At 42.1% G+C, this 45,812-nt stretch carries 42 protein-coding genes and 5 pseudogenes; 7 read left to right on the top strand and 40 right to left on the bottom strand.

The window, feature by feature from the left end; translation table 11 throughout:
• The 4 genes and pseudogenes from G519_RS0126825 to G519_RS0126810 form a co-directional block, all read left to right on the top strand.
• Window positions 1-253, top strand: a pseudogene (locus G519_RS0126825) (AAA family ATPase); the annotation flags it as partial.
• A gap of 187 nt (window positions 254-440) precedes the next feature.
• Window positions 441-2,294, top strand: coding sequence for a hypothetical protein (locus G519_RS44695; protein WP_036633817.1), 1,854 nt, complete (start codon window positions 441-443; stop codon window positions 2,292-2,294).
• Window positions 2,295-2,315: 21 nt separating this feature from the next.
• A complete protein-coding gene (locus G519_RS0126815) occupies window positions 2,316-3,278 on the top strand; it encodes an AAA family ATPase (protein WP_029197321.1) in 963 nt (320 codons plus the stop codon).
• The gene (locus G519_RS0126810) at window positions 3,197-4,909 is read left to right on the top strand and encodes an HIT family protein (RefSeq protein WP_127528060.1); all 1,713 of its coding nucleotides are present in this window, start codon (window positions 3,197-3,199) and stop codon (window positions 4,907-4,909) included. Before G519_RS0126815 ends, G519_RS0126810 begins: the two co-directional genes overlap by 82 nt.
• A 675-nt stretch (window positions 4,910-5,584) precedes the next feature.
• On the opposite strand, the pseudogene G519_RS52445 reads toward G519_RS0126810, so the two are convergent.
• From G519_RS52445 to G519_RS44690, 3 pseudogenes are all read right to left on the bottom strand, one after another.
• Window positions 5,585-5,771, bottom strand: a pseudogene (locus G519_RS52445) (orotate phosphoribosyltransferase); the annotation flags it as partial.
• Between the two features lie 203 nt (window positions 5,772-5,974).
• A pseudogene (locus G519_RS0126805) lies at window positions 5,975-6,364 on the bottom strand (HAD-IC family P-type ATPase); the annotation flags it as partial.
• Between the two features lie 567 nt (window positions 6,365-6,931).
• A pseudogene (locus G519_RS44690) lies at window positions 6,932-7,421 on the bottom strand (glucose-6-phosphate dehydrogenase); the annotation flags it as partial.
• 206 nt (window positions 7,422-7,627) lie between these two features.
• On the opposite strand from G519_RS44690, the gene G519_RS0126795 reads away from it, so the two are divergent.
• Window positions 7,628-8,506: a LysR family transcriptional regulator gene (locus G519_RS0126795; RefSeq protein ID WP_029197317.1), complete on the top strand. Its 879-nt coding sequence runs from the start codon at window positions 7,628-7,630 to the stop codon at window positions 8,504-8,506.
• Window positions 8,507-8,519: 13 nt separating this feature from the next.
• Here G519_RS0126795 and G519_RS0126790 read toward each other — a convergent pair whose 3' ends face one another.
• Window positions 8,520-8,915, bottom strand: coding sequence for a hypothetical protein (locus tag G519_RS0126790; protein WP_029197316.1), 396 nt, complete (start codon window positions 8,913-8,915; stop codon window positions 8,520-8,522).
• A gap of 288 nt (window positions 8,916-9,203) precedes the next feature.
• Between G519_RS0126790 and G519_RS0126785 the strand changes: the two genes are divergently transcribed.
• Window positions 9,204-10,016, top strand: a complete 813-nt coding sequence (locus G519_RS0126785) for a polysaccharide deacetylase family protein (protein ID WP_036633814.1) — start codon at window positions 9,204-9,206, stop codon at window positions 10,014-10,016.
• Between the two features lie 89 nt (window positions 10,017-10,105).
• On the opposite strand, the gene G519_RS44685 is transcribed toward G519_RS0126785, so the two are convergent.
• The 35 genes and pseudogenes from G519_RS44685 to G519_RS52425 form a co-directional block, all read right to left on the bottom strand.
• Window positions 10,106-10,837, bottom strand: coding sequence for a polysaccharide deacetylase family protein (locus tag G519_RS44685; protein ID WP_051253714.1), 732 nt, complete (start codon window positions 10,835-10,837; stop codon window positions 10,106-10,108).
• Window positions 10,838-10,949: 112 nt separating this feature from the next.
• Window positions 10,950-11,510 (bottom strand): DUF1003 domain-containing protein, encoded by a 561-nt coding sequence (locus tag G519_RS0126775; protein WP_029197314.1) that lies wholly within the window; start codon window positions 11,508-11,510, stop codon window positions 10,950-10,952.
• 270 nt (window positions 11,511-11,780) lie between these two features.
• On the bottom strand, window positions 11,781-12,137 hold the full coding sequence (locus G519_RS0126765; protein WP_029197312.1) for a hypothetical protein: 357 nt from the start codon (window positions 12,135-12,137) through the stop codon (window positions 11,781-11,783).
• A gap of 132 nt (window positions 12,138-12,269) precedes the next feature.
• On the bottom strand, window positions 12,270-13,421 hold the full coding sequence (locus G519_RS0126760; RefSeq protein ID WP_127528062.1) for an FtsW/RodA/SpoVE family cell cycle protein: 1,152 nt from the start codon (window positions 13,419-13,421) through the stop codon (window positions 12,270-12,272).
• Window positions 13,399-14,634, bottom strand: a complete 1,236-nt coding sequence (locus G519_RS44680; protein WP_051253713.1) for a D-alanyl-D-alanine carboxypeptidase family protein — start codon at window positions 14,632-14,634, stop codon at window positions 13,399-13,401. The genes G519_RS0126760 and G519_RS44680 overlap by 23 nt, the downstream gene beginning before the upstream one ends.
• Before the next feature lie 142 nt (window positions 14,635-14,776).
• Entirely contained in the window at window positions 14,777-15,502 is a 726-nt protein-coding gene (locus G519_RS0126750) for a type 1 glutamine amidotransferase (RefSeq protein ID WP_029197310.1), read from the bottom strand.
• A complete protein-coding gene (locus G519_RS0126745; protein WP_051253712.1) occupies window positions 15,483-16,823 on the bottom strand; it encodes a Mur ligase family protein in 1,341 nt (446 codons plus the stop codon). Before G519_RS0126745 ends, G519_RS0126750 begins: the two co-directional genes overlap by 20 nt.
• Window positions 16,824-16,943: 120 nt before the next feature.
• On the bottom strand, window positions 16,944-18,695 hold the full coding sequence (locus G519_RS44675; protein WP_051253711.1) for a right-handed parallel beta-helix repeat-containing protein: 1,752 nt from the start codon (window positions 18,693-18,695) through the stop codon (window positions 16,944-16,946).
• A gap of 77 nt (window positions 18,696-18,772) precedes the next feature.
• On the bottom strand, window positions 18,773-19,255 hold the full coding sequence (locus G519_RS53350; protein ID WP_307720115.1) for an NAD(P)-dependent alcohol dehydrogenase: 483 nt from the start codon (window positions 19,253-19,255) through the stop codon (window positions 18,773-18,775).
• The gene (locus G519_RS53345; RefSeq protein WP_307720116.1) at window positions 19,221-19,361 is read right to left on the bottom strand and encodes a hypothetical protein; all 141 of its coding nucleotides are present in this window, start codon (window positions 19,359-19,361) and stop codon (window positions 19,221-19,223) included. The genes G519_RS53350 and G519_RS53345 overlap by 35 nt, the downstream gene beginning before the upstream one ends.
• Before the next feature lie 41 nt (window positions 19,362-19,402).
• Window positions 19,403-19,741 carry an alcohol dehydrogenase catalytic domain-containing protein gene (locus G519_RS53340; protein WP_307720117.1) on the bottom strand — a complete coding sequence of 113 codons (339 nt, stop codon included), beginning with the start codon at window positions 19,739-19,741 and terminating at the stop codon, window positions 19,403-19,405.
• Complete coding sequence (locus G519_RS0126730) at window positions 19,738-20,400, bottom strand: DUF4386 domain-containing protein (protein WP_029197308.1); 663 nt, start codon at window positions 20,398-20,400, stop codon at window positions 19,738-19,740. Before G519_RS0126730 ends, G519_RS53340 begins: the two co-directional genes overlap by 4 nt.
• Window positions 20,401-20,435: 35 nt before the next feature.
• Window positions 20,436-21,341 carry an NUDIX hydrolase gene (locus tag G519_RS0126725; protein WP_029197307.1) on the bottom strand — a complete coding sequence of 302 codons (906 nt, stop codon included), beginning with the start codon at window positions 21,339-21,341 and terminating at the stop codon, window positions 20,436-20,438.
• A gap of 281 nt (window positions 21,342-21,622) precedes the next feature.
• Window positions 21,623-23,098, bottom strand: a complete 1,476-nt coding sequence (locus G519_RS0126720) for a protein adenylyltransferase SelO (RefSeq protein ID WP_029197306.1) — start codon at window positions 23,096-23,098, stop codon at window positions 21,623-21,625.
• A 229-nt stretch (window positions 23,099-23,327) separates the two neighbouring features.
• Window positions 23,328-24,029, bottom strand: coding sequence for a hypothetical protein (locus tag G519_RS0126715; protein WP_029197305.1), 702 nt, complete (start codon window positions 24,027-24,029; stop codon window positions 23,328-23,330).
• Between the two features lie 792 nt (window positions 24,030-24,821).
• Complete coding sequence (locus G519_RS52440) at window positions 24,822-25,358, bottom strand: hypothetical protein (RefSeq protein WP_244280231.1); 537 nt, start codon at window positions 25,356-25,358, stop codon at window positions 24,822-24,824.
• A gap of 212 nt (window positions 25,359-25,570) precedes the next feature.
• Window positions 25,571-26,134 (bottom strand): Gfo/Idh/MocA family protein, encoded by a 564-nt coding sequence (locus G519_RS52435; RefSeq protein ID WP_244280234.1) that lies wholly within the window; start codon window positions 26,132-26,134, stop codon window positions 25,571-25,573.
• A gap of 20 nt (window positions 26,135-26,154) precedes the next feature.
• A complete protein-coding gene (locus G519_RS0126705; RefSeq protein WP_029197304.1) occupies window positions 26,155-27,234 on the bottom strand; it encodes a Gfo/Idh/MocA family protein in 1,080 nt (359 codons plus the stop codon).
• A gap of 22 nt (window positions 27,235-27,256) precedes the next feature.
• Window positions 27,257-28,168 (bottom strand): AraC family transcriptional regulator, encoded by a 912-nt coding sequence (locus tag G519_RS0126700; protein WP_029197303.1) that lies wholly within the window; start codon window positions 28,166-28,168, stop codon window positions 27,257-27,259.
• A 25-nt stretch (window positions 28,169-28,193) separates the two neighbouring features.
• Window positions 28,194-29,045, bottom strand: coding sequence for a sugar phosphate isomerase/epimerase family protein (locus G519_RS0126695; RefSeq protein ID WP_029197302.1), 852 nt, complete (start codon window positions 29,043-29,045; stop codon window positions 28,194-28,196).
• On the bottom strand, window positions 29,042-30,223 hold the full coding sequence (locus G519_RS0126690; protein WP_244280230.1) for an N-acetylglucosamine-6-phosphate deacetylase: 1,182 nt from the start codon (window positions 30,221-30,223) through the stop codon (window positions 29,042-29,044). Before G519_RS0126690 ends, G519_RS0126695 begins: the two co-directional genes overlap by 4 nt.
• Window positions 30,213-30,983, bottom strand: coding sequence for a glucosamine-6-phosphate deaminase (locus G519_RS0126685; RefSeq protein WP_029197300.1), 771 nt, complete (start codon window positions 30,981-30,983; stop codon window positions 30,213-30,215). Before G519_RS0126685 ends, G519_RS0126690 begins: the two co-directional genes overlap by 11 nt.
• A 60-nt stretch (window positions 30,984-31,043) precedes the next feature.
• Window positions 31,044-32,063 (bottom strand): Gfo/Idh/MocA family protein, encoded by a 1,020-nt coding sequence (locus G519_RS0126680; protein ID WP_029197299.1) that lies wholly within the window; start codon window positions 32,061-32,063, stop codon window positions 31,044-31,046.
• 4 nt (window positions 32,064-32,067) lie between these two features.
• Window positions 32,068-32,922: a sugar phosphate isomerase/epimerase family protein gene (locus G519_RS0126675; RefSeq protein ID WP_127528064.1), complete on the bottom strand. Its 855-nt coding sequence runs from the start codon at window positions 32,920-32,922 to the stop codon at window positions 32,068-32,070.
• Window positions 32,923-33,104: 182 nt separating this feature from the next.
• The gene (locus G519_RS0126670; RefSeq protein ID WP_029197297.1) at window positions 33,105-35,471 is read right to left on the bottom strand and encodes a hypothetical protein; all 2,367 of its coding nucleotides are present in this window, start codon (window positions 35,469-35,471) and stop codon (window positions 33,105-33,107) included.
• 118 nt (window positions 35,472-35,589) lie between these two features.
• Complete coding sequence (locus G519_RS0126665) at window positions 35,590-37,188, bottom strand: extracellular solute-binding protein (protein WP_084160350.1); 1,599 nt, start codon at window positions 37,186-37,188, stop codon at window positions 35,590-35,592.
• A 48-nt stretch (window positions 37,189-37,236) separates the two neighbouring features.
• Window positions 37,237-38,133 (bottom strand): carbohydrate ABC transporter permease, encoded by an 897-nt coding sequence (locus tag G519_RS0126660; protein WP_029197295.1) that lies wholly within the window; start codon window positions 38,131-38,133, stop codon window positions 37,237-37,239.
• Between the two features lie 25 nt (window positions 38,134-38,158).
• Window positions 38,159-39,109, bottom strand: a complete 951-nt coding sequence (locus tag G519_RS0126655; RefSeq protein WP_029197294.1) for an ABC transporter permease — start codon at window positions 39,107-39,109, stop codon at window positions 38,159-38,161.
• A 180-nt stretch (window positions 39,110-39,289) separates the two neighbouring features.
• Window positions 39,290-40,996 (bottom strand): sensor histidine kinase, encoded by a 1,707-nt coding sequence (locus G519_RS0126650; RefSeq protein ID WP_029197293.1) that lies wholly within the window; start codon window positions 40,994-40,996, stop codon window positions 39,290-39,292.
• A gap of 3 nt (window positions 40,997-40,999) precedes the next feature.
• Window positions 41,000-42,547, bottom strand: coding sequence for a response regulator (locus G519_RS0126645; RefSeq protein WP_029197292.1), 1,548 nt, complete (start codon window positions 42,545-42,547; stop codon window positions 41,000-41,002).
• 157 nt (window positions 42,548-42,704) lie between these two features.
• Entirely contained in the window at window positions 42,705-43,358 is a 654-nt protein-coding gene (locus tag G519_RS0126640) for a M48 family metallopeptidase (protein ID WP_029197291.1), read from the bottom strand.
• 143 nt (window positions 43,359-43,501) lie between these two features.
• Window positions 43,502-44,037 (bottom strand): annotated as a pseudogene (locus tag G519_RS44660) (NADPH-dependent FMN reductase).
• A 92-nt stretch (window positions 44,038-44,129) separates the two neighbouring features.
• The gene (locus G519_RS47840) at window positions 44,130-44,393 is read right to left on the bottom strand and encodes an ester cyclase (RefSeq protein WP_244280233.1); all 264 of its coding nucleotides are present in this window, start codon (window positions 44,391-44,393) and stop codon (window positions 44,130-44,132) included.
• The gene (locus G519_RS52430) at window positions 44,390-44,530 is read right to left on the bottom strand and encodes a hypothetical protein (RefSeq protein ID WP_244280229.1); all 141 of its coding nucleotides are present in this window, start codon (window positions 44,528-44,530) and stop codon (window positions 44,390-44,392) included. The genes G519_RS47840 and G519_RS52430 overlap by 4 nt, the downstream gene beginning before the upstream one ends.
• A gap of 25 nt (window positions 44,531-44,555) precedes the next feature.
• Window positions 44,556-44,831: an ester cyclase gene (locus tag G519_RS52425; protein ID WP_268633817.1), complete on the bottom strand. Its 276-nt coding sequence runs from the start codon at window positions 44,829-44,831 to the stop codon at window positions 44,556-44,558.
• 84 nt (window positions 44,832-44,915) lie between these two features.
• Between G519_RS52425 and G519_RS44650 the strand changes: the two genes are divergently transcribed.
• Window positions 44,916-45,368: an SRPBCC domain-containing protein gene (locus tag G519_RS44650; protein WP_036633811.1), complete on the top strand. Its 453-nt coding sequence runs from the start codon at window positions 44,916-44,918 to the stop codon at window positions 45,366-45,368.
• A 168-nt stretch (window positions 45,369-45,536) separates the two neighbouring features.
• On the opposite strand, the gene G519_RS53335 is transcribed toward G519_RS44650, so the two are convergent.
• A partial coding sequence (locus tag G519_RS53335) for a transposase (RefSeq protein ID WP_029197289.1) occupies window positions 45,537-45,812 on the bottom strand: 276 nt, incomplete at its 5' end.

The raw sequence follows: 45,812 nt of genomic DNA, 5'->3' as shown, positions 1-45,812 counted from the left end.
CTTGCAATGCAAGCTTCCGCATTATGATCGGGCACAGGTTGGGGATTATATAAAGCGTCATTTGACGTATGCTGGGGCTGAGAATGAGATCTTCTCGGATGGAGCGATTGAGGATATTTATCGGTTTTCTAGCGGCTCAGCTAGACTCGTCAATAAAGTTTGTACACACAGTTTAATCTACGGCGCCCAGAATGGGCATCGCATCATCGACGATCATATGGTCAAACGCGTCATCCAGGGAGAATGTTCTTGATTCTCCCTTTTTTTAAACCATCGACTGGACAGCTTGTCCGTCAGGTTTAGGACAGCATACGCCGTCAATTGGCGGACAGTATGGTTTAGCAGTAACACAAATAAATCCAGAACTGTGGCCAACAGTTGATGAATTATCATTAAATAGTACTGATTTAATAACTTACCTAAATCGAAAGACTGCAGTTATGTTGTATTTCAAAAGGGAGGGAACCCAGAGGGAAATTCACGAAATAACCGGCGTGAGCCCTCGTAATTTGTACCGCCTAGTTAGTCGCTGCATAGAAATCGATGAGAATGGTGTCCCATGGGGATTTAGAGCATTAATTCCATACAAAACATTAAAGAAATATGCATTGAACGTTATTAACAAGAAACACAATCCATCACGTCATACTGGTGAATTTAAATTACTTCTCAATAAGTATCCGGAGATTAAAGAGTTAATTGATGACTTATATTTAGGTAGGAACCGGAAGATACTTGAACCAGCAATGAAGCCACTTAATATTCACAAAAGATTTGTAGATGCCTGTAAAGATAATAAAATTTCTCTAACACAATATCCATTTAATACAGATCGATTAGGCATACGATCTCTCTATCGATATCTTCAAAGACTTGGCCAAGATAATTTTGGAAAAGCGTCGATTAGATATGGACATGATGCCGAGCAAAAATCGCAAAAAAGTGGTAAAGGAGAACAGAATCAACCTGTAACAAGGACACCATTTCAAAGGGTGCAATTTGATGCCCATAGGATTGATGGTGTATTTGCTGTTCAGTTAATAACCCCAGAAGGGGATTCTGTTGTAAAAGTTTTGGAACGTTTTTGGATACTTACACTTATCGATGTTTCAACTCGATGTGTAATTGGTAAGTCTATTAGTTTAAACAAAGAATATAGTGCAAGCGATGTTATGACTTGTATACGCAATGCTGTCATGCCTCACGAAAAGATGACTCTTACAATAGATGGACTTTCGTTTAATGAGGTTGGAGGATATCATTCCGAGGTGTTCCCTGAGCTAGAGTGGTCAGTTTTTGATGTAATTTGTTTTGATAATGCCAAATCCCATTTAGCTAATTTAGTTAAAGATCGCTTACGTAATTTACTCGGTTGTGCTACAAATTTAGGTCCAGTAGATCTTCCAATGAGAAGAGGAATTATTGAGCGCTTTTTTCAAACTCTTGAGGAGAATGGATTCCACAGGCTAATTAATACGACAGGAAGCAATCCGAATGATCCTCGTAGAAAAAATCCAGAGGAGAAAGCTATTCAATATAAAATTACATTTGAGCATTTAAAAGAACTCGTCGAAGTCTTGATCTCTAATTATAACGGTACCCCGCATGGGGGGATTTACCATCAATCACCACTAGAGCTTTTAGCAAAACGAATTACGAATGGAATAATTCCACGACAACTTGAAAAATTAAAACGATCGGAGATGCTATTCCTGCAAACAACTATAATCAGAACAATACGAGGATCAATTAAGAATGGTAAGAGGCCATATATACAATATGAAGGTGTTGAGTATCGAAGCGACCGACTTTCACATAGTGCTCACTTAATTGGAACAGATATTTCATTACATGTAAATGTGGATGATTTAAGAACTATAAAAGCGTTCCTTCCAGATGGAAGTGAAATTGGTTATTTAACTGCAGTAGGTAAGTGGTCACTGACAGCACACACGTTACAGATGAGAAAAGCTATTAATCAGTTAGTACTTCGACGCCTTATTCATTACACTCATTGGGATGACCCTATATTTATCTACACCAATTATTTGATGAACCAAGCAATTAATGGAAAGAAGAAAGCAGCAAATAAAATTACACATGTACAAGAAGTGATAAAAGAGAGCAAAGCAACAAGTAATAAAGTTTCTCAAGAGCATAAAGAAGCACTGGATCAAGCAATTAAGACAAATGAAGCTCTTGAAAATGCAAGACAAATAGTAAGAGAAGAAAAGGAAAAGCAATCTGGAAGCATGGATGACTTCCTTACAAAATATAAAACAATTACATTCTAAGTTAATCGTAAGGAGTAAAAAATGAGCAAACCCATAGTTCCCGCTGGTACACATCCTATTGAACAAGGTGGATATATTCTCCCGACAATGGAAGTTAAACGCCTCATGGAAAGCCTCACTAAAATCGTGATAAATCGTTTACCAGGCATGATTGTCTATGGTAGACCACGAATTGGCAAGAGTAGATCCGTTGAATTTGCATTGAATTATTTACCGGCGCAATTGGGATCGTTTTTTCCAATATTGAGAACACAATGTAAAAGTTATCGAGTACCTACAGAAGAGAAGTTCTTTGGGGATTTGTTAGCCGATTTTAAGTTTGCTTTTCCATCAACACGAAATCCAGCACTAATGAGAAGACAAATAGTAAATCTAATGCTTGAGCAGGGAGAAAGGTCCCAACTGCGCAGAATCATGCTGGTTATAGATGAGGCGCAGCGTTTGACAGAATATCATTATAACTGGCTTATGGATATATATAATGAACTAGACCATGAAAAAATCAGCATGACTGTTATTTCAGTTGGGCAACCAGAATTGCTCGCAAGAAGAACATTTTTCTTAGAACAAAAAAAAGCCCAAATAATCGGAAGATTCATGACAAACGAGCATGAATTCTTTGGCATACGCTCACTAGATGAGGTTGAACATTGTTTGATGTGTTATGACGAAGTAACAGAGTATCCTGAAAATAGTGGGTACAGTTATACTCGATATTTTTTTCCTGATGCATATGATAAAGGAAAACGACTGAGAAATTACGCTAAAGATTTGTTTAATCTATTTAAGGATTTAAGAAAAGAACATGGACTATCCAAGAAAATGGAAATTCCAATGGAATATTTTACATTTACAGTCGAAAATGCCTTGAAAATTAATGGTACAACAGGTAATAGAATCGAATGGTTAACAATAAATCATTGGAAAGATGCCATTCAAAATTCTGGATATGTAGAGTCGGAAATATTTATGGCACTTGCTTAAATTCCAATAATTTGTTAAACGGGAAAGGGGTGTTAATTATAATAATGGAAAGATATGTATGGAGAAGTGAATGGGTGCAGCAATTTGAATCACCTTGGTCAATTGTAGAAAAACTATGTTATACGAATGTTATTCTTAAAAGAGGATCTCTATTAAAACGATTTGGAAAAGAACACATCAAAACATTAAAAGGACCAGTTAAAATAGGGAAATATGTTAATTTGTTTACAATGGATGATTTTGAGGAAGTATCTCTTACAAATTTTTTTGGGTTTAACTTACTTAAACAAAACAGTGAGAACATTAATAAAATGATAAACAATGTATCAATGATATCCACAGAACTTACTGACTGGTTTAACAGAAATTTAGTTTGGTGTGAAGAATGTATTAAAGAAGGTTATCACAGCATTTTACACCAATTCAAACTATTGAAACACTGTCCAATACATATGAAGGGATTAATTCAGTCGTGCTCGAATTGTAAATCGGAAATTCCTTACGAATTTTCTGACATAGCATTATCTGCAGCTTTCACATGTAAATGTGGAGTTCAATTAGCTGACTTAAAAAAACGATGGAATAATTGGGGAAAGCAATTTGAAATAAAATGTGAATTCACTAAAAAGTGGCTTGAAACAAATTACAATACTGAAAAACTAAGTATTCTCTTTTTGCCTGAACATGCAGTTGCTCAAAATAACCCAATTAAAACAATTCTTGAAATGTTAGAGAATCCCGATATACATACAGATTATGATGGTAATGTTAAGTCAACTTTAAATAAACTGAGGTTACCAGTAACGATATCGAATAATAATAATCAGAAATACTTACACAATCACATTATTGATAATAATTTTACTCTATCTTCTATGCGAAGTGTAAATATGCCTCTCTATAATTACTTATATAGCCAAAGTATTTACATTTTTAAATCGATAGAAAGTCACTTATTTAATGGTGAATTAAAAAAACATAAATCTTGTATTAAAAGGCTTCAAGAATTAAGAAGAGAGGAGAAAGAGGATTATCCCGAAATCTGTCCATTTGCATATACTTATATATTCTGGAAACATTCTTTTAAAGGTGGAGGTAGTTTTTATAGTAATCATTTTTCAATAGATCCTAGAAAATCCATACACGGATTTGAAGTACTTTCAGGATTCTTTCAGCCAGATGTGGAGCAGTTAGTTAAAATATTGCTTCAATACACTAATCAACATAAATCGTTGGATATTGGTTTATTTAAATGGATAATAATGAAATTTGTTTCAGCTCTATATTTACACTTTTTTAACTACTGGAGTAAATTGGCAGTTGAAGGGGCAGCAAACAAATGGACACCTAAATATAATGAATTAAATAATAATAGGCATAAGGAAATACCTCTGATGATATTTAAAGTCCGTAATTCATTTAAAGAAACTACGAGTTTTATAATAGAGAAAAATTCAATAGATAATTTGAATAAATTAACTTGCCCATGCAATTCAAATAATAAAAGAAGAATCAAACCATCGGAAATATCACATCATCCAATGGCATTGGCAATAGACAAAAACTCATCTTACTTAAGTTTGACTGAAAGATATATTAAAAATTTAGATATTTTCAGGTTAAGAAGTTGAGTGAAGCCCCGCGCGCACAAACGCGGGGCGCTAAACAAAAACTCGGCTAATCGGAACTATTTCTTGTCATTTATCGGAACAGATTCTTGTCATCCGACACAATATTAAAACGCTTGTAAGGCATGGGGTTTTTCTGGTTTATAGACATATGTATAAAATACGGGTTTTGTGAATATGTATTATAAATCACTTGATTTATTGAAACCCGTACAATGTATTTTATTCATGCTCCTTCATTTTCAAATGTCATTTATTCATGCTCCTTCATTTTCAATCGTTCTGTTCATATTATCTTCCATGGCGAGTTTAATTATCTTTGTCGGCAATTATTGCGGCTTTTTTATTTTATCGGATCAGTTCTTGGCACCCGAACAAACAAACAATGAGTTATTGACCAATATTTTGAGTTTAATACTAACTCAATCTTCACCAAACGATATTTGTTCATCCTTATAGTCAACTGATGGTTTTACCAGCTAAGCGAATTTTGCATCTCCTGCCTCCGAATGTAAATTTTATCCATAAGTACATTCAATACATAAATTCACAATACTCTATTTGGTTTTTCATTGCCCCCCTCTAGATTAATAAAATTAAAGGAGTATCTGCCGCGGCAAACTGTTATATTGCTTGTCGAAAGAGCTTTTTCAAGATTGTCAACTGTTTTCCCCCCCTTACATCAATACCTTCAGCAAGCTTGCATGTGCCAATATTCCTTTGCTTTTTTACGAACGAATGCCGCTGGGATTCCTGTCTTTAATGATAGTGCCGTTGCGACTGGGATACCGCCCATTTCAAGCCCCGCCAAAACCTCGGTGCCAAGAGGAACTAGCTTTGATAGATGCTCGGCTATTTCGTTAAGAGATTGGACTCTTCTTTGCCAACAATTCTCAATTGCACAACTTTATCTTTGCTCGTGGAAAATCACATTTTATAGAAAATCAAAAGAAACTGTTCGTAATCGACCAATTGTATACATATGTTGAATCCCATGAACAATAAAATGACAGTCCAGAACATAAAAATAATGTTCTAGACTGTCATGTTTATTGAACTTTCATTTCATTAGCTTAGCTTTTGTTCATGATCCTTGACTTGTAACAATTGTAAGCTATTGAGTGTAACAATCAAGGTTGCTCCCATGTCTGCAAAGATAGCCATCCATAGCGTGAGCCATCCTGGAACGATTAACAGGAGTGCCACCATTTTAATTAATAGCGAGAACGTGATGTTTTGCTTGATGATCGCGAGCGTTGTTCGACTTAGGCTCATGGTGTACGGCAGCTTGCTTAAATCGTCACCCATTAAGGCAATATCTGCTGTTTCAAGGGCTGTATCGGTACCGGCTCCCCCCATCGCAATACCGACAGTGGAAGCAGCAAGGGCAGGAGCATCGTTTACCCCATCACCAACCATGGCAACATTGCCGTACTGTGAGCGAAGTGTTTTAATGTATCATCGGCTTTACGAATGATAGCCGAAGCTAAGGGATGTTGAGACCATTTTTCTATCGCCGCCGCAATGGAATCAAGTTAGTTGTGGCGCCGAAAGGACTTACCCCCTTCCTTCGGCTGTCCCGTGGATCAAATAAATTACCAATTATAGCCATACAATTGCCCCTGGTGACAGCTACGCTGGTACTACCCCTGATTACATGAATACTTTCTATTCACAAAGGGGCTATGTTTGTGTCGCAATCATAGAAAAGGAGCATATTTGTGTCGCAAAAGTTACGATACAAATATGCTCCCTTTTTTGTAAAAAACGGCCACTTCCCTGTCATTTCCCGCTTATTGCAGATAAACGTTCTATGAGCTCGGCTTTTTGCACTTTAAACCCAGGCTTGCCAAGGCAGCTCAAATATATTGGTCTTGTAAGCTTCTACCCCCGGCTGTTCGAACGAGTTTGTGTCGTTTATCGATGCGCTTTTGAAATCGAACCACCAATGAAAGCCGTCTTGCTCAAGCAGCTTATCGGACTCGTTAGGTCCGTACGTCCCTGCTGGATAGCGAGCAGTCGCCACATTTGCTGGACCATAGGTTTGCCTAGGTAGTGATCGATCCGGTAAATTTCGGTCTCATCGAATGCTTGATTCAGTTGAATGTTCAACTGTCTCGCCGACGGCAAATCGCAGCCGAAAGGCTTTTCGATCACAAGACGCTTCCAGCCATTCGCAGAACCAAGTCCGCTTGCATGAATGTTTGCTGCGATCGTTCCGAAAAACTCAGGTCCAACAGATAAATAAAACATGCGATTCGGTAAAATGTTAAGCTCATCTTCCCGCTGTTCAACCAACTGCAGCAGCTTCGTGTAATCTTCTTTGCGGCTAACATCCAGAACATGATAACGGAAAGCACGCAAGAAATTTCTCATTACTTCAGGATCTTTCGCTCCACTTCTGGAAAAAGTATTAAGAGATTGCTTTACATGTGCCTGAAATGATCATCAGACAGTTCTCTTCTTCCAAGACATACAAGGCAGGGTATATTTTTCTTTTGGCTAGATCCCCTATCGCTCCAAATAAAACAAACGTAGTTGGTTCAAATTATTTTCTCCTTCCAGATGAGCTCTCTTGAACGTCCGGCATTGGCGACTGTAACAGTCTCATAACCATTTTTCAATCTGAAGACTCTGGCTTCTTTTTCGTAGTTCTACTATAATACGACTATCATCCATACCATTAATTAATATATTTAACAGGAGCTATAGGCCAAATCTATGAACAATAATTACGAATTGTATAAAGTATTCTACTTGGCTGCGAAGACAGGCAGCTTGACACAGGCTGCCAAAGCCTTGTACCTCACTCAACCGAGCGTCAGCCACGCCATCAAACAGCTGGAAGACAGCTTTGGTATCACTTTGTTTTACCGAACTTCCAAAGGTGTTGAGCTAACGCAAGAGGGCGCCATCCTGTATTCTTATATAGAAAAGTCTCAGACCTTAATATCACTGGCTGAAGAACAAATGGCCGCGCTTAAAAATCTGGACAGCGGCGAGCTGCGGATCGGCGGAAGCGATTCACTGTTCAAGCATTACATTCTTCCGTACTTGGAAAACTTTCATATGCAGTATCCAGGCATTAGACTTCATCTGAATCACGGAACTACGCCGGAAATCATTGCTCTCTTAAAAGAAGGGAAAATTGATTTGGGCGTCGTTCGTATGCCGATCGTCGATTCCCAGCTTGATGTGAGAGAAAGTTTTCAACTGCAGGATTGTTTTGTAGCGGGAGCCCATTATTCCGAGCTTAAAGATGCGGTTCTTTCCTTGGATATGCTGCTCCAATACCCTATCATCTTATTCTCGCGTAACAGCCGGGCTCGAATGGCCATTACGGAGTTATTTCAAAGCTATGGTCATAACCTCAAGCCTGAAATCGAGGTCGGAAGCGTGGATCTACTCATCGAGTTAGCTCGGAAAGGACTCGGAATCTCTTATGTGACCAGAGAGTTCGTATCGAAAGAACTGGAAGAAGGAGCGCTCTTTGAGATTCAATTAGATGTGCCGATACCGCCTTCACACGTAGGGAGTATGGTTATGCGCAACATGCCGCTCTCCGGTCCAGCAAGAAGGTTTATAGAGCTGATTCATTAGTCCGATTAACGCATTAAGCAGATATTCCTGATAACCAGCTGACTGCATTGTGTATATCCTCAAATTCATGGTGGCTCAAGTTAGTTGTATTTTTTCCAATAGCTTTGCTCACGCTGAGATTAGTATTTGTTTTCTCTGGAGTAACGGTAGCTGTATATTGAATCCCAGCATTCAGGAGTCTAGGAAGCCAATCTTCAGACAACCATTTAGCGTCTTCTGCTAAAAGCAATGTATGACTGCTATCAGACAAGGCTTTTTTTGCCTTTTTTATGACTGCCAGTTCAATCATTTTATCTAGTGGCACACGGAAGTCCTCCGCCTGAGCAAAGGAATTCCAACGAATCACAACTGCTTCAATTACATCATCCCAAAAAATATGAGCTTTATTGGAAACATAATAGTGCATCATGTTAAATCTCCCCTATCACATTATATTTTTGGTTTTCCATAACGTAATCTAATCTTTCTTTTCTTAATTCCACTATAATACGATTATCATCTATACAAGTAATTAATATATTTCACAGGATGTATAGACCACGTCTATGGGTAACTTCGAATTTGCAAAATAAAAAAAGCCGCCTTTTGGACGGAATATAAAATCAAATTGTCGACACAAAATAGACACTCAGCTCACAGGACTCTCTGGTATAATATAGGGTATGACCCTTAACTATAAGAGAGGATACTGCTTGCTATGAATAGGTCAAAATATGTACTTATCTCGCTACTTTTGCTTACCTTGACTACTACTGCTTGTACAGCAAAAGAAAAACCTGCGGACGCTTCAAAAGATATAATTTCTCCCGTGGTTGCCGGTACGACAACTCCAGATCTAGACGTGGGTCATCCTCCTACAACGACACTAATAAATAACAACATGAAATCACTGTATTATGCTGGTCCCGAACAGGGAAAACAAGTGGCACTCACGTTTGATGATGGACCTGATAATCGTTTCACTCTACAAATCTTAGATATACTTAAAAAAAATAACGTTAAAGCCACGTTTTTTATTATAGGAGAACAAGCCAAAGCCCACCCTGAAGTCGTGAAGAGAATTGTAAATGAGGGACACGTCATTGGGAATCACTCTTGGGATCATTCTAATTTCACTAAAATCAGTACAGAAGAGATGAATCAGGAAATAAGCTCAACGCAAGATGAATTGAACGCCATTGTTGGATTCCGTCCTACTTTGTTCCGCCCACCCTATGGGGCTCTTAACAGCTCGGAAGTTAAGGCCATTTCTTCAATGGGACTAAGCATCATCGATTGGTCTGTTGATACCAGGGATTGGGCTGGAACGCCAACACAACAAATACTGAAAAATGTAAAAAAAGAATTGAAACCTGGTGGAATTATTTTGCAACATTGTGCAATCGGGAAAAAAGAGAATTTATCAAATACCGTAAATGCCCTTGAACAAATGATCCCCCTTTTAAAAAATGAAGGGTATTCGTTTGTAACAGTTCCTACTCTCTTATCGCTGCCAGATTCCCAGAAATAACTACATAGGATAAGACGCGCTATCAAAATAAGGAGTCGCAATAGGCTATCTGCCCAAGCGGCTCCTTAGTGCATCAAAACTCGTTATTCTCAAAAACCGTAGTGATCATGTTTCCGTAGACCATCGAGTTTCATTTTATTATCAATTCGCAGAAAGAGATATTCTCTCCGCTTACACTCTTCTAGAAATTCACCCAAAGCCTCTAGCATATAAATAGGAGCGTTATGATGAGCTCCAAAAGTATGACCGCTATCGTGAAGCAAAATAATGTCTTTGCTGCTAATTTTCGAAAACAATTTCTTTCTAATTCGTTCCTTTCCGCCTCTGCTTCTCCAATCTCCGACCATCAGCGACCATAAAATCAAATGAAATTTCTTTAATAAGAATAGATCGAAGATATTGATAATCCCCCAGGGTGGTCGATAGTGAACCGGTTTTACCCCAATTATGTTTTCAATTGCCTTTACTGAATCCTGCAATTGCTTTCTGACCTTTCTGGGTGTCATTAAAGCGTTTGCCCAATGTACATAATTGTGAATCCCTATTAGATGCCCTTCTTGATGAATACGCAGAATTAATTCCGGGTATTTTTCAGCCATGGAACCAAGTACAAAAAAAGTAGCCTTTATCTGGTATGTCCCCAAGAGATCAAGCAATTGTGGCGTATGCTCTGGGTTGGGACCATCGTCAAATGTTAAAGCAATCCCATTTGCTCTCTTCCCCTTCGTATATACGCCGAATCCACCTAGTCGAACTATAAGCGTAGGTAAAACCGTATATATGAACAGGATAACTAGAATGTACGTGAAAATCTTACTCATCTCTCATCACTCTCTTCCTAAAGAAATACTCTCGCAAATTCCCTTAAGAGTAAGTGCCACAAATAAAAAAGAAACCCCAACCCACTGTGATGAGGATCGGAGGTTCATTTTTTTATTCCAAAACATCATCGCTATTTCTCTGTGAAAATGCTAAAAGTAGTTTTTTGACTTCTAATAGTTCACTTTCAATCCGGTGAAGATGACTTTGCATGTCATCAATTTCCTGTTCTGCTTTATAATTAATAGCAAAGTCAATGATAGATTCATGTTTGTCTCTTGAAGCCTGTCTGTTCTGGCTCATCATGATGACGGGCGCTTGAAAAGCGGCAACAAAAGATAAGCATAAATTTAATAAGATGAACGGAGCTGAATCAAAGTGATAGGGAGTTATCGGTAGCGTATTCCAAGCAATCCAAGCTGCCAGGAATATGGCGAACCATACAATGAATTTCCAACTGCCTCCAAAGAAGGCAATTCGATCAGCAATCCGGTCCGACCAACTCGTCTTCCTCACATATTCCTCGTCTAAATGAGTAAGAATACTCTTCTCATAATGATCAACTAACCGATCAATCCGTTTCGTACTTTCATGGTTTAATTCAATATCAAAGCCTTGAATATTAGAAGCCTCTGCAAAGTCTTTTTTCCATTGAAAATAACTTTTTTTTGCCATTGTTATTAACCTCCTTTGTGAGGAAGTCACATGGAAACCAATAATTTGAAAGAGTTTGAATACCTTATCTTGAGGCAGTCAATCTTATTCGCACGAGGTCTGTGCATGACTTCCAGTAATTTACTATCAGGCTCCGGTTCTAAGGAACTTCGACTACCCATGAATATATTCAACTCCTTCTCCCCAATGGTTTCTGACACATCATTATCATACTTCTTTGCTTCACTTAAGCCCGTATTCTTTTTTAATCGTCTCAAGCTGGAGCGTTTCCTATTTTAGTGCTTTTAACTTAGCTTGAATTTTCTTTTCAGCTGCTTCTAATGATTTCAGTTTATCTTCGTACTTTTTAATCTTCGACTGCACTTTTGAAGTCTTTGCTTGTTCCAATAGCTTCTTTGTACTTGTAATCGATTTTTGGATATTAGCTAACTGACTTTCTAGATTTTTTTTCTGGGATTGAGCCGTATTTTTTGATTTAGCAGCTGAATGGGTAGTTGATTTGGTCGTATGTACGGCTGCGTGATGGGTCGCCGATTTCGTTGCCGCAAATGCCGACATTGGGAATACTGCCACAAGTCCGGTAATTGCAGTAATGGCCACTATTTTTCTAATTTTATGTAAAAACATTTTCTAGCCTCCCATATTCTAATCTATTTTGAATAACCTTCACTTCGATTATACAGATATTACATTAAAACTTGATGAAAATAATTTGTTCATTTGATTAAATTGATTTATTTATTGTTTAAAAAACCCATTTTAGCTTTCATCCCCAAATGTAAAAGGCTTGGATTGATGAATACATACACTAAGAACCAAACCCATGGATAGCATATTAGTCATTAGGGAACTTCCTCCATAGCTGACAAATGGGAGTGCAATACCTGTAAGGGGCATAAGTCCCGTATGCATCGCTATATTCTCGAAAATTTGCAAAGTAAACATCGAAATCACACCGATGATCAAATAAGAACCAGCTAAATCTTCGCTTGTCATCGCAATTCGAATCATTCGATAAATCAAAAAAAAGTAAAGCAACAAAAGAACAGCCGAACCAACAAAACCAAATTCTTCACCAATGACAACATAAATCGAATCTGCATAATCATACGGAATGTAGCCACTTTGTACCATTTTACCGTGAAGGAATCCTTCACCCATTAACTCACCCGAACTCACTGCCTTAATGGAATTAACAACATGATAACTCTGATTTGGATCGCTAGCCGGGTTTAAAAAGGTTTGAATTCTATGAAGTTGATGCGGTTTTACAATTTTATTGAATAGAGGGATATCCACAAAATATAGTGCTGTAATGCTGCCAATAACCCCAATGATCCCAAATAACCCGATGAGTCCATGCTTGATTCGAATCTTCCCGATCCATAACATACCAATCAAAATACAAACGAAGACAATAGATGTTCCGAGATCAGGTTGATTCATAACAATGAGACATGGAATTCCCATAACTACGATCATGGGGAGTATATCTTGAAATAATCGTAGATATTCCCCCTTACGGTTTTCCAACATTTTGGCTAACAGTAAGATAACGAATATTTTCGCTAGTTCAGAAGGCTGAAATTGCATAAAATGTAAATTAATCCATCGCTGAGATCCATTGATGTTCATGCCTTTAAACATAACGAAGATTAGAAGCAGAATGCCGATAACATACAATATGACGGATAAATGTCTGATAATGTCCCGGTAATCGAGCACGGCCAATAACAGCATGGGTACAAACATGGCTGCGAACATGACTAGGTTATTTACATGCAGCCCAGCAAATTTCGTATTATTAGTGGCGCTATAGATCATTATCGTGCTAATAACCATGAAACATATCAAAATGGCGATAATGACAAAATCCAATTTTCTCGCTCTAAGCACCAGCTCCTTGATCACTCGCGGCTTTCTCCCTTCTAGAAAAATTTAAGTAAATTCCCAATGCAAAGAGCACAATGACAGCAGCCACCCAAAACGGCCAATATGATGATGATTTTGATGATTCGCTTTTCTCTTTATTGATTGGAGAAGGCTCAGCGTGAACGACCTCTTTGGCAGACACAATGGGGATTTGCGACAGCAGCTTCCCATTTTTCTTAATCTGATAATCGCCAATCACCTCGCCAGCTATGATCGTTTTCTGCCCGCTTTGCCACGGCGTAAAAATAGGCGAATACGTATAAACAGCGCCATCATCTTTTCTTTTGGTCAAAACATAGGAATTCCCCAGGACACCTTGAACGTTCTCACCATAGAAGGTCGTCTCACCGGCGCTATCCCCTTTCTGAAACATCATCTGCACATCAAGATGTTCGAGTCCATAATTGCCTATCGTCTGCACGTCTTGATATTCATTTCCTCGCGATGATTTCATTACGACTGCGATAACTGTTTTATTGTCCTTTTTCATATATTCAATTAACGTGTTTCCAGCTTGGTTAGTAAAACCTGTTTTCCCACCCAATGCAATTGGATTCTGAAAAATAAGGCTTCGATCTTTTATCACAACAGACCGCTGATCCGTTTTCACCTCTGTCTTCTCGGTTCCCATTGCCTCCATAATGGCGGGATATTTCATGGCTTCTTTGGCAAGCAGAGCCAAATCATAAGTCGTTGTATAATGCTGTGGATCATGCAGACCATTAGGTGTTACAAAATGTGTATGTGTCATGCCAATTGAGGCTGCCCTTGTATTCATCATCGCGGCAAAAGCGGCCTCATCGCCTCCAATATGTTCAGCTATCATCATCGCTACATCATTGGCCGAGATCACGAGCAGTGCTCTCAAGGCTTCTTCCTTTTGCATCTTCTCACCGATTTTCATATTGAAAACAAAATTGCTTGCTTCTTGCTGGGTCGCTTTTTTACTAGCCGTCATCCATGCACCGTCCGCTACGTGATCTTCTAGGAGAATAGCGGTCATAAGCTTCGTTAAGCTAGCAGGAAACGCTTGTTCATCTTTGTTTTTTTGAAAGAGCACTTCTCCTGTCGAACTATCGATCACTACACCTGTACCACTATGAATAGTCGGCGTATTGGTTTCTCCATATGCGATTCCTACTTGGCCTAACACTGCTGCGAGTATAACGATGATGAATAACGCTTTCTTCATTACATATCCTCCAAATCATCACATTCTAACTATATAAAAATACGCTCGTATTTGATTTCTGCACTTTTACGAGATTTATTATATGCCTTGTTCCTTAAAAACAAATGAAAACAAAAAAATCCCCAAGTCTGGGGAGTAGAGTTCAGCCGCGCTGTAAGGTAAGACAAATCTTTTCTGCCTGTTGTTTTGTCTCGTATTCCAGAGCATCATCAAGTGCTATAAGTTCTTTTTTTCCATATTTTCTTTCAATCGCGGCAGCAATGATATGATCCGTTATGGCTGGATTTTTGGGTAAAATTGGACCATGAAGATAAGTTCCAATGACATTGTGATAGATAAGTCCTTCTGTGCCATCTTCCCCATTATTACCATAACCTTTGATGACTTTACCTAACGGTTGGTAAGGGTGATAGGTTCTTCCGGAGTGATTTTCAAAACCTACTACTCTACCGAATTCTTTCGTATCTATTAAGATGTTACCAACCTGACGATCCTCTCTTGCAATAGAATGAAAATCACAAATTTCCATTCCCATATGCTTTGTTCCTTCTGAAGTAACATAAAAACTCCCTAGAAGTTGATATCCGCCACATATGGCGAGACAACTAATACCATCTTCTACACCTAATTGAAATTCTTTTTTAATTTTAAGTAATTCCTTAGTAATTAGGCCTTGCTCACGATCACTGCCTCCGCCGATACAAATAATATCTACAGACGATAAGTTCATGTCATTTGTTGATTTTATATCCACAATCGTTAATTGAATGCCTCTCCATTCGCATCGCTTTTGAAGTGCAACCACATTTCCTCTATCCCCATAGAGATTTAATCGATCCGGGAATAAGTTATAGAGTACAAGATTCATTTTCTTTCTTGATACTCCTTTCCGTGTGGTTTTTAACCTCCTGTAATGCTGTATAGGTCGGTAATAAATAAGTAGGCATCGGGTGGCTAAACGCAGCTTGTATTGCTTTCTCGATAGATGGTATTTGTATAACTTTATTAGAATCAATCCCTGCATACTTAAGACGAAGCATGATGTCTGAGGCTCGACTGCCGGAGCAAATGATTCGCCCAATATCCTCCCTTTGAAGGCATTCAAAATCAATATCCCAGATCCACGAAACATCCTTCCCATCCGCAATAAAGTCATTGATAAAGAAGACAATTTGCTTCTCATATTGAGTTGAGAGGATCTCTGAAATGGAAACATTCATACCCGAAGGATTTTTATTGAGATTAACGATATATGGAAATCCTTTATAAAAAAACAACTCCATTCGTCCATTCGCCAATTGAAAATTAGGCAAGGAATCCTTTATATTTTTACACTGAATTCCAAGTTCAGCGGCACAAGTAATTGCAGCCAATGCATTATAGACATTGAATGTACCCGTCATATTCATTTGATAGGTCTCATTTTTCATTGAAAAAGTTAAGGGGTTGCTTTGAACGCTGTCAATTTCGTAATGCGGGGTTGGGCGTTCAAATCCACAGGAGCAGGAAAAAAATCCTAGCTGGTTGAAATGAATGTGATCATACTGCATTTCTTCACCGCATAGCGGGCAATATTTGGACTCACTCATCCCGTAATCTCCAAAAGCATAGGCCTGTTTGCCCAGTCCGTAATAGACATTATCTTTGTTAAGAGAGCTTAGACGAAAAACAAAGGGATCATCCGCATTTAATATCATTTTCGTTTCGATGGGATGTATGGCCTTTTCAATATCTTTGATAAGCATGTCTATCTCCCCATATCGATCCAACTGATCACGAAAAAAATTAGTTATAATGAGCATCTGAGGCGTGATTTGTTTCAAAATGACTGGAAGACTTGCCTCATCAATTTCCAGTACAGCATAGTCGTAATGTAAATGGCCCAAGATCGTAGTATTATTAATTAAACAAGCGGCTACGCCAGAAACCATATTTGCCCCTTCAAAATTGTTCAAAATTCTCATTCCAGTTGACCTTAAGAGGTGTGCTAACAAATTTGAGGTTGTCGTTTTACCGTTTGTACCAGTTATAAAAATAAAATTTTTAATTTGATGAGATAATTTTCTTATAATGTTCGGATCGATTTTTATTGCCACTACGCCCGGAAGAGTAGATCCATTATTACCTAATAGTCGGCTTAATTTACCCGCGGTCTTGCCGCTAATGATGGCGACATTTTTTTTTATCATGTTTCCAACCCCCTCAACAATGGTAACAGCCGCCCTAGATGGGAATGAAAATTAATATACCCTTGATGATACGAAAAAAACCGCCATTTAGGCGGAAATTACTCGGCTATCCATAGTTTTTCAATCCAAAGGCATAATAGATAAATCAAGCTTCATACACTTAACGTTATGATTGATTTCCAAAAAATTATTGCCGTGAACATTCACATCACTGCATGCCTCCAAATGAATGACAAAACTGGAATCATCCAACTTATTAGCTGTATTTGATCCGAGAACTTGATTATTAATAAAATGAAGTCCCTGCGTACTTTTAGCGTAAAGAACAGGATAAGCCCGAAGAAGAAACTCATTATCCTCAATATGTATATGTCTATGAACGGGATTCTCCATTTGCATTTCTTTATTTTCAGGAGCGATATTGATCACTGGAACGCCGCATTCCATAAATTGATTATGATGAATCATTACATCAGTCACCATGCCGGATTCATACCAACTTTCCGCATCGTCGGCTACTAAGATCCCACTCATTTGGATTCCTATCATATGATTGTTCGCAATGACAACCTTTTTTCGCGTAGTTACTAGAATTCCTCGGGTAGGTATCCGAAGAAAACGATTATTACGAATTTCAACTTCCGCCGTCCATGAAATATTCTCAACCACATCTCCTGCTTCGATCCCCACAGGTATGGGCTGCTCCAGCGTCAGTAATATCTCTCGCAAATTAACCATTTCCGAATTTTTTACCGTATTATTGGCGTAAACTGTTAATGAATGTCCATGTACAAAATCAATCCTATCTCCTGGAAAAAATCCGTCAAAGCCATAGGTTTGTCCATGCATATATCGAACAATAATTTGATTAGGAGAGGGTTGATCGATTATTTGCAAATGCGTGCCATGTACATTGATTGCATCATCATGCGCTCCCTCAAAATGGCTGTTCTCAATGGTAACTTTCCCTTTGACACTTGACATGTGTACAAAATCAGCAAATGCAGCACAAGTGCGTCCTGTCTCAGGGCGCGGCGCTAATTTCAGTCCGTCAAATGTAAGATTTTCGCTGAATTGCCCGACTATGCCTAAACCGTGCATGTAATGTAGGTGAAGCTGGGTCCCCGTAATGTTCATGCTCTGATTGATAAATACGCCTACCTGATCCCGAATACCATCTCGCATTTGAAACGCGTGTCCGACTTTCGTTTCAAACGTATGATCAAAGTAGAGTCGCAGTTGCAAAGGGTTCAGCTGCTCTATCTTATTAGCCGATGTCATCGGATTAGAAACACGCCAAGTTGTATTCGTCACTGGATCATATTCCTGTGCAGGTCCGTCCGAATATTTCCAACCCTCGCCAATCCAAGTCAGCTTCCCCTCCTCAATCACATACCAAGAATCAGGGTTCGTTCGAACATCAAGATAATCGCTTCCAACAGCTTCTACGGTGATTTCAGACATGGTAGGACGCTCGAAATCCGTACTGAAATTGCGTAGAGTGACATTCTCGCATTGATCCAAAGCGATCATGGTCATCTTCCCGTGAAACATAAAAAGGGATCCAAGACCATCTACAGTCAGGTCACGGTGTTCTTTGAAAAACAAACCAATGGTTTTAGTTACATCAGGGTTTTCATCCTCTGTCGTTGTGTTCGAGATGAAATACTTTATTTTCGCAGCATGTTCAGGATAAAAATCATACCGACCTTTTGGGAATTCTAGTACGACAGGACCATCTATTGATTTAGCTACTCCGATTGCCTTTCGGACTGCCTTCACAGCATCTTGACCCGAATTGGGTATGGCTCCATAATCTGTAACACGGATAACCGTGGGCGCGGAAACAGCGTTTTGATCTATAAATGGCATCAGTGAAACCTTCCTTTCAGCGCTTAACAATCATGTATTTTTTCAAATATACGTTATAAATCAAAAAGCGTTTTGTTTTAATGTTCCACACGGATGACCACTTTTCCTTTGGGGTACCCTTCCCCCAGATACCGGAGAGCTTCAGCAACCTCACTTAATGGGTAACGTCTATCTATAACAGACACTACCTTCCCGGCCTCAAAAAGCTCTTTCATAAAATTTTGATCATTTTTATTTGGTTTGTGTATAAGGAGTCCCATTTTCTTACTCCCGATCATTGAAATCCAAGCTCCAAGGAACATGACTTGGAAGATTCGAGCCATGGAACCCCCGACCATGACATAAGTGCCATTGGGACTTAATGAACTCTTGTAATCGACAATCGATCGATTTCCTACAACATCAAGAATCAGGTCATAGTGCTGTCCATGTTGGGTGAAATCTTCTTTCGTGTAATCAATGACCTGGTCTGCACCAAGCGAAAGCAGCATAGCCAATTTACTCGTGTTGTCCACGCCTGTCACTTCAGCTCCGAATGATTTGGCAATCTTGTACCGCAAATGTACCCACACCTCCACCCGCGCCATTAATTAAAACCTTTTGTCCTTTCTGAATACGGCCTTTATCGCGAAGTCCCTGCAAGGCGAGGACCGCCGTTTGTGGCATGGCTGCTGCTTCCTCGAATGTCATACTGGCTGGTTTCAACGTTAACGCATTTTCATCTGCGCATACATACTCCGCAAACCCGCCCCAACCACATCCGGAAATGTCTCCGAATAATCGCCTGGAAGAAACTGCTTTACGTCTCTACCAACTGCTTCAATTCGTCCAGCTATGTCAGCTCCGAGTATGTTATATTTTGGTTTTAGAAGCCCCCCAAGACGGACTAAGTACGGTGTACCTCTAAGAAGATCCCAGTCCCAAGAATTTACGGATGCAGCATGCACTTTGATCCGTACTTCATTGTCCTTGGGAGTAGGTTTTTCTACCTCTTTGAGCTTAAGAACGTCAGTAGTTCCGTATTTCGTGTATACAATCGCCTTCATGGCGTATTCTCCTTAAATCCTTTAACGATCAGCCATATCGGAAATATGATTTCAAATAAGGCTCCTGGAAGAAATAAAACCATGCCTGGACTATAGCCGAAAATCTCTAACAAAGCGCTTGTTAACAAAGATGCGTATCCAATAAGCCCAAAGACTGAAATTAAACGCGGAATGAGCTTAGTTTTAAATAATAAATAACAAAAAAACAAGCTATATAGTCCAAGAACGATCATGGATAACTGAAAGGTCAGAAACTTCCCATTAATCGCTAACATGCCTATAGTTTGAAAATAGGAAGCATCGGGAGCTCCTGCTTCTATATATTGTTTACTTAATGATATCAGTAATAATGGGCTGAGTGCACCAACAATAAGGATAATGGCCTCAATAACTCTGAAAGCAACGTAACCAAGAGCTATCGTTTCATTATGCTTTTTTAAGATAGGAAACAATGTGATGGCAATTCCAACAACTGCAGCAGAATTAATTAACTCAAGGAGCATCCCGACTATCACTTTGGTTTTATTTGGGTAAACATGAAGTAGATAATCCGGAACATTTAGAATAGATTCTATAAGTCCATTACCTAATATATACGCAGCAGTTGCAGCTAAAAATAATACTCCCGCAATTCTTGCCGTTTTTTTGTTTGAATTCATTGTTATCACCGTCTTTCTTTTCATTTTTTCCCGCATTACATATATCGCCAATTCGGATTGAACCTGAACAGCTTTGCCGGTCGATGCCCTGCATCCTTTGTAAATTGATTGGTTTCCATAACCATGTTAGCTATCTTTCTTCTAAACGCAGCAGAAAGCAGCTCTTTTCCCAAAGTAACCTCATAAACCTGCTGGAGCTCTGATAATGTAAAAAGTTCCGGCATCAAATTGAAAGCTATATCTGTGTACTCAATCTTATTCCTAAGTCTCTCCACGGCATATTGGATCATTTGCGCATGATCAAAAGCAATTCCATTCGAAACAATAACCTCTCTGTCCACCATGACTACTTTTCCAGCATACTTTTCAATAACCTTAATAACAGTCTCCAGAGTATCCTTATCGTTCAAAAGCGTAATTTTTATCACTTTTTCAAATACAAAGTCATTCTCCATTATGGTTTTCTTCTCTTCAAGCACACTGTACCTAACGCTGAACCACCTTGCATCATCCGCATCATCCCCAGCCATCACTTTAAGTGAGCTGCTATCAACAAGCGCCATATACGAGCAGCTGATAACTCGTGTCCGAGGATCCCTATTTACATCCCCCCAAGTATAAAGCTGTTCCATATACACATTGTCAATATTAGTTTCGGTCTTTAGCTCCCGCAAAGCTGCTTCATCTAGGCTCTCGTCCTTAGTTACAAAGCCTCCTGGCAAAGCCCATTGCCCTATATAAGGATGAACTCCCCTTTTAACCATGAGTAATTTCAGTGACTTTTCCGGTAACTTTCTATAGCTTTCTTTTTCCTCATCTACCACAGTGAAGATTAACATATCGACTGTAACGGATGGTCTTTCGTACATACTGGCATCATACTTCTGTAAAAACTCTATTTCAGTAAGTCCCTGCTTATCTCTAAGCTGCTCTTTATCCATGTAGATCACCTATTCTTTAACTTTATTTTTTTGTTATAATCAATTTGTTATTATCAAGATGTTAATATCATTTAACCCTTAATTCCAATCGCTGTCAATAACAAAAAAAAGAAATCATAACATTTGTTATGCAAACAAGTCACTGTATTGCTTCCCCTTCGCCATTTTAATTAATGACATTAACAATTTATTTTCTAAGGATGCTGTAAATTCAAAAAAAATAACCTGTTAATCAGGTTATTTTCTAAAGTTTACTATAAGTTGGGTTCCTTACCTTCCACTCAAGTACCGCAAAAGGTTCGGTAAGGTTGGGTTGATTTCGTAGGGTTTGTAAAGTAATCATGGTCGTTGGAGTGCGCGTAGGGACTTGAAAGAGCATCAAGAAGCCGTTCCATCACGCTGTAGTCTCCTTGGTTCACCGCGGCTTCTAACGCTTCCTCTACCCGGTGGTTACGAGGGATTACCGCAGGATTGCTGCTGCGCATCATCTGATGTGAGGAGGCTTTTGTTTCCTCTTGCCTGCCAAGTCTAGCCTGCCACAGCTCAAGCCACTGAGAAAATTCCGTGCTGCCGAACAGATCAGAACCTTCTAGCTTATCAAAAGTTAATGCTCGGAATGTATTGGTATAGTCCGCACTATACTTCTGCAACATATGGAGCAGGTCTTTAATAAGAGATTCATCCTGCTCTTCTTCATTAAAGATTCCCAGTTTTGCCCTCATTCCTGCAAACCAATTACGGTGATACAGCACGGAAAAACTGGCAATCGCATCTTCAGCCAATTTAAGAGCCTGCTCCTCGTTGTCATGCAGCAGCGGCAGCAATGTTTCAGCAAATCTGGCGAGGTTCCACGCAGCAATATATGGCTGGTTACCATAGGCATAGCGGCCCTGCTTGTCAATGGAACTGAATACCGTTGCCGGATCATAGGCATCCATGAAGGCGCAAGGACCATAATCAATGGTTTCTCCACTGATCGCCATGTTATCGGTGTTCATCACCCCGTGAATAAAGCCAACGAGCTGCCATTTGGAAATGAGACTAGCCTGTCGCTTGATCACTTCTTGAAGTAGGAGAAGATAGTGGTTCTCATCAGAAGCATCTATTTCTGGGAAGTGCCTTTGCAATGTGTAATCAGCCAGGGCTTGAAGGTCCTCTTTGGTGCCAAATTTCGCAGCATACTGAAAGGTGCCGACGCGCAAATGGCTGGCAGCTATGCGGGTAAGAATTGCACCAGGCTGCTCGGTTTCACGGATGATGGACTCACCGGTTGTTACCACCGCTAGGCTGCGTGTTGTAGGAATACCAAGCGCATACATCGCTTCGCTGATGATGTATTCACGCAGCATCGGGCCGAGTGCTGCCCGACCATCTCCCCCGCGGGAGTATGGTGTTCTGCCTGAACCCTTAAGCTGAATATCAACCCGCGTACCATGGGGAGTGATCTGTTCGCCAAGAAGCAGCGCACGGCCATCCCCTAACCGGTTAAAATGCCCGAATTGATGCCCGGCATAGGCTTGGGCAAGAGGCAAAGCCCCTTCGGGTATATCGTTGCCAGCCAGCGCCGCTGCCCCTTCATTGCTTTGAAGCGATTGGATGTTTAATCCCAAAGATGATACTAACTGATCATTTAGAATAACTACTTTCGGTGAGCTTACAGGAGCTGGTTTAAGTCGGGTAAAAAGTAATTCCGGCAGACGTGCATAACTGTTGTCGAAGTTCCATCCTGTATCTAACATTGTATTTTTCTCTGTCATCGTATCTCCTTATACTCATGTCTTTTTGTATCTTAATTATTTTATCCTTAAGTTATTCTTGCTGTTAGACTTCTATTATCGCAGTTATCGACCAAGTACTGCAACGCTTTGTTAGCTCTTGCTATTATGTCCCGCTTCGATACTCTGCTCCAACACATAGTGTTGATCGATGACCGCTTTTTTCTAATTTTGACATCAATATAATAAGGATACAAATTTGGTGCACGTTTTAAATCCTTGGCATATACCTCAGCGAGTTTATTTCATTAAATCCTATCCGAACGACCATCGCCCATTTCGCGCTTTGAAGAGTCTCAGCAATTGAAGAGTAAGATAACATCTGTTGCTTATCTGTACCCTGCAACCCCCATACAAAAGCACTTTCATCAAGCGGGATCTTTTCCTTCTGCTGCATTCTCATCTCCCTCGTTATGTTGATCCCCACTGGCTTGTCAACTCTGACGGCCGTACTGGCGTAACCACTTTCGGAAACAAAAGCGTATACTAGTTCGCTATATACAGTTCCATTCAGATCATAACGATCCTGTAACGAATATACGAAATCACCGTCATATTGATAATCACCTTGTTTGGTTTTTACCTGAAAGGTCGTCCCCATACCACTCGAATAATTTGTTTTCACGCCATCCTTCCAGTATTCAATGTTGACTGCTACCGTTTGTCTTGGCCCTTGGTAATGAAGTGCAACTGCCCCTGACATCGTGCCTAGTAAAGGCTTCAGTTTCATGTTTTTATTTCCGTCAAATAACGATTCCGGAGTGGCTGACCATGTTGAAGCGTCTGTATTGTTATCCAACGATATTGCAAAATCCTTAACTTTTCGGCTTACCGCGTCATGTACAACGGCCAAAGAAATCGTGCTCACAATGACAATTAACGCAAGTATTCCTGTAAACTTATTTGCTCCCATATATTCCCTCCCGGTCCATCAACCCACTTCACAATACCATTATTTGTAATCTAAATGTGATATTGTATATAAAATCCATATTTTAGAAGACGCAAAATAAGCTACCCTGCAGCTGTTCTAAGTAGAAAGGAAAGCACATCTTAGAACGAAATAAAACCATCCCAGAATGAACCAGGATGGTTTATTTATCAATAAATTGGGTGGGTCCTTTATAACCACTTTTGCAAAAAAGATATACTTTCTTTACGCATATCTTCCGTTTCTAAATGTCCTACGTCGTATCTTAATAATTTCCACGCATCGATCACATTGTGATCCAGATATACTTTCTTCAGTTCATTATCTATTCAGGTCAATCCTGCGTATGGAGTCAATTTATCAAGGTTACCCGCTAAGCTCAAATGAGGTCGAGGTGCGATCAATGCATTGATTTGTGCTTTGTAAAATGGTTTAATAGATCGGGTACATAATAATATACGCCGTGTCTGTCTAAACCACGTTCGTCTAAAAATGCCCCATAATCTGTCAGGTAGCAAGTTGGGATCCGGATTCATTCATCTGAATGGCTATGGCATATACGGGTATGATGACAAGAAAGAACATGACCAATAGCTTTGTGAAAATGGAAAACCACCAGTTTCGCCAATTTAATCGCATGAACACCATACAGCCCTATTTCTCAAATTCCTCTAATTATTACCAAACTAGTTGACGGAATTATTCGACAAAACTCCGATTATACCTCTTGCTCTTCTTCGATAAGAGCAGATTTTTTTTATAGGTTGTATATACTCATACTAAAGAACGAATTTCCTCAACACTATTCTCCGATCTGGCACGTTCTGCTGCAAAGCCAATTTGATGACCATAAATCGATTTCTCCAGAGCTGTCGAAGACAGTGAAGGTTTTTCTCCCCGTAAAGTACGAACAAAATCTGCAACCAACCGCAAATCGCCGCCACCATGCATGTCAGCTGCTACATTAAGCTCGATACGTTCTTCCTTGTATACATGACCGGACCTTGTATCCGGTTGCCTAACCAAGAAGTAACCATCTTCCATAGTGCCGGAAATTTCGCCTTTGGTCCCCGTGATATGAATCGTCCGGCACGGCTTGGAGGTGGCGCCAGTTAGATTGTGCGATGCCGTACTTCCGTCTTCGAATTCGATGATGACCGTTTGATGGTCGACAACATCGTTATCGCAGCGCCATACGCAGCGTCCGTATGGATTGGATGTTCGCAACGATTCAATTTTTTCTTCATGGGTAGGGATTATACCTAGATGCATATTGTCCCATGCATAATTGCCCCACAACTCTTGTTCCATATACATTTTCTTGGCGGAATACGTACACGTGGCTTCAATCGGACAATCAACAAGACACCTTGTACCAGAGCCTTCCGGGGCTTTTTCCTCACGAAACTGGAATAATCATCCAAAACTGCTAACCTTCTTCGGTCGTATACTGCCTTTCATCCAAGAAATCATATCTAAGTCATGGCAGCATTTGGCTAATAGCATGGAGGAATCACAGTTCGCTATACTATTCCATTTTCCCGTACGAAAGAAGTCGCCATATGGTGGTAGCTGACATTTTCCTCTGTCTGAATAGCGATGATATCCCCGATGATTCCGCTTTCGATTTGCTTGCGGATTTCCAAATAAAAAGGGGCATAACGCATTACATGACAAATCATCACGGTACGATTATAGGACTTAGCTGCTTCGTACAGTTCAAATACTTCCATTTCACTTACGCCGATCGGCTTCTCTAACAGAACATCGTATCCCGCCTTCAAAAGCGGCAGCGTTGTCTCCAGATGGAATTGATCCATCGTTCCATTAATAGCGGCATCCGCTAATTGGGGATGAACAACAAGCTCCTCAACGGATGCAAAGCAATTTTCCGGAGAAATACCAAAGCGTTCTGATGTTAATTGTCGGCGTTCTAGATTCGGCTCAACAACGCCAACGATTTGTAATTCATCTGGATGCTGTAAAGCATAGGAAGCGTAAATCAGACTTCGGTTGCCTGCGCCGATAATAACAGCCTTGATCCGCTGATCTTCGGACTTAAGGGATGGATCCACTTTTTTATGCATGCTCACGATCTTACCTCCATTTAAACGTGATAGATATGCGGATTTTGACGCCGGCATTCTTCCATTACCCACATCTGCTGTCGTACTTGCTGCGGTGTGATTTCCAATGCAGCGCCATCACATAGAGTACGATAAAGCATCAAATACAATTTCTCCGTCATATGTTCAAACGCCGACTTGCCCTCTGGGATCGATACGTCCCAACGTTCGGAGTGCCAAGTTAATGTCTCTCTACAATAAGCGGGCATTCCATCGTTATCGAATAGCGGTTCTCTCGTCAACTTTTGATCCGGCGCTTCCTCAGGTTTGAAATATTTCCATTCCAGTTGCCCTGCCGTACCGCGAAGTCCGCCGTTCGTTCCTTGGATATTAAATTGCTCATGAGGGAAAGCAGCGCACGATGAGATTTCAAGATCTATAGTCGGATAGCCTTGTTTTCTAAGTATTAGCTTCACATAATCTTCCGCATCCCCAAACGTATTCGTACGATCCATCATACACGTTACTTGAGGTAATACATCCGTTCCGAACAACTGCAGCGCTTGATCCAACGGATGTGGTCCGGTGTTCATTAGGTTACCGCCGTTGTTGCTTTGCAGCGTTTGCCAATCCCACCGACGAGCGAAGCCGTTCAAAGAGAAATCAATCTGGACGATACGGCCTAGCACACCGGAATTGATTACTTTTTGAATCTGGACAAATGCAGGCTGATAACGGGATTGTTGAAATACTGCCAATATTTTACCAGTTCGTTTCGAAGCTTCGATTAGTTGATCCACTTCTTCTACTGATTTGGCTAACGGTTTTTCGCAAAGAACATGAAACCCTTTATTTAACAACTCCAGGGTGATAGGGAAATGCAGATGACTTGGTGATGCGTTGACGACTAAATCCAGCTCCACGTTCGCAACCATTTCCTCCCAGGTATCATAGGCTTTGCAGCCATACTCCTGTTCCGCACGCTTCTGACGTTCGGGAATCGAATCGGCCACGGCGACAATCGTATAATAATCCTTAATTTGTACGAGCAGATTGCCATGAATGTCGCGACCGCTGCGGCCTTGTCCAATAATACCAACCTTCAGTACCTTTTGACTCATAAATGGTACACCTCTTTCTGTGTCAATTCACTGATTTACTTCCGAATGTTTTCTTATATTCCGTAGGTGTGATTCCGCAACGTTTCTTAAAAGTTCGGATAAAATGGCTCAAATGATGGAATCCGACCTGAAAGCCGATCTGTGTAATCGTATGCGTATCGCGCCGGATGAGCTCCATCGCCCTCTCGATTCGCACTTCATTGACGAAATCAACAAACGTTTGTCCCGTTTCTTTTTTGAATTGATGGCTGAAATATGCTGGCGCCATATTCGCTATGAATGCCCCATGCTCCATCGGAATATCTTGACTGAAGTTATCATAAATGTACCGTTTCACATCATCAATTGGATGTTGGTCCGCAAGTGCTGGTTGTTTGGCGGGCTTCCGCTTCGCCTTTCGGTATTCACGGTCAATTAGGATCAGCAGCTTGGCTAAATTAAGCAGGATCGAATGTTCGAATCCAACTTCACGATGCTCAAATTCATCCTGAATATCCTGAAGAAGCTGCTCAACGAAAATCTGTTTGTTTTTCCCGAAATGAAGCCACGATTGTTGAATAAAAGGAATCTTATAGTCCTCATCGGAGTGCTGAAGCAAAGGATTTAGCGTATCGGAAAAGGGCTTTAATTGCTCCTGTACGAGATGAGGTATAAAATCGACAAGTACCACTTCGAACTCTTTATCCTCGATCGCACTCAGACTGTGCCTGGTATTGGGAGCAATAATGAAAATATCGCCTCTGCTTACTGTAAGAGACTTTCCGCGCAGTTGATGATTGCATATCCCGCGAAGGACATAAGCGATCTGAACATAATCGTGACTATGCATGGGCTGCTTCAGCAGACTGCTAGAGTAACGCAAGATTTTAAAAGGAAACGCTCGATTAAGCTGATCCTTGCTTTGATAAAAGGGTATTTCCCCTTCCATCCCCATACTACCACCACCTACTATCATGTCATTATGATGGACTCATCAGCTTCTTCACAAATTGAAAATCGTGAGCCAATCGTTCAAAAGCAGGAAATGGCGCATGGCACTCCAAAGTTACCCAGCCTGCATAGCCCGTTTCGAGAAGTGCCTCAAACAGCGGCTTATGATCAGCCCCACCTTCGCCCAGACGGCATTGAAGGAAGATCTCTTCCCCTCGGTGGGTGACATTGGTAAAGGTACCTGGTGCGCCAACTTCACTGACACGCAGCTCATCCTTAACATGCACATGAAATAAATGCTTGCCCAATTTCAATACGGAATCGCGGCCGTAATCGGTGTCAGTTATATACATATTTCCCGCATCATGGATCAGGCCAATATTATCGTAAGCGATTAGGTCAAGTAGACGCAAGCTGCTTTCTACGGTTTCAATGAGTGATTGATTATGAATTTCCATGATAATATCGATTTGATGTGCTTTCGCTTCTTCTGCACAGCGATTGAGCCAGTATGCTGCCTTAGCAAAGTGGTAATCTTGTGCCATAAAGGCATTCGGACCGCCTGGTGAGACACGAACCATCGAAGCGCCAAGCTGATTTGCAATGTCAAGCAGCCTTTGAAATTCTTCGAACGTATGTTTGCATTCTATGTCGCTTGCCGTAGAAAACCCACCTGTATAGGTGGCCAAAACAGGAATCTCGAGATTCAAGCTTTTGGACAATGCTTTAATCTCATTGATCCGCGGTTGACTGATCGCTGAGGATAGATGGTGCTCACGGACCGCAATTTCAATACCATCCATGCCAAGCTGCTTGGTTAACTGCATCGCCTCTTGAATGCTATGCTCCATAAATACGCCACTAAATGCAGCAAATTTCATTCTATTTCCTCCCTCAAGAAGACTTGTTTGCCCAACTTAAATGTTCGTTCCAACCGAATTCGGCTTCCTTCTCTACGGAACAGTACTAAATCGGCCGGTTCGCCTGGAGTCAGGCCAGAAGCAGAAGGCAGCTTCATAAAACCAGACGGTCTAACTGAAGCCATGTCCCAAGCCTCCGCTAACTCAGCAAGATTCCGGTTCGTTACATGCTCAATGCCCTTGAGCAGCATTTGCGCAGATCCCGCTAAGAGGTGCTCGTCTTCAGCTAGATGCAGCTTGCCCTCTGGCGTTAGAACAACGGAACCGCCAATGTGCGTTGTGTAAGTACCCGCCGGCAGTCCACTTAGTGAAACCGCATCACTTACCAGCATGGCTTGGGTACCTTTCACCTTAAACACAACCTTCAATACCTGATCAGGCAAGTGAAAGCCATCAGCGATCACGCAGCTCCATAACCGATCCTGAGCCAATTGCTCCCAGATATAATTAGGATGGCGAGGCATCATCAGATGAGCACCATTGCCAAGATGAGTTGACATCCTTGCGCCCGCTTCCACGGCTTCTCCTATTTGTTCCGGTGTCGCGGAAGTGTGTCCAATCGAAACCGTTACACCGTTTTCCGTACATTTGGCGATAAATGGAGCGCTGTTCGGCCATTCAGGTGACAGCGTGATCATGCGGATTCGTCCATCGGCTGCTTCCTGCCAACGGTTAAACAACTCCCAATTCGGAGGTCTAACATGATCGTAATTATGGGCTCCACGAGCGCCGTCATTCGGCGAAATGAACGGACCCTCTAGATGGATGCCGGCAATTCCTTGATCTGCAACTGGATCATGCTTGCATGCCAATGCTATCGATTCCAAAGCTTCTTGAATGGCTTGAACACTGTTTGTAATGACCGTTGGGAAGCAGGAAGTCACCCCTTCCTGCCAAAGCTTGCGAATCACTTCACCAACCATCTTGTCTGGATAAGGTACTTGGTTAAAATCATGACCTGCATATCCATTAATCTGCAGATCGACGAGGCCAGGAGCGACAATCGCCAGCTCTGACGAATCTGAGTTCTCCGATCTGATCGGTTCAATGCTTCGAATAATCCCTTGTTCTATGCAGATCGTTACAGGCTCCCCCGTTACATAATGAACGGCCTTCAAGTTCATGTCATTAAGTCCCATAAGAATCCCTATCCACGTAAAGGGTACAATCCGGATGTTTCCGTAATATAGTAGACGGACATTCCGTCGAGATGGATCCGTTAAGCGTACGCTCAACCGCTTTGCGTTTCGTAGGTCCTGGAACTACGCAGAACAAATGGGAGCCTGAGAGCAAGGTCGGGATAGTCAACGTTAGCGCATGGGTGGGGACATCCTCGAATGAAGGGAAACAGCCGTCATTCACCTGCTGCTGCCTGCAAGCATCCTCAAGTTCAACTGCTTTGATAACCTCTGGATCGTTAAAATCGGCGACTGGTGGATCATTGAAAGCGATATGCCCGTTCTCACCGATTCCAAGACACACGATATCGATGGGTGCCTGTCGAAGCAGTTCTCCGTAACGGCGGCATTCTTCTTCGCTCTCATTCGAGCTGTCAATCAGATGCACCATTCCCGGCTTTACTTGATTAAACAGATGCTCACTCAAAAAACGGCTGAACTTTTGCGTCGCATCTAACGGCAAACCGTTGTATTCATCCATATGAAACGCTGTAATTCTGGACCAATCGATCGATTCATCTTCGGACAAATAGTTCAAAAGCTCATTTTGTGACGGTGCAGCTGCAAAAATGATTCGGATGCCGTGTTTCTCAGACAGCAATTGCTTGATCCTCGCGGCAACTTCTGCACCTGCGGCAGCCCCTAATGCACGACGATCGTTAAATACTTTAACCTTCAAAGAATCTACCAATTGTTTATAGGCGAAAGGTATTTCATTCATATTTCCACACTCCTCTTGATCATCCGAATAGCTATGCGAAAGAGTTCCTTCTAAATGCTGTTATTCCATGATGAGTTGAACACCTTTGGCCGAGCTGTCATAAATGGCTTCAACCAATTGCACGGCCCGTAACCCGTCCTTCCCAGTAACAAGGGGTTCTATGCCGCTTTCGATGGATGCTATCACATCAATAAACTGGCTTTGATGAAAATCAGACACAATACTGCGAGGATCAGAAATCCCTCCGTAAGTTCTCGCTTGGGTCCAGTTGGGCTCGCTAATGCCTGGAACAGTCCAGTGAACGATGGAAGAACCCTCCAGCTTAATGGTCCCTTTTTCCCCATAAAGATTAATGGTTGCCGGGAACCCCGGTTGGATGTTGGTTGAAGCCATAATCGTGCCGAAAGCGCCGTTTTTGAATTGCAATATCGCTAGCCCCAAGTCCTCCGCTTCTATTTGATGTGTTTGAGTGGCTATTTTGCCGAAGACCGTATGAATCTCTCCGGCAAACCAAAGCAGCAGATCCAAAATGTGTATACCTTGATTCATAAGAACGCCACCATCTTCGGCAATCGTACCCCGCCAATCGGCTGCGTCATAATAGGCTTGCGTCCGATAAAATGACAGAGATGCCTCCACGAGCAGAAGTCTGCCAAGTGCTCCTTCATCTAATACACGTTTAACTGCTTGATGTTGGGCTTCAAAGCGTCGTTGAGAGATGACAGACAGTGTAACTCCACGTTCTTTGGCCGTGCGCACAAGTTCTGCCGCATCACGCGTGTTTATCGCAATCGGTTTCTCCAGCACCAAATGCTTGCCAGCGTTCAAAACGTCCATTCCAATGCGGGCATGACTCCCGCTTGAAGTCGTCACACAGACAATATCTACCTCTGTACTATGGATCAACTCTTGATAATCGGTCGTCCAAATGCAATTTTCCTGCTTGGCAATCGCTTTCACTCTTGCTTCATTGCGGCTGGAAACAAAGGTTAAGCTTGCGTCCTCTATCTCGCGGATTGCCTCAATATGAAAGTCAGCGACGGATCCGCATCCAATAATGCCAAATCTCCACGTAGTCATTGTGCTAAACCTCACTTAGAAGCGAACGCAGCGCATCGAGCGTCATACGAGTACCAGTCATCTGACTGCCGCCTTCAGGAATGTAATGCGTTTCGATCGTAAAAAGTCCATCGTATCCGTCTGCCAATAATGCTTTGAGATGTGGAATCACTGGTACGCTGCCAGAGCCTAGCGGGACACAACGGGCTGTTCCATCTGCACTTACATAAGCATCCTTAAGGTGAACATGTGCCAACAAGCCCTTCATGAATCCGTAACCTGCCGGAAATGCTTCACGACCGCCGTATGCCTCGTTGCCCGGATCCCACAAGCCCTTTAAAGCAGTTGAATCAACACTGTGGACAATTGCTGCCACTTCTTCCGCATAACCGCCATTGCAGGACGGCTCATTCTCAAGTAAAAGCTGTATTCCTTCGCGCCGTGCTTCTTGAGCAGCTTGCCGCAGGTGATGGACTATCTCTCCCTTATAAAGCTGCGGATCCTCTTCACGCCAAAACGAAAAAATACGAATCCGTGTCGTGCCAAGCAGCTTAGCAAGCAGAATCGCGCGTTTCAGCTTAACAAAATGTGCCTTTACGCTCTCTTCTTTCTGACCGAAAGTATCTCCGGCGGCAATCGGTCTGTTCGGATCCAGTGCACATTTAAACAAGGGGGAAGCGATAGCCGAAATGAATAATCCGCGGGTTTCGACCTGACGCCGGACTTCCATGGCTTGATCGTCAGTAAGATTAATGACATTCTGTCTGTTAATGACACGGACTTCAACATGCTTTAAGCCCTGTTCAACTGCCCAATCCAACGCTTCTTCGAAGTTTGCTGAAACCTCATCCGTCAAAACGCCCAATCGTTCCAATATCAAAATGTAAACACCACCATTCCATTATTTCTGTCCACCGTAGATTTCCTTTTTGTTACTTGATTCTTATCATATCAATTAAGCTTTGTGAAAAGTTGACGTTTTTTTCGAAGTATATTGACATTTTTTAAGCAATACAAAAGGTACCTGCTTGGAAAACAATCCACAGGTACCTCTGAATGTTCTTATCTAGAACTATCTTCTACCGTCTCCGGGTCGCCCCAAGTGAACACTTTGACGCTGACCGACGGTTTCGGATCGCCTTCGAATTTACAGCTGAACGCCAACGTCTGTCCGCCATTCCGAACGATCGGCGCATCCATCGACGTTTCCACTGTTTTCTGCAGATTCCAATTTTGATCGTAAATTTTGCCAATCCGGTCTCCATCGCAAACGAAATATTGATTCGTGAGAATTTCCGTTTCAAAAGTCATATAGATGCCGTTCGCAAAAAAGGCCGGCCGTTTCACCGAAGATTCGTCGTTGCCGTACGATGGAGACACGCGCAAGCAAAACTTGAGCGGCTGATCGGCATGGCGGTTATAAAACGTCCAATCCGCACCGCCGGGCTGCCCAGGCTGCAGCTCAGCCGGGTTGCACACGAGCGGCTTAGAGATGTTGACCGGGTACAGGTTCCATCGTCCTTCACCCATCGACCGCAAATGCCAGTCGCCTTTCGGGTCGCGCAGCCGTTCCCGCTGTTCTTCTGTAAATGCTCCGGCCTGTCGAGCCATCTCCCATTGACGTACTGACTCAAACAACACGTTAATGTTGCCGTTACGCTGAAGTACGCCCATGTCAGCTACGAGCGCGAATCCTGCGTTAAATCCGGCTGCTTTCGACAACACCCATTCGATTTCGTCCAGAACAGTCGCTTCAAATTGATCGGTGGCTGAACGGACAAGAAACCAACCAAGCATCGGGGGTATAAAGTTCCTAGCAAAAAAACGCTGATTGCTGAGCCGCCACTCAAGCTGGCCTTCGCGTGTTGCCGCTCCCCACGGCTCTCCCCAGTTGAAGCGCGTGAATATGTGCCACAAATAATTCGGAACAACGATGCTCGCGTCATTGATCACATCATCCCCCCAGCCATCGTAACACATCTTCACGAATCGATTCACACCATAACCGTCGTGTCCGGATGCATAGCAGCCTTCCAGACCGTCGAACGATATTTGTTTGAGGCCCGTCTTACTGAACAACTCGGCAATACGCTGGCTGTATTCGTCTTGAAGTTCAATATTCGGGAAAAAGACGTCGTACCCGTGATCCCACAATCGGCTGATTTCCGCACCTGCTTCATGCGCATATGCCGCCGTACTGTTCACACCACGCCGCACTCCGAGCAGCTTCCATGGCGCGCTGCCGGATATCGCGTCGTATTCGATCAGCTCGCTTCCGATTCGCGCCGAACGCCGGAACAAATTCGCCGCAAACGGGTGCGGATCATCGACGACAATATTCACGTCATCTGCTATGACCGGCTCGACCAGCCTCGCCACCCCGACTGCTTGCAGCCGCTCGTCTGGCACTGGCGTCACATAAGGATCGTTCAGTGTCGTAAAGTTAGACAACGTATGAATGCCGACGTGAACGCCCATACCCTCCGCCAAGTCTACGCAGCTTTTCAGACCGTCATCGCCGTTCGGGAAACTGTGCGGCTTTAAGGAAAAATGGCCCCATTGCCCGAATGGATCGGGATGATAGACATATCTCAGACCAGCCTTCCTCGTATATTGAACAGCTACCGCCATCGTCGATTCGGAGAAATCGGTGATCAAATACGACTGGTTAGCCGCAGGCGACGTTTTCCCCCAGACGCCTTCGATCATCGGATGCGGCAGGTCTTCCCCCAGCTCGACTGCTTCGATTGTATCCAGCACACGGTTCGCCCCGCAACCGAACATAGCGATTGACGAGCCGACAATTTCCGCTTCTATCCCGCCAATCGCTGCTACTTCAATGTCCGGCAAATTCCAAACCGGGCGCCTTGCGGCTTTGGTACGGTTTCTCGAGAACAATTGCAGTAGACTGCCTTCACTCGAAGGCCACGCTGCACATGATTCATATTCAAACTTAGCGTCCTCAAAGGATTGATAGGCGAATTGCAGCTTTTCTACCTCCATTGGCCAGCCGCCAATCGTCTTCACATTCAACGCCTGAATGCCGATCGCAAACTGTCCATCGTGCACAACGCCAACCGCCTCGCCGATCGAACCGGCAATCGTTGTCACATACGGTCCCCAAATGATCGCATCCACATCAGCTCCATCGATGCACGTCACTGTAAATGTCATATACAGTTCCTTTACCTTTATCGCAACGCCTACCTTAACACCACTTTCCTTAAATTGAAGCGTCAGCACGTCACTCTCTACTTCATAATCTGCCGACAAAGGCGCTTCCAAACGCCCGTCGATGAGAACACGAATGAGTGGTGCTGCATGTGCCGCAGATGCGTACGATTTTCCGCTGACCGCGTCGTTCATACTTGTGATTTGGCCTTTTTCATTTAATACAATAGTCAATTTGCCAGCTTGCCATGAATACATCTTTCTCTCATCTCCACTTCGAGTTTATCCAACGTAAAGCCTTAAATTCGAATGTCCTCCCCAATTCTTGCGAATTTAGAAAGGACACTCAAATCAATCTTATTTTTTCAAGTTTTTGTCATATACTTTTTGCGCTTCTTCCAGTACTTGATCCCCGCCCATTTTTTTTCCATTCTGTTACAAAATTGTCGAATTCATTCAACGACTTGCGACCGGTAATGAAGTCGATATAAGTTCGAAGCGTAAACTGTTTCAACTTATCTTGTGTTTCGTTGTAAATCGGTTTATTAAACGGCGCCAAAATATCGATGTTTCTCGTTCCTTTCGCACGCGTGTCCTTTGCCAGCTGGCGCAAGTTTTTTTCCGAAGTATATGACGTTTGGAAATCGTAATCGTTGAACGAACCGGCCATCGAATAGCCGCCTAGACCTGCTTTTTTACGTTCTTTCTCATCCGTATAAGGCGCAATATATTCTACAGTTCCCTGGTCGCTTACTTTCCAATGCTTACCTTTCTCACCGAAATTCATTTTTTCATAAATTTCAGGTTCGAATTGGGTTGCTTCGAAAACTTGCATATATTTGACCAGTTTGTCTTGATTTTTCTCCAATTGCTTACCGAACATGACGCCTGAAGCATACGCCGGGTTATATTGCGACATGCCGTATTTGCCAACTGGTCCTTTAATGCCGCCAACAATCGCAAAGTTGAACCCCGGATGATTTTTTGCCAGCTTGTCATGCCATTGATCTCCCCCAAGGAATGCATTGCCCGGCAAGAACGTCCACCAATAATATTCGATGGCGCCGATTTTGTCGGTAAGCACTTTGTCCTCGACGTTATTGCCCTTGTTAACAACAAACTCAGGGTCAATCAGCTCGTTTTTGTACCAACGATTCAACACTTCAAGTGCTTGCTTCGCTCCGGGCTCGATCTCACCTCTCACAACTTTCCCGTCTTTTTCCCGGAAAATATTCGGATAAGCGTCAAATGCGCCGAAAACCGAGCTGAACATGCTTTCGATATTGTCGCCTGAAGATGTAATGCCGTACGTGTCTTTTTTGCCGTTACCGTCTGGATCGTCGTTGCGGAACTTCATCAAAGCCGTTTCCATTTCTTGAATTGTTTCCGGTGTTTTTGAGATGCCGACTTTCGTCAACCAATCTTGCCGAAAGCCCAGCTGCAAGCCGTCGATGCCAATATCCCAGATGACTGGCAAGCCATAAATTTTACCGTCTCTTCTGACGTATTTAAATGGATCGTCTCCGAGAAACCGTTTTAACCAGTTCATGTATTTCGGCATATTTTGCTCGATTAGCTTTTGCGGGATTTCTGCCGCTACGTTCTGCCCAAGGAACTTGTCGTAATCCGTGAACGACGGCTCTTTCCACCAATCAGGAATTTCGCCCGAAGAAATCATTAGGTTCAGTTTTTCTTTCATCGCTTCTCGTGCGGTTGAAGTAAAATCGATATCGATGCCGAATTTTTCTTTAAGCGCATTAACGCCGACGGAATCCGGATTTTGATTTTCATCTAGGTTCCAAAACGTCAGCTTCATTTTGGGCTTCGGTTTCTGTCCGCTATCCGTGGACTCGGAACTTGGTTTTTTTCCATTATCGGCAGTATCTCCGGATGATTCGCTTTTGCTGCACCCGGCCATCACGGACATGATCATAACTGCGGACATCGCTCCAGACAACCAACGCTTTTTATTCAATCTTAACCAACCCTTTCTTTTCTTTTTTGATTCTATTAATAAGGGGGATTACCCTTTAATAGCGCCAATCATTACGCCTTTGACAAAATATTTTTGAATAAACGGATATACAATCAGCATCGGAATTATCGAAAACATCACGACCGTCGCTTGCAGCTGCCTGCCGGAAAACTCCGTTTTGCTGCCTATATGCTGAATGACGCTGTTAATGTCCGCCATATTGTTTTGGATAATAATTTTACGCAATACGATTTGCAGCATTTGTTTGTTCGGATCGGAGATGTAGATCATGCTGTCAAACCATGCATTCCAATGGCCAACCCCTACCCATAAAGCAATCGTTGCCAAAACCGGCTTCGATAACGGAATGACGATTTGGGTGAAAATCCGCACATACCCAGCACCATCAACCCGGGCTGACTCCTCCAGCTCATCGGGAATCGAACGGAAAAAATTGCGCATAATCAATACATTAAAGGCTCCGATCATACCTGGAATAACTAGTGCCCAAACCGTATTTAGCATGTGCAGTTCCTTAATGAGTAAATACGAAGGAATCGTACCACCACCGAACAGCATTGTGAATAAGATAAAGCTCGTAAACGTGCGATTGAAGGGCAAATCCTTCTTCGCTAGAGGGTAAGCGGTGATCGCCGTAAAAAATATGGACAACACGACACCGATAGCCGTTCTAACAACCGTATTCCTGTAACCCATCCATAGCGCATCGAACTTAAAAGCCAGCTTGTAGCTTTCGAACGTCAGTTGTGTCGGCAGCAATTTAATCCCTGATGAGTATGCTGCGCTTTTGGCTCCACCACCGTCCAAGGAAATAACAACCTGAGTCCAGAATGGATACAATGTGCAGAACATGATGCTAGCCAAAATGACGTATAAAAGGACGTCAAACATTTTGTCGCCTAGCGATTTTTTCACATTTATCATCTTTCTCGCTCCTTCACCCGACAAACTACCATATGGCGTGCTCCTTGCCGCCGATCCATTTAACGATACGGTTCACGGCAATAATCAGGAACAGAGCGACGACCGATTTGAACAGTCCAACCGCAGTGGCATAGCTGTAATTCAGCTCAATCAACCCTTTGCGATACACATATGTGTCAATAATATCGGATACGTTATACACTTTGGCATTGTACATATTGAAAATTTGGTCGAAACCCGCATCTAGTATCCCGGACATGGACAAAATCAGCATAATCGCGATGATTGGAACGAGCATTGGGATCGATATGTAAATCATCCGCTTGAACCGCCCTGCCCCATCGATAACAGCCGCTTCGTACAACTGCGGGTCGATGCTTGATATCGCCGCAAAATAAATGATTGAACCCCAGCCGAACCCTTGAAAAATACTCGTAACCACGAGGATTGTCCGAAAATAACGATCGTCCGCCAAATATAACATCGGATCGCCGCCGAATAGTTTCACGATCGCATTGATCGGACCATCTAGCGAAAATATCGTAAAGAAAATGCCGGCCAAGACGACCCACGATATAAAATGCGGCAAATACGAAACCGTCTGCACGACTTTTTTAAACTTCAAATTCGAAATTTCACTCAATAATAGGGCGAAAACGATCGGTACCGGGAACCCGAACACAAGCTTGTATAAGCTTATGACAATCGTATTTTTCAATACCGTGTAGAAATATGAATCATGGATGATTTTCTCAAAATGATGGAAGCCGGCCCAAGGACTGCCGAGAATGCCCTGCGTAATTTTAAAATCTTTAAATGCGAGCAGCACGCCGATCATCGGAAGATAGTGGAAAATGATGTAATAAACGATCGCCGGGATCATCATGATAAGCAGCGCGCGGTATTGCTTGTATTTTTTGGTCTTTTCTCGCTTTAGCGTTCGTTTCGTGCTGACGGCCGCCACAGTTTCGTTCATTGCTCTCTTTCCCTCCTTATGTAAACGCTTCCGTTTCGATAAATAAACTATAGCATGGGGTGTAGAGAAAAAAATTATCAAATATTTTCGAAATGATTCAGTTTTTTATGGAGTTGCAAAAAAAGCCTGCTTGGCGGCAGACTTAGGTGGGAGAATGGTGTAACTGTTTCGCTGAAATGACTACGAAACATTCATGTATTGTGGGATAACGATGGTCATGACCGTACCATGACCGATTCGGCTTTGGATGCTTATGCCGTATTCGGCTCCAAACCGGAGCTGCAGCCGTTCGTTGACGTTATTCAGCCCGTATCCGACTGATTGCATCGTCAGTATCGTGTCAATCGTCTCCTGCGACATGCCCGGACCATTGTCTTCGATTGCGAATTCGACCGTACCATGAGCGAGACAGGCGCTCACTTGCAGCAGTCCTCGTCTAGACGTCATTTGATTGATGCCGTGTTTGATAGCATTTTCGGCCAGCGGCTGCAGGATGAGATTGATCGTCGAATATTCGTAAACCGCTGCGTCGATTTCATAAACAACATCGAAGCTATACTCACCCATGACCTGAATAATTTCTACATAAGATTTGATATTTTCCAATTCATCTCGTACAGAAATGATATTGTTGCCCCGATTGAGCGCGGTTCGGTAAAATTTGGACATCGACGTGACAACATGGCTGATGTCGTGAGCATCGCTTTTAAGCGCCTTCCAATTGATGAATGAAAGTGTATTGTACAAAAAGTGTGGATTGATTTGCCGCTGAAGCGCTTTCATCTCTGCTTCTTTTTGCACGATTTTGCTGCGAAACGATTCTTCGATCAATTCATTCAGCCGGATAAGCATGTTGCCGAACCGATTCGTAAGCTCGCCGATTTCATCTCTTGACGAGCTTTGCACCCGCAAGTTCAATTCCCCCAACTCGACCCGCTTCATCATTGCATTCAACCTGAAAATGCGCCGGATCATCGTTTTGGAAAATATCGAAATAATAACAAGCAAGCTGACGATACATGCCAGGATCATAATCAATGTTGCATTGATGATTGTTCCGGCGTTTGGGGACACTTGCCCAGAAGGTACGAAGCAATACATGGTCCAATTCGTTTGTGGCACCGTCTTTTTGACAAGAAACATCTCGGTTAAACCGATCTTTACCATTCCTTCTCTCAGCCCCATCATTTCTCTAGCGTCTAAGATTGACGTCTGCATTGCACTTTGGTTCGCGAAAATGATCCGGTTTTGTGCATCTGCAATGACAATGCCGTAATCCTTGGACATATCGGTCACACTTTTGAAAAAGCTTTTGTCGTTTATACGCATATAGACGATATTCGTGTTTCGCTCCGAGAAAAATTTCGGGAATTTAGCTGTCACGAAAAGACCTTTATCATAAAACCATTGCGTTTCGCTACCTTGCACAGTCTCACTGTACCACGGTTCGCTCTCGACACGTTTGTAAGAAACAATGGAATCTCCGTATTCCGGCACATTGCTTTGCGTATAGAACGTTATTTTCTCAATTTCCTTGTCCAGATTCATCATCATGATGAAATATGGCGATAAGTAATTGTTCAAATCGCCCGACAGGTTGACCAGATCGATATAATCATTGGCGACGATTTTTTGAAACGTCTTGTTGAAGACGATCGTCCGGATCGTATGGTTGTACCGTTCGATAGAATTGTTGATGCTTTCCGAAATCGTATTGACGTTTTTGTCAATTCCTTGAAACGCCTGGTAATTCAGCATTTGCTTCGATTGATTGTAGGCATATAGGCCAAGCACCAAAATTGGAATAATGATAACCGTCAGATAGGACAAAAACAACTTTTGGTTAAAGCGCAGTCGATTGAATAGTCCGAATATGGCCCGTTTCATCGTTTACGCCTCTTCCCGGAATTGGGACGGTGTTTTGCCATAATGATTTTTAAACAACGAGCTGAAATACGGAAAATTGCTGTAACCGACGTCTAGGCCGATATCGACGATTTTTCGGTTTGACGAACGCAGCAGCTCCTTCGCCCTTTCCATCCGGTACAATGTGATGAACTTGTTGATGCTGATCCCTTTTTGCTTTTTGAACAAATAACTTAAATAGCTTGGTGACAGGTAGATCCGTTCGGCTAACGATTCCAAAGACAAATCGGTATTGTATTCGCTTTCAATGATGCGAACAACCTCTTCAATTGCTTTCGGCATTGCTTCAACTCCGGTTCCGCCGGATGATTCGTTTTCCCCCAGAATCGATAGTACCACTTTGCGCAAATCGTTCAGCTTTGTTGTTCTATAAATATGTTCCAAATTCATCTTGAATTTATCCGTGTTCTTTTTGGCAGAAGCGTCGAATATCGCTTTGACGATATCTGAGCAAACATATTTCACGTAAATGACCGAATAATGATCGCTGTCCTGCAGAGCGTCAAACAACTGCTCGAACCGCAATCTAGCGATATCATAACGGCTTCGTTGAATGTTCAACGTTAGCTCCTCCAGTGCGTCATTGACTGCAGCGGCAACATCACCTGTGGCAAATGATGTGCGGTTTGACAGCAGCACCGTTCCTTCGTCGAAAAAAAACTTGTTTTCCAGCATCGTTTCCATCGCGTGATATTCTTTGTACAGTTGTTTCACATCGTCCACTAAACCGCTGATCACGATACAGATTTCCCGTCCGTACTTGTCCTGGAACCATCGGATCAGTTGCTGTCCAAGTTCCGTTAAAGCTTCCAGCGATTCATCAGCAAAGGCTTCCACGAGCAGCAAACCTTGAAATTCATTCAAATGGATGAAATCAAAGCCTCGACGAACCTTTTCCGCAAGCTGTCGTTCGAGATCGGGATCAAGCCGGTCAAAAAAACGGCTGCGCGAATCCAATATCAGCATCCTCACATAACAGTTCCCATCGAACCCGGTGATCGGCATGGATAGTTCCTTGTCTTCATTCGCCACTTCGGCTTTGCCGAGAATAAGGTCGGTCAACAGCTTTTGCTTCTCATAACGGACCTCTTTCCTATACGCCTCTGCCATCCGCTCCTGCTGCGCCTTCGACTTCAGCTCCTGTTCGCACAATTGAATGACCTGGGAGACAACCTTAATAAATTCACTCACCTGAACCGGCTTCAAAATATAGCGGATCGCATTCAAATCGATCGCCCGCTGGGCATATTCAAACTCACCGTAAGCACTCATAAAAATGACTTTAACCGGCTTGTCGAGCTCACGTACCTTTGCCGCAAGTTGCAATCCATCCATCCCCTTCATCCGGATGTCGGAAAATAATATATCGATGTCATTACTTTCCATGTACGCAAGTGCGCTTTCCCCGCTGTCTGCTTCGCTAATTTCCAGGTCCAAGCTGTATTTCTCGATTAAAAACTTGACCCCGTCCCGCTCAAATTTATCGTCGTCGACCACAAGCATTTTCAGCATCGGTCTTACCACCTTTCGCGCAAAAAAAGTGTTTATACAGGGAGTCTACCATAAAATGGAGGGAAGAAAATAGCCATGAAAATCACGAGATTAATTAGCCTCATTAATAATTAATGAAATAAATAAAAAAGAAAGGCTGAACATTTATCACATAGTCTCAGAGCGTCATAGCATGCCCATGCCGTGCCAAATACGCTTCCTTTTCTTTATAATCCGGCATAATGCTTCCTACACGTCTCCAAAAGGATCGATCATGATTCATATGAAGGAGATGGCATAGCTCATGGATGATGACATAGTCAATAACTTCAATTGGAGCCATGGCTAACCGATAATTAAAGGTTAATTTTTTATCCGAGCTGCAGCTTCCCCACTTGGTTTTGGACTCATCTACTTCAATCGTTTTGGGCTTTACTTTCAATTGAGTTTGATATATTTTGATACGTTCCCCTATAATCTTCTTGCAGCTCGAGAAATAGAACTTCTTAAGATTCATTTTCAATTCTTCTTCATCCAACTCATTCGTCTCGATAAGCTCATGGAGAAAATAATATTTCCCAAGATGAAGGAACTTACCTTTATCCTGATACTCTCTTGTCTTCGGAATATCTCGAGCTTTCGCAATGAGTTGCAATTTTTCCAAGATCGTCTTCCCATGTTGTTTCACTGCACTCATAACCATCTCCTTACTTGTATCATTAGGAGCTTTAACTGTAATAAAACCCATAGAATCCATGTGAATCGAAATCTTTTTTCTAATTCCATATTGAACATTAAATTCTATCGTGTTATTTTCAAATTCAATTTTCATCATCATCGTTCCTATAAGTTATTTATAAATCGTATAGATGTATCAAATCACTATTCCATTTATTTTGCAAATCAAAAAAAACGCTTGCTCCCTGAGTAAATAAGGACAAAGCGTTTCTTATCTGGAAACTGTATAGTCTGAACCTACTTGCGTAATGTTTGAAGCGCTCCACTCCATGCGATCACTTGATCTAGCATAAGTTTGATATTTCCAAGATGCAATTCTGCTGGCTTAAATGTGCTATAATTCTCAAAATCGGTAAATATCGATAAAGTTGGATGTGCTTTCACGTCAGCAACTAGTAATTCTCCTAATATTCCTCTCAAATGTTCAGCGGCTCGCGCGCCACCCGTAGACCCATAACTAATGATACCCGCAGCTTTGTTATTCCATTCCACACGAGCTGAATCGAGTGCATTTTTCAAAACACCAGTAATGCTGTGATTGTACTCGGGTGTAATAAATACAAATCCATCCAGGCTATTCAATTTTTCAGTCCAATTTTTAATTTGTTCTTCGCTACCCGGTTCACCAAAAAAGGGTAATTTGTAATCTGCGATGTCCACGATTTCATAGCTTGCATCTCCGCGTTTATCTGCAATTTCTTTGACCCAATTCCCCACTTGTGGACTCATCCTTCAGGTCTTGTACTTCCCAATATGATTCCAATTTTCAACATATAAAGTCCCTCCTCGATATCAATTCCTATTTTGAGTTTATGATTTGATTTTACAAGTATTCATATGGGAAAAATTCACTTCATCCTGGTAATTAGTTCGCTTTGATTTGATGCCACATGGTTATCATATCGATCCAACCTCGGTGTTCGGCAATCTTACCATCGACGACTCGATATTGACGGTACAGCGTGACATTTATGGAATTGCCTGTAGGTGGGTTTCCGAAAAACAACCCTCTATGTGTACCTTTCACAACCATTCTTACGATTACCTTCTCCCCTTGAGCAATGATCTCTTCAACGGTGTAGAGTTTATCAGGAAACGCCTCTAATATTTTTCCAGCAAATTGTTTCAGACCTTCTTTTGACTGATACGAATGCTCTTGATAATCGGTTGATAAATATTTTCTGTACTTTCCATATCACTTTGATTCCAAAAAGCCTCGATAAACGCTGATACCGTTTCAATATTTTTCTGTTCAATGGTTATCACAATAAAACATCTCCTTTGTTTTGGGTTAATTAGCTTTAATTTGGGGCAAAAGTGTAGCTGTATCGAACCATCCACGATGTTCAATAATCTGGCCATCTACTACACGAAATTCACGAAACTGTGTGGCCTTAACGGAATTGCCCGTAGGTAAATTTCCTGCAAACGTACCTGTATGAGTTCCAGTCATAAAAATTCTGGCTATTACCTTCTCCCCTTGGGCTATGACTTCTTCCACTGCGTAGTGTTTATCAAGGAATGCCTCCCCAATCTGGTTAGAAAAGAATTGATCGGTGGAATCCAATTCATTTTGATTCGCAAAAGTCTCAATAAACGCTGTTACCGTTTCAATATATCACTCAAAAACGAATTGGAGCGTGAAACGAATATGGAAAACAAACCACGTCATGTAAACCGTATTGCCATTAAAGCAACACCCGAACAAGTATGGCAAGCCATCACAGATCCAAACAAGACATCAAAGTTTTGGTACAATTGCTCCATCCGATCCAACTGGGAAATTGGCTCTTCTTTCGAACTATGGAACCCAGAGGAGAAAAAACTAGCCGATGGGATCATTCTCGAAATGGCTCCACCACATAAGCTGGTAATGAGCTGGCAGTTCCCTGCGTTTCCTGACACGGCCTCCGAAAGCCCGTCACGAATAACGTGGGAAATCGAATCACATTCCGAGTTAAACGGTGTGACCCTCGTAAGTGTCGTACATGATGAAATTGAAAAGGCCACAAACACCGCAAAGATACTTGAAATGGGTCTGCCGATTGTACTTTCGGGATTGAAGACATTGCTTGAAACCGGATCAACTCTTACTAGTGAGTAAAAAAAACGAGAAAACGACGCTTCTGATTAGAGGCGTCGTTTTTCTGTCCTTTTGCAGACCACGAGATTATTGAACAATAATATATGCAGAATTTATAGACCATTTCGCATCAAATGAGCTCAAAATGTTGTACGAAATACAGGCCTGTTGATCTACCAATAAATGGATTCAAGGGAAGGTTAAATTACTCGTCAAATAAACGATCCATTCCGGCTGCATAACGTCCATGCTAAATAACCGATCGAATTCGGCAAAAGTTAACTTGGCACTTGGATGAACTACGGAGTTTCCTTGATCGAACACAAATTTGAGTAACACATATACCAGTAGAGCTGTGTACAATTGGCCATATATGGCATTTGGGCTTGTTCCAAATAGCTTAGGCACGTTAAGATGCTGCTTTATCCAACGGAAAAAAACCTCAATCTGCCACCGCTTCCTATA

Origin of the sequence: Paenibacillus alginolyticus DSM 5050 = NBRC 15375, from assembly GCF_000422905.1 — a bacterium.
In the GTDB taxonomy this organism is placed as follows: Bacteria; Bacillota; Bacilli; order Paenibacillales; family NBRC-103111; genus Paenibacillus_E; species Paenibacillus_E alginolyticus.
The sequence above is the reverse complement of the archived record's forward strand: the minus strand, read 5'-3'. Positions and strand labels throughout refer to the sequence as shown.

Bases quoted from the DNA above. Each gene is read 5' to 3' on its own strand.
- G519_RS44650 (WP_036633811.1), top strand. From the start codon at position 44,916: ATGGAAAACAAACCACGTCATGTAAACCGTATTGCCATTAAAGCAACA.
- G519_RS0126690 (WP_244280230.1), bottom strand. From the start codon at position 30,223: ATGGGACTTAATGACATGAACTTGAAGGCCGTTCATTATGTAACGGGG.
- G519_RS44685 (WP_051253714.1), bottom strand. From the start codon at position 10,837: ATGAGTAAGATTTTCACGTACATTCTAGTTATCCTGTTCATATATACG.
- G519_RS0126715 (WP_029197305.1), bottom strand. From the start codon at position 24,029: ATGGGAGCAAATAAGTTTACAGGAATACTTGCGTTAATTGTCATTGTG.
- G519_RS0126765 (WP_029197312.1), bottom strand. From the start codon at position 12,137: ATGTTTTTACATAAAATTAGAAAAATAGTGGCCATTACTGCAATTACC.
- G519_RS0126790 (WP_029197316.1), bottom strand. From the start codon at position 8,915: ATGATGCACTATTATGTTTCCAATAAAGCTCATATTTTTTGGGATGAT.
- G519_RS0126720 (WP_029197306.1), bottom strand. From the start codon at position 23,098: ATGACAGAGAAAAATACAATGTTAGATACAGGATGGAACTTCGACAAC.
- G519_RS0126645 (WP_029197292.1), bottom strand. From the start codon at position 42,547: ATGCTGAAAATGCTTGTGGTCGACGACGATAAATTTGAGCGGGACGGG.
- G519_RS0126785 (WP_036633814.1), top strand. From the start codon at position 9,204: ATGAATAGGTCAAAATATGTACTTATCTCGCTACTTTTGCTTACCTTG.
- G519_RS0126775 (WP_029197314.1), bottom strand. From the start codon at position 11,510: ATGGCAAAAAAAAGTTATTTTCAATGGAAAAAAGACTTTGCAGAGGCT.
- G519_RS0126705 (WP_029197304.1), bottom strand. From the start codon at position 27,234: ATGAGTCAAAAGGTACTGAAGGTTGGTATTATTGGACAAGGCCGCAGC.
- G519_RS0126815 (WP_029197321.1), top strand. From the start codon at position 2,316: ATGAGCAAACCCATAGTTCCCGCTGGTACACATCCTATTGAACAAGGT.
- G519_RS0126725 (WP_029197307.1), bottom strand. From the start codon at position 21,341: ATGGATAAAGAGCAGCTTAGAGATAAGCAGGGACTTACTGAAATAGAG.
- G519_RS0126670 (WP_029197297.1), bottom strand. From the start codon at position 35,471: ATGTATTCATGGCAAGCTGGCAAATTGACTATTGTATTAAATGAAAAA.
- G519_RS0126655 (WP_029197294.1), bottom strand. From the start codon at position 39,109: ATGAACGAAACTGTGGCGGCCGTCAGCACGAAACGAACGCTAAAGCGA.
- G519_RS0126810 (WP_127528060.1), top strand. From the start codon at position 3,197: ATGGTTAACAATAAATCATTGGAAAGATGCCATTCAAAATTCTGGATA.
- G519_RS0126700 (WP_029197303.1), bottom strand. From the start codon at position 28,168: ATGGGGATGGAAGGGGAAATACCCTTTTATCAAAGCAAGGATCAGCTT.
- G519_RS0126750 (WP_029197310.1), bottom strand. From the start codon at position 15,502: ATGAATCTTGTACTCTATAACTTATTCCCGGATCGATTAAATCTCTAT.
- G519_RS0126695 (WP_029197302.1), bottom strand. From the start codon at position 29,045: ATGAAATTTGCTGCATTTAGTGGCGTATTTATGGAGCATAGCATTCAA.
- G519_RS44680 (WP_051253713.1), bottom strand. From the start codon at position 14,634: ATGAAGAAAGCGTTATTCATCATCGTTATACTCGCAGCAGTGTTAGGC.
- G519_RS0126650 (WP_029197293.1), bottom strand. From the start codon at position 40,996: ATGAAACGGGCCATATTCGGACTATTCAATCGACTGCGCTTTAACCAA.
- G519_RS53345 (WP_307720116.1), bottom strand. From the start codon at position 19,361: ATGCCACAAACGGCGGTCCTCGCCTTGCAGGGACTTCGCGATAAAGGC.
- G519_RS44675 (WP_051253711.1), bottom strand. From the start codon at position 18,695: ATGCCATTTATAGATCAAAACGCTGTTTCCGCGCCCACGGTTATCCGT.
- G519_RS0126685 (WP_029197300.1), bottom strand. From the start codon at position 30,983: ATGAATGAAATACCTTTCGCCTATAAACAATTGGTAGATTCTTTGAAG.
- G519_RS0126745 (WP_051253712.1), bottom strand. From the start codon at position 16,823: ATGATAAAAAAAAATGTCGCCATCATTAGCGGCAAGACCGCGGGTAAA.
- G519_RS0126795 (WP_029197317.1), top strand. From the start codon at position 7,628: ATGAACAATAATTACGAATTGTATAAAGTATTCTACTTGGCTGCGAAG.
- G519_RS0126730 (WP_029197308.1), bottom strand. From the start codon at position 20,400: ATGAATTCAAACAAAAAAACGGCAAGAATTGCGGGAGTATTATTTTTA.
- G519_RS52440 (WP_244280231.1), bottom strand. From the start codon at position 25,358: ATGGAACAAGAGTTGTGGGGCAATTATGCATGGGACAATATGCATCTA.
- G519_RS0126640 (WP_029197291.1), bottom strand. From the start codon at position 43,358: ATGAAAATTGAATTTGAAAATAACACGATAGAATTTAATGTTCAATAT.
- G519_RS44695 (WP_036633817.1), top strand. From the start codon at position 441: ATGTTGTATTTCAAAAGGGAGGGAACCCAGAGGGAAATTCACGAAATA.
- G519_RS0126660 (WP_029197295.1), bottom strand. From the start codon at position 38,133: ATGATAAATGTGAAAAAATCGCTAGGCGACAAAATGTTTGACGTCCTT.
- G519_RS52435 (WP_244280234.1), bottom strand. From the start codon at position 26,134: ATGCATAAAAAAGTGGATCCATCCCTTAAGTCCGAAGATCAGCGGATC.
- G519_RS0126680 (WP_029197299.1), bottom strand. From the start codon at position 32,063: ATGACTACGTGGAGATTTGGCATTATTGGATGCGGATCCGTCGCTGAC.
- G519_RS53340 (WP_307720117.1), bottom strand. From the start codon at position 19,741: ATGAAGGCGATTGTATACACGAAATACGGAACTACTGACGTTCTTAAG.